This is a genomic window from Novosphingobium meiothermophilum (assembly GCF_003171715.1).
Classification (GTDB): Bacteria; Pseudomonadota; Alphaproteobacteria; order Sphingomonadales; family Sphingomonadaceae; genus Novosphingobium; species Novosphingobium meiothermophilum.
In genome coordinates, this window is sequence record NZ_QGHL01000012.1 from 57672 (window position 1) to 115342 (window position 57671).

The following is a 57671-nucleotide window of genomic DNA, read 5'->3' on the forward strand; positions in this document are numbered from 1 at the left end:
GACGGGTCGAACTGCTTCAGTCCATCCAGCCCCTTGGGCGCCCAGTCGTGCGCACCGGGATGATCGGGCGCCGGACAGGTCAGCACCGCCATGACGAAATAGGGGATCGTGCCGCGCGTCCCGGTGATGCGGTAGTCGCGCGCCTCGTCGAACTGGCACATCAGGTGGTCCTGATCGACCGTCTGCACGTTGATTGACTGGCGCCAGACCATGTCGCGCAGGCGCGGCCGCGTTGGCTCGGCATTTTCGAGCAGACGCTCCATGCTCGACCGCGCGACGCGGGTGATGAAGCGATACCATTCCGCCCGGTCGAGGTCCGAGAGCGGCTCTTTCACCGCATTGATGTGACGACCGGCGAGCTTGAGCGTTTCGCAGAAGTCATCCCACGCCTGCCCGCTGACAAGACGCTGGCGAGCGGCTTCCGTCGGGGATCGATCGGCCATGCTCAGTTCTCCTGCCTGACGGGAAAGCGGTCGTAATAGAAGGCGAACCGCTTGCGCAGGGCGGCAACATCGGTGGCGAATACGCCTTCGAGATCGTAAATCACCTTGCCGTGGGCATGGCGTGGATTTTCCGACAGGTAGCCCAGCAGCCGTCTTTCGGTATCAGGAGGCAGATCCAGCCGGGCGAGCGCATAGATGCGCCGCGCCATGCCTTCCTGATCGGCCATGTATTCGTGGAACAGGACATCGATTGACTGGTCGGCAGGCCATGCGGCGCGCTGGGCGGCGCATTCGCGCAGCAGCCGTTCGATCCGGTCGGCCCAGTGCCGTGCAAGGCCCGCCGGGTCCACGCGGTCGCGCCGGATGCGGTCCGAATAACCCAGCATGGTCGTCAGCGATCGCAGCACGTCCACCGGATCGCGGTGGCAGATCACCATGGTGGCATCGGGAAACACCGCCCTGATGGCGACAAGGTTTTCCATGTGCTGCGGGGATTTCAGCAGCCAGCGCCGCCGCCCCGGCTCTCCCGGTGCCACGCCGCGATACCACGAGATGACTTGCAGCACCTTCTTCTCGTAGGCGTATGAGCCAGTGCGATCATGCGACAGGTAGTGGTCAATCCAGCGCGGCAGGCGCGCCTGGAACTCCCAGTTGTAGCAGTTGAGGTCCATGAACATCAGTTCGTTGTCCTCATGGATGTCGGTCGCGGCCATTTCGTGCATCGCGGCCATGTGCGGCAGCATCCGCCCGAAGGCTTCCCACCGGCCAGCGGAGCGCGCAAGACGGAGGTCGACTTCTCCGGGGGCGGTGCTTGCGTCCGGGACCGGCTCTTCCGATTCCCACAAGGTAAGCGCGTTCAGCCGGTCATCCCGCGCCAGCCAGTTGACGAGATGCGTGGTCCCCGAACGCGGCAGGCCCGCGATGCAGATCGGCTTTTCGATCGGAATGTCGAGTATTTCGGGATGACGCTTGACCACATCCTCGATCCGCAGCCGGTTGGCCATGACGCGGACCGCATTCTGCAGGATGGTGATGCGCCCGCCGCGCGTCAGCCCGGTGTCTTCGTAGAGCGATTCCAGCGTGACCTTCAGCCGTTCGCGAAAGCCGGTATCGGGGCCGAAATCGGACAGCCCGGTTTCGTCCATCGCCCGTTGCAGCACTTCGCCCGCGCCGAGGTGGTCGGGAAAGTCGGCGGGGCCTTGGCGTGCTGCGGCAAGTTCTGGTGTAATGACCGGCTCGGCCATGTCGTCGATGGTGATGATCGGCGGTCGGGGCATCATGCGGCCTCACCGAATGTGAGCACCACCTTGGCGGCCCTGCGGGCATCGGCGGCGGTCTTCAGCGCTTCGTGGAACCTTGTAAAATCCATGCGGTGACTGATGAGCGGGGACAGGTCGCGACGCCCCTCGGCGAGCATCGCGATTGCCTGCGCGAACTCGTCGGCGCGGTTGTCGGCGATGGACCCGGCAAGGGTGATCTCGTTCGCCATGAGCCGCCAGAGGTCGAGAGAAAGCGGCACGTGGTGGAGCGCGATCACCGCAATGCGCGCGCGGTATTTCGCCACTGCCACCGCATCGGCGAGCGCAGCGGCAGAGCCTGCGCAATCGACAAAGATATCGGTTTGCACGTGCCGCGATCCGAAGCGTTCGCCTTGGCCGTGAAAGCGGGCAAGAGCCTCGGTCATCGGTTCGGCAAGGACGTTGACTGCAAGTTCGGCACCCAGCGCGCGGGCGCGGTCAAGCCGTTCGGCAACCCGGTCAAAAATGGCAATCTGCGCGGCGCCCAGATGACGCGCCATCACAACCGCGCACAGCCCGATCGGCCCCGCACCGATAATGGCTACCCGCTCTCCGGGGCGGACCCGCGCCACCTTCAAGCCATGCAATGCAACCGAGAGCGGTTCGGCCAGCGAGGCTTCGGCAAATGGCAGGCTATCGGGCAGCGGGAACAGCGTTTCGCCCAATTCGGCGCCGCTCACCCGGATGTATTGCGCCATAGCGCCATCAGGGCCGCCTCCGCCGATATAGCCGCGATCCGGGTTGACCGCGACGCGCATCCCGGCATGCACCCCCTCAACGCCTTCGCCCACGCGGACGACTGTTCCGGCGAACTCGTGTCCGATGGGCAAGGGCTCGTGCAGCGGTTCCACGCCGCCAAGGCTACCCTGCGCAATATAGCCAAGGTCACTGCCGCATATGCCGCAAGCGCCAACGCGAATGAGCGCTTCGCCCCGGCCACAAGCAGGCACGGGCACCCTGTCGATACGGACATCGCCCGGTCCGTGGACACGCGCCAGTTGCATCGTCTGCGCATCGGCCGCGCCGTTCGCATCCTGCCCGCCCAAGGCCATTCTCCCGCTTATTATTGCTTTCGAGTCGGCATAATTTAATATACTTGCAAGTATATTTTGCAAGGCTTGATCGCCCGGCAGGGCAGGTTCAGGGAAAGACGGTGACAGGAACGGCAACGGCAACAGCAACAGAAGGACGGCTTGCGGATGCCACAAGGCGTGGGCGTCCTTCGGCGGAAACCACTCGCTTGCGTATGGCGCATCTGCTGGACGTGGCACGCGAGATTTTTGTGCGCCGTGGCTTCCGCGCGACGACGATGGACGAGGTAGCCGCCGCTGCTGGCGTCACCAAGCGCACGCTCTATGCGTGGCACCGCGACAAGGAGGCCCTCTTCCGTGCCTGCATCATCGCCGGGGCAGAGCGCTTTCCGCGTCTGGAACCGGAGGTTGACGGCAAGGAAGGCTTGTCAGCCGCGCTCGAACGCTATGTCGTGGAACTGCACACCGAAATGTCGCGCGAGACAAGCTATGGTCTGGGTAACGTGTTTGTGCGTGAACCGGGCGATGATCCCGACCTTGGCGCCGTGATGAGGCGCGCCTACTTCGATTACCTGATTGAACCGCTGGCCGCGTTTCTGCGCAGGCATGGGCTGGAAGATGAAGGACAGAGCGAGCGGGCCCTGCTGTTTGTCGCCATGGCGCTTTCGCCGCTGCATCATACCATGCTGGTGGGAGTGCCGCTGCCGCTGCCAGAGGCGATCTGGGACCATGCGCGGCGATGCGTCGGCGTGTTTCTGGGCGGCAGCCGGGCGGGTTAGATCAGGAACAGGCTCCGCGGGGGGCATGTCCGAATGCTCCCGCCTGTTCCAGGGCCTTCACTTCGCTTTCGGAAAAGCCAAGTTCGGCAAGGATGGTCGCTTTGTCTGAATTTTCGCGCCACATCTTGGGCGGCTGGGCTGGCGTGCCGGAAAGGCGCGGGGCCGGGGCGGGCTGGATGATGCCCTCGGCCTCGATGAAGGCTCCGCGCGCCGCGTTATGGGGGTGGGCTGGTGCCTGTCCTGCGCTCATCACCGGGGCAAAGCAGACGTCTTCATGTTCCAGCAGGCCCTGCCAGAATGCCAGCGTCTTTTGGCGGAATAAGTGCGATAGCGTGCTGCGCATGGCAGGCCATCGCGCCTGATCATATTGCTCTGCGAAATCGGGATCGTCATCCAACTCCATGAGCGTGCGCAGGCGTTCGAAGAACTTGCCCTCGATTGCGCCCAGGGCAACGTAGCCGCCATCGGCGGTTTCGTATGTGTCATAGAATGGAGCACCGCCATCAAGCAGGCCAGTGCCGCGTCCGGTGCTCGTCCAGCCGTTGGCGATGAGTGTCCAGGTGCCTGCCATAAGCAGCGATGCGCCTTCGGTCATCGCGCAATCGATCACCCGGCCGGGTGAACCGGCGCGCACGGCCAGCAGCGCAGTCACCATGCCAAATGCCAGCATGAGACCGCCGCCGCCATAATCGCCGACGAGATTGAGCGGCGGCACCGGTTTGCCTCCGGCCGGACCGATGGCGTCCAGCACCCCGGCAAGGGCGATGTAGTTTATGTCATGGCCCGGCATGTCTGCCATGGGGCCGGTTTGGCCCCAGCCGGTCATCCGGCCATAAACGAGCGAGGGATTGATCTGCATCAGGGCGTCGGGGCCGAGGCCCAGCCGTTCCATCACCCCCGGCCTGAAGCCTTCGATCAGCCCGTCGGACCTCAAGGCGAGACGCTTCACGATCCCGACGGCGGCAGGAGACTTGAGATCGAGCGAGATGCTGCGCCGCGAACGCAGCATGACATCGCGGCCGCCATCGATAGGAACGCCCGCCTGCAATCCTCCGGCACGGTCGATGCGAATGACCTCGGCGCCGTGATCGGCAAGCATCATGCCGCAGAATGGCCCCGGTCCCACACCGGCCATCTCGATGATCCTGATGCCGGCGAGGGGGAGGGCAGTGGACATAGGGCAGGCTCCGTTCTTTGCGGAATTTCAGATTGCTTTAGGCAAGGAAGAACTTGCCCGGCCACGACCGTGGCCAGTTGCTTTGCTTCTTCTGCCGGTCCGGCTCAGGGGCGCAGCCGCTCCAGCGTGTTGTTGCGGTAATGCTGCATCACCGTATGCAGGTTGATCCCGGAAGGGCTGGCAAGCCATTGATAGACCAGTCCGAAGATGAAGGCGCTGAACTCCACCGCGAAGCTGTCGGGGTCGATGCTGTCGCGCACTTCGCCCTTGGCGATACCTTGTGCGACCCAACGCGCCGTATCCCGCCGATAGGCGATATGGTTCGCTGCCAGCCGCCGCCGGACGACCGGGTAGCTGCTGATCGATTCAAACCAGAGAATGTACATGGCCTGCATCTGCGACGTGCGGTTGAGCAGGAAGAACTCCACCGCATCAAGCGCGCCCTCGATGGCGGCAAGACCATCGCTGCCACCCACGAACCGTCGCAGTTCGGCTGCCCATTTCTCGTTGAAGTCGCGCACCAGATGGCTGAACAGCGTTTCCTTCGATCCGAAGCGGTTACTGGCAAGTCCGCGGCTGTAACCGGCCTTTTCGCCCACCTCCTTAAGTGTGGTGTTGTGCGTGCCGCGCTCGACGATGAGCAGCATCGCCGCCTCGAACATACGGGCATCCGAAAGCGCCGTCCGCTCAACCTGAGTCAGCCTTGGCCGTTCGCTGGAAATCACCCGCGCCTGGGAAAGATTCGCACTCAACCTTCGTCTCCGGAGCCAAAACGCATTTCCGCCAGAACTGACAGTTCCTCCCCGTCGACTTTCCGTCTTATCGCCAGCTTGTCGTATTTGCCGACGCTGGTCTTGGGTATTGCATCAACGAATGCCCAATACTCAGGTATCATGAAACGCGCAAACCGCGAGAGGAGAGCCTGACGGAGAGCTGCCGGATCAGGCGCGCGGTCCTTTTCCAGCACCACCACCGCAAGCGGCCGCTCCTCCCAGCGCGGATCGGGAACCGCCACGACGGCGGCCTCGATCACGCCCGGCAGTGCTGTCAGCCCGTTCTCCAGATCGACCGAGGAAATCCATTCGCCGCCCGACTTGATGAGATCCTTGGCCCGGTCGGTGATCTGGACATAGCCAAGCCGGTCAATCCGGCCGACATCGCCCGTGCGAAGCCAGCCATCGGGCGTAAGCGGCGATTCCTCCGGCGTTTGCCTGTGATAGCCCTGCGCCACCCATGGCCCGCGCAACTGGAGGTTGCCCACGGTCACGCCATCTTCGGGGAGGCGGTTTCCGGCATCGTCAACGATGCGCACGCTCATGCCCGGAACGGGGCGGCCCGACTTGGCCCGCCACGCAATGGCATCGGATTCTGATGCGCCGCGCGGCGGGAACGAGAGCACGCACATGGGGCTGGTCTCGGTCATGCCCCAGCCCTGCACGAGATCGACACCCCAGGCATCGCGCACCTTGCGGATCAGAGTTTCCGACACCGCCGATCCGCCCGAAACGATCGTGCGGAAGCAGCCGAGATCCAGCGGCTCGCGCGCGTGCAGTTGCAGCAGATCGTTGAGGATCGTCGGAACGGCGGCCATCAGGGTCGGCCGCTCCGATGCGATCAGCCGTGCCAGATGGTCCGGCTGGAGGTGCGGACCCGGCATGATCATGTCGCTGCCCGCTAGCCAGCCTGAAAACGGCATTCCCCAGGCATTGGCATGGAACATGGGCGGCACCATCAGGATGCGGTCCGCGTTCGATATGGCAAAGGCGTCTGCCGCCATCGATGCCAGACTGTGCAGGAAGATGGAGCGATGGCTGTAGGCAACTCCCTTGGGCATTCCCGTGGTGCCTGAGGTGTAGCACAGCACTGCTGCTGCGTTTTCTGCTGTATCCGCCCAGTCCTCCACCGGATCATGGCGGGCGATCAGCTCCTCGTAGGCGTGGATCCGCCCGGCAAAGCCCGGCGCTTCTGTGGCTCCATCGCCGATCACAACAAGGTCCGTCACCCGGTCCAGCCCGCGCAGCACCGGGGTGATCGCAGGAAGAAGCGAAGCATCCACCAGCAGCACCCGGTCATCGGCATGGCGGATGACATAATCCAGATGCTCGTGCGGCAGCCTCACATTCAACGTATGCAGCACCCGGCCGCTGGCAGGAACCGCCAGATAGGCTTCGAGGTGGGCGCTGGTGTTCCAGCAATATGTTCCGATAACCTCGCCCGGCGCTGTGCCCAGCGCTGCCAGCGCAGCCGCGAGCGAGCGCGCCCGCCGGGCCACCTCGCGATAGGGTCTGCGCACGAGCGTCTCCCCACCATAGGTAGCAACTTCGCTATCGGCGAAAAGGCGCTCGCCGCGTTCGACGATCATCCTGACCGACAGGGCATGGTCCATCATCGTGCCGGGCACCGGGATCATCCGACCTTGCCCCTCTCGATGATGGCAGCCGCCTCGCGCAGGAGCGCGGGCACATCGTGTTCAAGCCCGCGCGCATAAGGCGTGTCTTCCTTGCCCCGGTGGCACAGGACCCAGGCGCCCTCCACAATCGCGGCAAGCCGCCACGCGGCGAAGACGATGAAGTAGTCCAGCCCAGCATGGTCCATCCCGCTGGCTGCCGACCATCTTTCGGCAAGCCGTGCAGGCGGCATTACATCGGGTCGATTGGACAGGCCCTGCACGAAGGCGAAGCCGGGATTGTCGGCGGGATTGCGCTGCCAGAAGAACAGGCAAAGCCCCAGATCGATGCGCGGATCGCCAAGTGTCGCCATTTCCCAGTCAAGAATGACACGAAGTTTCGGTTCTGTCGGGGCGATCAGGCAATTGTCCAGATGAAAGTCGCAATGGATCAGGCTGGTTCGGCCGTGTCCGGGGTGATTTTCGCGCAGCCACGCGCCAATCTGCGCGATAAGCGGCAGTTCGCGAACGTAATCCGCTTCCCGAACCTTGAGCCAGCGGTCGATCTGGCGGGTGATGAAGCCTTCGGCCCGTCCGAAATCATCGGGCAGAAGCCCGGCCGGGTCCATTGCGTGAACCGCCGCAAGCCCTTCGATCATGGCAACGCCGAGCGCGTCGACGGTTGCGGCATCCTGCGGCCATTCGGGCGGCAGCCTATCGGTCAACGAAATGCCCTCGATCCATTCCGTGACGGCAAAGGGCTGGCCGATCACGGAGGTATCCGCACACCACGCCACCGGGCGAGGCACGGGCGCCTTGCCATGCAGAGCCGAGATGGCGCGATACTCGCGTTCGATACCGGCAGCGGCACGGTCGGATACGAGGTTGACCGGCGGATGGCGCAGCACCAGCCGCCCTTCGCGCGTTTCGATCAGGCGGGTAACATTGGAATTGCCGCCGGCAAGAACCGGGCCGAGGCGGATTTCGTGCCGCCCGGTGGCTTCACCCAGCCATTCCTCCAGCGTCCGCGCCGCAGTCACAGGTTGCACATCAACCCTCCGTCGGTGAAAATCACCGAGCCGGTCATGTAGGTGGAGCCTGCCACCCACCAGCACACATCCGCAATTTCTTCTGGCTTGCCCATGCGTTGCAGGGGAATGCGGTTGACGATTGCCTTGCGCGCGCGGTCCGAAATGGCCGAGGTCATCTCGGTCTGCACGAAGCCGGGCACCACCATGTTGACACGCAACCGCTTGCGGGCAAGCTCGGCTGCCAGCACCTGCGTGAGACCGGTAAGGCCGGCCTTCGACGCGCCATAGCAACTGTCGCCGGGGAAGCCCCGGAAGCCGACGACCGCGCCGATGTTCACGATCGCGCCTCCCGGTTCCATGTGCGGAACCAGCGAACGGATAACTCGCATCGGGCCGCTGAGGTTGGTGGAAAGGGTGGCTTCCCAGTCCTCGTCCGAAACGCGCTCGATCGTTCCGCCCCGGTGCAGCCCGGCATTGTTCACAAGCACGTCGATCCCGCCCCAGCGCTCACCCACCTGCCGGGCGAGGTTGGCAAGCGATTCTGGCTGGCTGACATCGGCCGCGATGCCGATGGCATTCTTGCCAAGGGCCGAAGCAACCTCGGCAATTGCTGCATGCCGTCCGACCAGACACACCTTGTCGCCGCGTTCGCAGGCGAGGGCGGCGATCGCGTGGCCAATGCCACGCGATGCACCCGTTATCAGCCAGCGACGCCCGGACGGGGCTGCTTGTGCTGTTTCCTTTGCCATCCTGTCCTGCCGGGTCAGAAGTTCTGCGTGATGGCAACGCCCCAGGCGCGCGGAGGGCGCGGCGCGGCATAGCTCCACACGTTCTGCACGTCGTAGCCGATCGTCCAACCATTCTGGTCAAGGATGTTGCGCCCGAACACGCTGATCATCGTCTTGTCGATCTTGTAGCTGATCGAGGCATCGAGCATGTTCTGTGCACCGTTGCGCACGTTCGGATTGTTCAGGAAGGTCAGTTCGTGTGCGCCAAGATGGTGAAGTTCGGCATTGAGCATCAGCGTGCCCGGCCCGATTTCGCGTTCATAGGAGGCGCGAATGTCGAAGGTCCAGCGCGGCGCGCGGCGCAGCCTGAGGAAAGTCGCGTCCACGGGGGTGCCGGTGCTGTAGATGTCGCCCACGAAGTTCTTGTAGCGTGCTTCAAGGTAGCCGACATTGCCCGCGATGGTGAACTCGCGCGTGATCTGCGCGGTCAGATCAATCTCGAAGCCCTTGAGTTCGGCCTGAGATGCATTGATGGTGCGGTTCTCGCGCCCTGTTGGCGTGCCCGGAGCGGGGACATCGAGATCCTGCTGCATGTCCTTGTATTTCATCAGATAGAGCGCGCCATTCAGGCGGACCCGGTTGTCGAGGAACTGGGTCTTGAAGCCCAGTTCGAAGTTGTCGAGCGTTTCGGGGTTGTAGGGGATGGTTGCAGCCCCGATCGTGGCAGGGCGGCCATTGAAGCCCCCGGCACGGTAGCCGCGCGACCACAGGCCGTAGGTCATGACATCATCGGTCCAGTTATAGCTGACGCTTACTTTGGGCGTGAACTCCGACCAGCTCTGCCGGGCGGGTGCATTCATCACGATGGAACCGCCTGCCAGCGAGGGCGGGATTGCGAGGATCGGATTGGCCTCTTCCAGCGTGCCGTAGATGAATACGGTGCCGTCGTTGACGATGGAGGTCTTGCGGTCGTGGGTATAGCGCCCGCCAAGCGTCAGCTTCAACTTGTCGGTGATCTTGTAGTCGCCTTCGAAGTAGGCCGCATAGGACTTGGTGGTCTGGGTCACGTCCTGTGCGCTGGTCAGCAGCGGCGCGCCTGCGAAGCCGATGTAGTTCTTCAGGTTGATGGTGTAGCGCGAATCCCAGTGGAAACCGCCAAGCACGAAGGTCAGCGGACCATCGCCGCCCTTGATGAGGCGCACTTCATTGGTGATCTGCCGCCAACGGGCCGGACGATCAGTGTGATAGAGAGTCTCCGGCGTGGAATCGAAGTCCTGATTGATCGATTCGTTCGTCTTCAGGTAGCCGAAGATGTATTGCAGTTCGAAATCGTTGCCGAAATCGTATTTGGCCTTGCCGATGGCCATGTCGAGTTCGAAGCGCGCGCTCTTGTCGACGGGGGCATTGCCCACGGTGACATAGCGATCCCCTGAGATGGGGACGCCCGGCGCGGGCGAGCAATAGTTGAAAGCGGCGCAGAACAGGTCGGTCGGCCGGGTAATCGCATGAAGCTGCGGCGGATCCTGCCGCGTCACCTGCCGGTCGTAGCTTGCGGTGAGTTCAAGGTTTTCCGTAGGTGTGATGAGCAACTGCGCGCTGATGGCGCGGAAGTCGGATTTCTGGCCAGGCTGGTTCTGTGTCCTGTTGAAGATATAGCCATCGGTCGTGTTGTAGGCGCCAGACACCTTCAGTGCGACATCCTGTGTGATGCCGAAGCTGACGACGCCCTGCAGGTCATAGGTCTCGAAGCTGCTGTAGGTGGCGCGAACCTTGCCGGTAAGTTCCTGGGTGGGACGCGAACGGGCAAGGTTGATGACACCGCCGGTGGCATTGCGGCCGAACAGCGTGCCCTGCGGCCCGCGGAGCACTTCGACGCGGTCGATGTCGATGGCGCGGATAAGGCTGCCCGAACTCTGGCCAAGGTAGATGTCGTCGATCACCACACCGACAGCGGGGTCGACAGACTTTTCAACATCGGCAACGCCGATGCCGCGGATGTAGATGGCGGCCACGCCGCCGGGGCCTTGCTGGGTATCGTCGATCACGACGTTGGGCGAGGCGCGCGCGAAATCACGCACGTCGGCATCGAAGCGCTTGGCCAGATCGGTCGCGCCCAGCGCGCTGATCGAGGCGGAGACGTTCTGAAGGTTTTCTGCACGCCGACGGGCAGTGACGACGATGGCTTCAAGGCCGGTGCTGGCCTGGGTTTCGTTTTCAGCCTGGGCTTCCTGAGCATGAACCTGCGCTTCGCTGAGCGCCATGAGGGAAATGGCTGTGGCAAGGACTGCCCGCACGGATTTTGCCGTCGTGTTCATTCTGGTCTCTCCCGTCTCTCACGTTCTTTCGACGTGACATTGTGGCGATCACTGCGCCGTGCCCCTGGCTGCTTCGCTGAGTCGTTTGCGTTACCGCGGGCAAGATCGGCCGATCGATGGGAGAGGTATCAAACTTGCTAGCGACGAGCAAGTAAATACGTCAAGCGCAGCGGGTGAATTTGCGCTGGCGCCATGTCTTTTTGGTGTCAAGTGGCGGTAAATAAGACATATAATGCGCTCCAGACAGGCAGAGGGCGCCGGCCTTCCTATCTTTTTTGCTTGTCTCAAACTAGTAAATGTGGTCCAAACGAGTCGAGCCAGCGAGAATGGCAGGGAGCAGGATGAGATGGGAAAAAGGCTTGAGGGCAAGGTTGCGCTCATATCCGGCGGGGCCAGCGGTCTTGGCGAAGCGCAGGCCATTCTCTTTGCCCGCGAAGGCGCGTCGGTAGTTATCGGCGATCTCCAGGAGGAACTTGGCCGGGCTGTCGCGGCGCGCATCGTGGACGAGGGTGGCGATGCCCGGTTCGTCCGGCTTGACGTCACCGACGTGAACAGTTGGCACGATGCAGTGTCTGCTGCGGTGCAGGCGCATGGCAAGCTGACGACGCTTGTCAACAATGCCGGGATATTTCACCCCGGCGGAGTCGAGAGCGAGACGATCGAGGGCTGGCAGCGCATGATTGCGGTGAACCAGACCGGGGTGTTTCTGGGGATGAAGGCTGCTGCTTCGGCGCTGCTGGCGTCGGGGAATGCGGCCGTAGTCAACATCTCCTCGCTTTATGGCCTGATCGGCAGCCCGGATGCGATCAGTTATCACGCATCGAAGGCGGCGGTGCGTGTGATGGGCAAAGGGGCCGCACTGGAGTTTGCCAAGCGCGGCATCCGGGTGAACACGATTTTTCCCGGTCAGATCCGCACGCCGATCCTTGGCGACATTACCCCGGAACAGGATGCCGCGATCAAGGCTTCCATCCCGATGGGCATGGTTGGCGATCCCATGGACATTGCCCATGGCTCGCTGTTCCTCGCCTCGGACGAGGCGCGCTACGTGACCGGGGCAGAGCTGTGGATCGATGGCGGATGGTACGCCGGGTGCTGAACGCGCAGGAGCATTCTTGAATGAGCTGGAACTTTGCTACCGAGCCTGAGTTCGAGGAAAAGCTGGCGTGGATGCGCGAATTCGTGGCTGCCGAGATCGAGCCGATGGATCTCGTCTTCCGCAAGCCGGGCGATCCCTTCGATCCTCGCTCGCCTGCGCAGAAGGCCATGGCGCCTCTCAAGCAGATCGTGAAATCCAAGGGTCTGTGGGCCTGTCATCTGGGGCCTGAACTGGGTGGGCAGGGATATGGGCAGTTGCATCTTGGCCTGATGAACGAGATTCTCGGTCGCAGCCGCTTTGCTCCCACCGTTTTCGGGACGCAGGCGCCCGATACCGGCAATGCCGAAATCCTTGCCCGTTTCGGCACGGATGAACAGAAGGACCGCTATCTCAAGCCTTTGCTCGACGGCGAGATCGTATCCTGCTTCTCCATGACCGAGCCGCAGGCTGGCGCCGATCCGGGCGAGTTTTCCTGCACCGCGCGCGCTGATGGTGATGACTGGGTGATCGAGGGCGAAAAGTGGTTCGCCAGCCATGCCGACATGGCCGAGTTCCTCATCGTCATGTGCATCACCGATCCTGATGTTGCGGTTCATGCCGGATCAACCACGATCATCGTCCCGCGTGATGCGCCGGGGCTTGAGATCATTCGCAACACCGCCGTCGGTCCCAGGGACGAGATCGGCAGCGGGGTTCATGGCTATCTGCGTTTCAACCAGTGCCGGGTGCCGCGCAGGAACACGCTCGGCGCGGTGGGTGAAGGATTCAAGGTGGCCCAGTCGCGCCTTGGCGGCGGGCGAATCCACCACGCAATGCGCACGGTCGGGATGCTCAACAAGGCCATGGAGATGATGTGCGAGCGTGCCGTCTCGCGCATAACCAAGGGCGAGCGGCTGGCCGACAAGCAGATGGTGCAGGAACGCATCGCCGACAGCTACACCCAGATCACCCAGTTCCGCCTGCACGTGCTCTATGCAGCGTGGCTGATGGATCAGGACAAGGGTTACACCCACCGCGTGCGCCGCGAGATTTCGGCCATCAAGGCGGCCATGCCGGGCGTGCTGAAGGACGTGGTCTATCGCGCGCTGCACATTCATGGATCGCTGGGTATGTCGAACGAGATGCCGCTCATGGACATGTGGCAGTATGTGCCCGAAATGGGCATTGTCGATGGTCCGACCGAGGTTCACAAGGTCTCGGTGGCCAAGGATATCCTTCGCAACGTCGCGCCTGCCACGGGCAAGTGGCCCAGCTATTTCGTGCCTGATCGCCGGATTGAGGCCCAAGCCAAGTTCGCTTCGATCCTTGCCGGGGAGAACGCACAGTGACAGCCTCGCTTGAACAGCGCATCGATGCCCTCGAAACCCGCATGGCGCTGATCGATCTGACCAGCGACTATTGCCACGGTTTCGACAAGCGCGACATTGATCGCTTCATGGCGATCTGGTGGGAAGACGCCGTCTGGGAGATCGGCCCCCCTTTCGGCAATTTCGAGGGCCATGCCGGGGTGCGCCACGCGGTGCTCGACATCCTTTGGCCTGCCTGGGCCATGTCGACGCACTACACCACCAACCTGCGGCTGACCTCGGCATCGGCCGAGGCCATCGAGGGCGTAAGCGATGTCTATTGCATCGGCAATACCACCGACGGGCAGGCGCAGACCGTGGCAGCAAGCTATTTCGACAGCTTTACCCGCCGTGACGGCACCTGGAAGATCGCACGACGGCGCGTGGTGATGCAGCACTTCAGCCCGCTTGTCGGGATTACTCTTTCGGCACCGCAATAGCGGGGCGGGCGGGCATGCGGAGCAAACACTAAGGCAATACGCTGGGAGAGCGGAAAAATGGCGCGTTTCGATGTCGGAGATGGCCGCAGTGTATATTTCGAGCATCATCGCGGAGAAAAACTCCCGGTTGTCCTGATCCACGGCTGGGCGATGTCGGGTCGGATCTGGGCAGGCACGGTCGAGGCGCTCAAGGCCGATGGACATGCAGTCATCGTGGTCGATCATCGCGGATGCGGACAGTCCGACCGGGATTTCGATGATCTGTCGGTGGGCGCCATCGCCAGCGATGTGGCCGGCATTGTCCGCGGATGCGGTGTGGGAGCCTGTGTTCTTAACGGGTGGTCGCTCGGTGGTGCAGTCGCGGTTGAGGCTGCGCGTATGCTGGGCGATCAGGCGGCCGGTGTGGTCCTGACCTGCGGTGCTTCGCCGCGCTTTGTCCGCTCTGATGACTTTCCCCATGGCGGGGAACCGGGCGCGCTCGATGCTACGGCGCAGGCCATGGCCGCCGACCGCGCCGGCTTCTTCAGGGGGCTGGCCGAGGGCGTTTGCGCAAGGCAAGTGAGCGCGGCCACCATCGACTGGATGTGGAACGCCTTTGTCGACAGCGGGCCGGATGCGCTCGATTCCCTGCGCAGCCTTGCCGCTGTCGATCAGCGCCAAACGCTTGCCGCGCTTGATGTTCCGCTTCTCTCGATCATCGGCAGCAACGATGCCATTCTTGATCCGGAAATCGGCCGGATTGCGGCGGGCCTTGCGCCAAAGGGGCAATGCGCCACGATGGAAGGCTGCGGCCACGCACCCTTCATCGAGGATGCCCCGGCCTATCTTGCAGCCCTGCGCGGCTTCCTTGCGAGCCTTTGAGCGCTCCCCACTTGGAACCAGATCAACCATGAGCCTTCTTGATCCTTTCTTCACGCCGTTCGAATGCAAGACGCTGAAGCTGGCCAACCGCTTCCTCATGGCGCCGATGTCTCGCTATTTCGCGCCGGGCGGAGTGCTCACGCAGGAATCGGTCGACTACTACCGCCGCCGCATTGAAGGCGGGGTAGGGGGGGTCATTACCGAGGCTGTCGCCATCGACCGGCCTGGATCGGTTGCGGCAGATACGGTCCCCAGCTTTTATGGAGAAGAAGCGCTGGCCGCCTGGGACCGGGCGCGCATCGACGTGCAGGGGGCTGGCGGTGCCATCATTCCGCAGCTCTGGCACGTGGGCGGCTGCACTGATTTCAATTTCCCGGATTCGCCGCATCCGCCGCTGGAAAGCCCCTCCGGCCTTGTCGGGCCGGGTATCGAGGGCGGCCGCGTCATGACGGCGCAGGATGTGGACGAAGTCATTGCCTCGTTTGTGCGCGGCGCGCTCGATGCGCAGCGGCTGGGGTTTGATGCCATCGAACTGCACGGAGCCCACGGCTACCTCTTCGACCAGTTCTTCTGGGACGTGACCAACAAGCGCGAAGATTCCTATGGCGGCAGTGATATTGCCTCGCGCGTGCGCTTTGCAGCGGAAACCGTGGCCGCCATCCGTGCAGCTGCCGGCCCTGATTTCACCATCATCTTCCGCGTTTCGCAGTGGAAGACCTACATGTACGAAGCGAAGATCGCGACAACCCCTGCCGAACTTGAGCAGTGGCTTGCCCCGCTTGCTGATGCCGGGGTCGACATTTTCCACTGTTCGGAAAGGCGGTTCTGGGAAGCGGCCTTCCCGGACGAGGATGACCGCAACCTCGCCGGCTGGACCAAGCGGATCATCGGCAAGCCGACGATTACCGTCGGGTCGGTCGGGCTGGACCGCGATCTCATGCAGGACTTCGTCGAGGGCCAGTCCGTGCCCACGCTCAAGTCGCTGGATGAACTGGCGCGGCGCTTCGACCGCGGTGATTTCGATCTTGTCGCGCTGGGCCGCGTGTTGCTGGCCGATCCCAACTGGCTGACAAAGGTGCGCAGCGGCGCGACCGACCAGCTCAAGCCCTATTCGCGCGAATGCATGGACACACTTTACTGACCGCGACACCGCACTGGCGGACAACCGCAAGAATGCAAGGCACCCCGCTCACGGGCGGAGGTAGCCAAAGAGAGGATGAGCCATGAACACCACTCTGACCAGCGCCACCGAGGCGCAAGCATCCAGAACCAAGGTCGATTTCGACGCCATTGGCATCGGGGCCGGTTTTGCCGGCCTTGCCCTGATCCATTACCTGCGCGAGGCCGGGCTTTCCGTCCGCATCTTCGATCGTGCCTCTGAAGTGGGCGGAACGTGGGCATGGAACTGCTATCCCGGAGCCGCGACCGACAGCGAAAGCTATTACTACTGCCTGACCTTCTCCAACGAGATCCTGCAGGAATGGAAATGGACCAAGCGCTACCCCGGCCAGCAGGAGACGCAGGATTACCTCAAGTTCGTTGCCGAGAAGTGCGACATGATGCCGCACATCCAGCTGAACACCGAGATCACCGAGGCACGCTATCTGGAAGACAGCGGGATATGGCAGGTCACCACTTCGACCGGTGAACACTATACCTGCAAATATTTCATCAGCGGCATGGGCATGATCTCCGAGCCGCAGATACCCCGCATTCCCGGCATGAGCAGCTTCAAGGGGCCGCTGTTCCATTCCTCGCGCTGGCCCAGGGATCTGGACTATGCTGGCAAGCGCATTGGCATCATCGGAGCAGGGGCCACGACCGTGCAGATGGTCCCCGTTCTGGCCAAGACGGCCAAGAGTGTGACCGTGTTCCAGCGCACCCCGAATTACATCCTGCCGGCCATGCAGAAGGACATGACGCCGGAGTGGGAGCGCGAGATCAAGGCCAACTACGATGCCGTGATCGCCAAGTGCCGCAATCACGTATTCGGCATGGCGTTCGACAGTCCGGTTGGGCGCAATGCGGTCGATACTCCGCCTGAAGAGCGCCAGCGCATTTTCGAGGAGAACTGGACCGGCAGCTTCCGCTGGGTGTTCGAGACCTTCGACGATCTTCTGGCCAGCCCCGAAGCCAACCGCATGGCGGCCGATTTCATCGGCGCGAAGATGCGCGAGCGCATCAAGGACCAGCGCATCGCCGATCTGCTGATCCCCACGTTCGATGACTATCCGCTTTTCGCCAAGCGTCCTCCGCTCGATCACGGTTATCTTGAAGCCTACAACGAGGATCACGTGCATCTGGTCGATATCAAGAACGACCAGCCCATAGTCGAGATCACGGAAACCGGCGTTCGCACCACCAAGGAGCACTACGAGTTCGACATCATCGTGCTGGCAACCGGCTTCAAGGCCTATACCGGGGCGCTCGAAGCATTCCCGATCGTGGGTGAAGGCGGTGTGACACTCAGCGATAAGTGGAAGGCGAAATCCGAATGCGTCATGGGCGTGTGCGTGGCGGGCTTTCCCAACATGTTCATCGTCACCGGGCCGCAGGCACCCTTCGCCAATCTGCCCACCTCGATCGAACAGAATGCCATCTGGATTTCGAAGTGCATCAGGAAGATGGAGGCCGAAGGTCTTGCCCTGTGCCGTCCGCGCCGCGAGGCGGAAGAGGCATGGACCGCGCAGACGGCCGACATCCACGGACAGACGCTGATGGCCGAAGGCCACAAGGTCAATTCATGGATGATGGGCGCCAACCGCGAGGACAAGCCGCCACGGGTGCTCATCTATTTCGGCGGGGCCAACTTCTATTACGATGCGCTTGATGAATCGGCCGCCAAGGGCTTTCCCGAACTGGAGTTCTCAGGCGCTGCTGCTGGCTGAGCGGCGGGCGAAGGGCGGATGGCCTTCGGACAAGGTGCCGAAGGCTTCCCGGTCATCTGGCCACCATCGCGCTGTCATTGAGCCGCTTCCAGAGCCTCTCCGGCCTCAAGCCATGCCATCTCGGCCTCTTCGAGCTGCTGGGCGAGTTTTGCGCGCCTTTGCGCCAAGTCGCCCATGGTCAGCTTGGCCAGCGCGGGTGCGGCGCTTGATGGTTCGAACATGGCGCGGTCGATCTGGGCGATCTCGGCCTGCAACCGGTTCATCCGCGCTTCGGCTTCGGCCTGTGTCTTCTTCAGCGCGCGCAGTTCCTCGCGGGCGGCGGCCCTTGCCTTGCGATCCTGCGCTGCCCCCTTGGCTTGCGGTTCGGTTCCGGCATCCGCTTTGGGCTGGTTGCGGCCAAGGATGAAGTCGATGTAGTCCTCGATGCTCCCGTCGAACGGGCGTGCGGTTCCTCCATCCACCAGAACGAGGCGGTCGGCGACCAGTTCAGCCATGTGCCGGTCATGGCTGATAAGGATGACTGCGCCCTTGTAGGCGTTGAGTGCCTGCACCAGCGCCTCGCGCGCATCGATATCAAGGTGGTTGGTCGGCTCGTCGAGCACGAGCAGGTGCGGCGCGTCGCGGGTCACGAGGGCGAGGGCAAGGCGCGCGCGCTCTCCGCCGGAAAGCGTCCCTACCGCGCTGGTCGCCCGGTTGCCGGAAAAGCCGAAGCGGCCCAGTTGCGCCCGCACGGCGGCGGGGCTTTTCCCGTCCATCGCGCGGGTCATGAGTTCAAGCGGCGTGGCGCCGCCCGCAATCTCTTCGACCTGATACTGCGTGAAGTATCCAACCTGCATTTTCGCCGATGCGGTCATGTCCCCTTCCATCGGGGCAAGCTGCGCGGCGAGCAGGCGGGCAAGCGTGGTCTTGCCGTTGCCATTGCGGCCCAGAAGGGCGATGCGGTCGTCAGGGTCGATGCGCAGGTTCAACCGGCGCAGCACCGGCTTGCCCGGTTCGTAACCGACACTGGCGAGATCGAGCGTGATGAGCGGCGGGCGCAGCTCGTCCGGGTCGGGGAAGTCGAACCTCAGCGAAGGGTCTTCCACAACGGCCGCGATAGGCTGCATTTTTGCCAGCATCTTGGCGCGTGACTGGGCCTGCTTGGCGGTGGAAGCGCGGGCACTGTTGCGGGCGATATAGTCGCGAAGGCGCTCGGCCTGCGCTTCCTGCGCGGCGCGGGCGGCGGCCTGCTGGGCCAGACGTTCGTTGCGCTGGCGCTCGAAGCTGTCGTAGCCGCCCGGATAGAGCGCGAGCTTCCCGGCATGAAGGTGCACGATATGGTCGGCCACGTTGTTGAGCAGATCGCGCTCGTGGCTGATGAGAAGCAGTGTGCCGGGATAGCTTTTCAGGAAGTTTTCGAGCCAGAGCGTCGCCTCAAGGTCGAGGTGGTTCGAAGGTTCGTCGAGCAGCAGGACGTCGGGCGCGGAAAAGAGCAGGGCCGCCAGCGCCACACGAATGCGCCAGCCACCGGAGAAGCTGTCCAGCGGACGCGCCTGCATTTCCTCGTCGAAACCAAGGCCGATGAGGATCCGCGCCGCGCGGGCAGGGGCGGTATAGGCATCGATCGCCAGCAGGCGTTCGTGCACGTCGCCCAGCCGATCGGGATCGGTGCAGGTCTCTGACTCTTCAAGCAGGCGCATGCGTTCGCCATCGGCGGCAAGCACCGTATCGAAAGGCGTTGCAGCACCTGCTGGCGCTTCCTGTGCAAGATAGCCCAGACGCGTGCGGCGGGGCATCTCGATCGCGCCTTCATCAGGCTCGATCTCGCCGATGATCGCCTTGACGAGGGTCGATTTGCCCGCGCCATTGCGGCCGACAAGCCCCACCCGCGCGCGAGGGGGAATGGCGACCGAGGCACCGGAAATGATGTCGCGTCCGCCAAGGCGCACAGTGATGCCGTTGATGATAAGCATGAAAGAGCGGCGCGTCCGGTTGGGGAAAGACTGGAATGATCGGGCGCGCGGAGCAGTGTCACAACCACTGCGAGGTGGCAAGCACAGTCAGCCTTGGCGCTATCTCTCAGGCGCGACGGTATTCGTGCGCTGGCGGGGGAACCAGCGGCAGATCCTCGTAGGCGGGCTGAAAGCCGAGCAGGCGGTAGAGATCGGGGCGCAGGTAAGGGAAGGCATCCCCCGCATCTTCGTGGACACGGGCGCATTCGCCCAGAAAGCTGTCAAAGGTGCGAAATAGGCCGCGTTTCATGGTCTGCCGGTCAGTGCGTGTGGGCACGATCTTTCCCTTGCGCTGCCGGTCAGCGATTCGGCCAATCCATTCGTCTTTCGTCAAAAATCCGCCACAACCTGCAACGATGGCCCGCATCTCCATGTCATTGATTTGCCGTGAAGATGCGGGCCATCAGGATCAATCGGCCAGCTTCAGCGGGGCAACTTCCGCGTTTGGCAGGCTTGCCCCCATGCGGCGCGCAAGAGTCGGCGCGATCGCGCGCATGTCGATCTCGCCAAGGTTGCGCGACTTTGCCACGCCCTTGCCCATGACCAGGAAGGTCGAGCGCATTTCCGGCAGGGTGGGGAAATACCCGTGCATCCCCTTGGTGCGCGAGGGACGTGCCAGCGGTGCATTGGCGGCAAAACCCCCGGCCAGCGCGCCGGGCTTCAGATCCACGAAGAAGCTGGCCTGCGGATTGCCGCCCATGCGCGCGATTTCCGCACGATCGGCAATTTTCGCGATCCGGGCAGCCGGATCGGCGGCGAGCTTTTCAAGCAGCGCGCCGACCATGCCTGAAAGCGCGGCATCATCCGGCCGCGCCAGCACCACCGCGATGGAACCACCCGAAGGCCAAGGCATGGCATCCCACGATGCCACTTTGCCATCATCGCCCAGCCGGATCAGCCCGGCATCGATGAAGGGTCGGAAAAGGTTCACCTCGGTGTCGGTCGGAACAAAGCCGTGATCGCTGACCACTGCAATCGTGGCATCGGGATGCGCGGCAAGTTCGGCTGACACGAGCTTGCCCACGGCCGCATCCAGCCGTTCAAGAATGGCGTTGGCCTCCGCAGAGCCGGGACCATGGACATGCTCTTCATGATCGAGCGCGGCCAGATAGACGGTGAGGAAGCCGGGCTTTTTCGTTTCGATCAGCCGCACGGCAAACTTCGTGCGGGTCTCGTCGGCTGAAACCCCTTCGTCGATCCCATCGGCATAGGGGCCGCAGTCGTGCTCTAGCGCCGTGTAAAGGCCATCGGTGGCCAGCGCTTTGAGCATCTTGCGATCATCGGCATGGCCCGAACGCCAGATCTGGGGCATGTTGTATGTCAGTGACGATACGCCCACACTGACCGGCCAGTGGATGTTGCCGGTGGTAAGCCCGGCCTTGCGCGCCGCGTCCCACAAGGTGGGGGCGGTGATGTCGTCGGCAAACCAGAACCAGCCGCCATAGTTGATCTGCTTCGGATCGAAGGTGGTGTTCGAAACAATGCCATGGCGCGCCGGTGCCACTCCGGTGATCAGTGTGGTGTGGCTGGGATAAGTCACGGTGGGCAGATTGCCCGAAACTCCGGTGGCATAGGCGCCTTCCTTCAGGAAACGGCGCAGGTTGGGGATATTGAGGCCGCGCTTGTCGGCTTCCAGCACGTCGCCGGGGCGCAGTCCGTCGATAGAGATGAGCAGGACCGGCGAGCGGCTTTCCCCGGCCCGAACGGCGACGGGCGCCGTGCTGCCAAGCAGCACGACGCCCGCGACGAGGGCCTTTGCGAATGAAAGGCGCGGCACTGTCAGAACCCGACCTTGACCGTGGCGAAGATTTGCCGCGGTGCACCTGCAAGCAGGGTCTGGTTGTCACCGCTGAAGCCGAAGCCGTTCGACCCGATCGTTGCGACATAGCGCTTGTCGGTGAGGTTGACGGCGTTGAGCTGGAACTCGACCGGCTGACGCTGGCCTATGTCGAGGCGGTAGCCGATGGTGGCGTCCACCAGCGCCCGGCCCGGCACGGACTGATCGTTCAGGTAGGTGAAGAACCGCTTCGACATGTAGTTGACGCCGACACGGCCGAAGAAGGTCGGGCTGTCATAGGACAGTTCGCCATGCAGCAGATGCTTGGGCGTATCGACCACGGTCTTGCCCGCGGTGGGCCGGATCGTGGTGGTGCCGCCGGTCGTGATGACTACGTCGTCCCGGTAGGTCGTGTCGTTGTAGCTGTAGGAGGCAAAGGCCCCGAAGCCGCCGGGCAGCCGCACATCGACAGCCGCCTCGATGCCGAGAGCGCGGACCGAGCCGACATTCTGCAACGCGTTCGTGGCGCCCACGATGCCGACCGAGGTCGGGATCACCAGCAGGCGGTTCTTGAAGTTGACATAGTAGCCCGCGAGCGAAGCGTTGACGACACCCGTGGTGTAGCGAAGACCGGCTTCGTAGGTGTCCGAGGTTTCCGGCTTGATCGTGTTGCGGATCGCATCGAAGCCCTGCTGGGTCGACGAGAACGGTCCGGTCGTGGTCGAAGCCTGGAAGGCGCGCGTTACCTGGGTGAAGCCGGCGAAGGCTTCCAGCGCATTGTCGAACTTGTAGTTCAGGCCGACATGCGGCTGGAACCAGTCCTCTACCTTGAGGCTGCCGGTGGCGCGGTTGTTGGTGTTCACCAGCGAGAAGGCGGTGGTATCGACCGAGTAGCCCTTCCAGCCCACGTTCACCTTCAGCGCGCCCAGATCGATGTCGTCGGCAACGTAATACTGGATCGTGTCGGTCTCAAACGCGATCGACCACTGCGTGAAGAAGGGGTTGCGCTGGAACTTGCTGTGATCGCGGCCCGGATTGGTGCGGCTTTCATAGGCATAGAACCGGCGCGACTGGATGAAGTCGTTCTTTTCGTACCAGCCGCCAATCAGGAGATTGTTGATGCCGTAAGTTGCCGAATACGATGCGAAAACGCCCTTGCGCTTGATGTCGTATTCGGTCGTGCGGATCGACATGGGAACGCCGGTCGGGCTGTTGAGATAGGGCGTGCCCCAGGTGCCCTGACCATCGTTCTCGTGGTAGTAGCCCTTGATCGCGAACTTGCCCGTGTCGCCCACGGCCGCCGTCAGGCCGAGCGAGGCCAGCGTATCGCGGCGCAGGCCCGATGCTTCGTAATAGGCATCGTCAATGCTGGTGATCGGTGCGGGATAGACCGTGCCGGCCGTAGGGTTGAGCGGCGTCGTGCCGGTATCGCCCCGGTTCGCGCCGATATCGGCCACGCGGATGGCTTCGGCATAGCGCGAGCGGCCGAAGTTGTCCCAGTCGTAGCCGAGACGGTTGATCATCGCGAGGCTGAGATCCTGATAGTCGCTTTCCGCGCGATCCGAGTAGCTGATCGATCCGTCGAGATCGACACCGCCACCCAGCGGCAGCACGCCCTTGGCATTGACCATGAAGGTGCGCTGCTTGCCTTCGCCCTTCCACTTGTCGCCGTTCTGGTATTGCACCGAGGCATAGGCGCGCGCGCCGTCGCGTGTGCCAACCCCGATGCGGGCAAAGCCGCGCCAGGTATTTTCCGAGCCGTAGGAGCCGCTGGCCGTCACGCCCAGCGCATCCTTGGGATCGATCGAGAAGAACTCAAGCGTGCCGCCAAGATTGTTGGTCGATTGCGCAGCGATGGAACCGGAACCCTGGCTGACGCGGGTCACGCCGATGTTTTCGGGGCTGATCGCACGGCTGATGTGCAGGCCGTTGTTGTTGCCATACGACATGTCGCCCAGCGGAATGCCGTCGAGGTTGAAGCCAAGCTGGTTCTGGCTGAACCCGCGGATGGTGATGCGGGTGGACCATTCATAGTTGCCGAAGGCATCGGCCGACTGGAAGTTGACCGAAGGCAGCTTTTCGATTGCCTTCAGCGGGCTGGTGCCGGAAGCAAGGATCGTCAGTTCGGCGGTCGAAAGTTCCTGCACCTGACGGGTTTGACCCGCGCCAAGTACGACGATTTCGGCATTGGCCGAATCAGTGGCGGCAGGGGCCTCTGCGGCGGGGGCGGCCTGATCTTCGGGAAGATCGGCGGCAAATGCCGGGGCGGCGAAAAGCGAAGTGCTGGCCAGCAGCACGGCGGCGATACGCATGATTTTGTCCCTCATAGACCACACTGGCGTGGCGAGCTGCCAGCTAGGCCCGTGCTGTTTCAGGATCGTGCAATTTCAGGGACAGATCAGCGACATGAGTGTGACAGCCAGTTGACGGTGATGCCCGAAGACTTCCTTGCCGCGCTGCTTTAACGAGGTAGCATGATGCGCCTTTGATCGCATCGGTTCGCGATGCCCTGCCGGGAGATCGATATCTTGAGTACCGAAAGCCTGCCGCCATTGCAGGAGCGCTTCTTCAACCGGGAACTGAGCTGGCTGGCGTTCAACCGCCGCGTTCTGGCCGAAGCGGTGAACCCCGATTATCCGCTGCTTGAACGGCTGCGCTTCCTGTCTATCAGCGGCAGCAACCTTGACGAGTTCATGATGGTGCGTGTGGCCGGGATCGCGGGGCAGGTGCGCCGGCAGATCGACGAGCTTTCCATTGATGGCCAGACGCCGCAGCAGCAGCTTGGCGCGCTGCTTGAAGCGGTAAAAGACCTTGTCGATTCGCAGCAGGACGTGCTGGCCGACCTCAAGGAGGAACTGGCCGAAGCCGGGATCAGGCTGATTGACAACGACGTTCTGGGCAAGGGCGAGGCCGACTGGCTGCGCGAATATTTCGAGGAGCACGTTGTCCCCGTGCTCACGCCGCAGGCGATCGATCCGGCGCATCCTTTCCCGTTCATCGCCAATCAGGGCACTGGCATCCTGTTCCAGCTTCTGCGCACCGCCGATGGCGCACCGGTGACGGAGATGATCCTCATTCCGCCCGCGTTGCCGCGCTTCGTGCGCCTGCCCGGCAAGAAGGCCATGTGGATCGGCATCGAGGAACTGGTGCGGCGCCATGCCACGCTCCTCTTCCCCGGCTTTCGCATTCTGGGCCACGGCACGTTCCGCGTGCTGCGCGACAGCGACATCGAGATCGAGGAAGATGCCGAGGATCTGGTGCGCTACTACCGCACCGCGATCCAGCGGCGGCGGCGCGGCAAGGTGATCCTGCTGCACCTTCAGGAAAACTTCGATGTTGATGCCGAACGCCTGCTGCGCCAGCAGTTGCGGCTCGATCATGCGCTGGTCATCAAGAGCCGGGGCCTGCTGGCGGTCAACGGACTTTCGGCCGTGATCGAGGAGGATCGGCAGGATCTGAAGTTCGATCCCTACAACCCGCGCTATCCCGAACGCATCCTTGAGCATGATGGCGATTGCTTTTCCGCCATCCGCGAAAAGGATCTGGTGATCCACCACCCTTACGAAAGCTTCGAGGTGGTGATCGATTTCCTGCGGCAGGCTGCGGCCGATCCCGATGTCGTGGCAATCAAGCAAACGCTCTATCGCGCCGGCAAGCAATCGGCGGTCATCGCCGCGCTGATCGCGGCGGCCGAAGCGGGCAAGTCCGTCACGGCCGTGGTCGAACTGAAGGCACGCTTCGACGAGGAGCAGAACCTGCTCTGGGCCGCGCAGCTCGAACGGGCAGGCGTTCAGGTTATCTACGGCTTCGTTGACTGGAAGACCCACGCCAAGGTCAGCATGGTGGTGCGGCGCGAGGGCGGGGGCTATCGCACCTACTGCCACTTCGGCACGGGCAACTACCACCCCGTTACCGCGCGCATATACACCGATCTGTCGTTCTTTACCGCCGATCCGCGCATGGGCCGCGATGCCGGGCAACTGTTCAACTTCGTGACGGGCTATGTCGAGCCGAAGCACACCGAGCTTCTGGCCATTTCCCCGATCAACCTGCGTGAACGGCTTTACGAATGCATCGACCGCGAGACCGCGCTGGCCAAGGCGGGGCGCCCGGCCACGATCTGGGCCAAGCTCAACCAGCTTACCGATCCCGACCTGATCGACCGTCTCTATCTGGCCAGCAGGGCCGGTGTGGAGATCCGGCTGGTTGTGCGCGGCATCTGTTGCCTGAAACCCGGCGTTCCGGGCCTGTCCGAAACGATCGAGGTGAAGTCGATCATCGGCCGCTTCCTTGAACACAGCCGCATCTGGGCCTTCGGCAACGGTTCGCGCATGCCCAACAAGCGGGCGCGCGTGTTCATTTCCTCGGCCGACGGCATGAGCCGCAACATGGGCCGCCGCGTGGAAGTGCTGGTGCCTGTGCGCAATCCCACCGTGCACGATCAGGTGCTCGATCAGGTGATGATGGCCAACCTGCTCGATACCGAGCAAAGCTGGAGGCTTGGCGCGGACGGCGAATACGAGCGCTTCGCCAAGGGCGATCCTTCGTTCAACCTGCACAGCTACTTCATGACCAATCCTTCGCTGTCGGGGCGAGGGGCCGCACTTTCCCGTGGAAGAAAGGTTCCCAAACTTGCGCTTCGGCGCGGGGCGGCTAACCGTGACTGAGTGACTGGCAAGAGCGAATCCGTGCGTCATGCAGGTGGCGTTTTCGCGTGGGAGCAATCCCGCGCGATCATCGACATTGGCTCGAACACCGTTCGCCTTGTCGTTTACGGCGGCCCGCCACGCGCCCCGGTCACGCTCCTGAACGAGAAGGTCACGGCGCGACTTGGCAAGCACGTTGCCGAAACCGGGAGGCTTTCGGAGAAAGCGGCAGGCGGGGTGCTGCGGGCGCTGTCGCGCTACAAGGCGCTGCTTGATCTTGCCGGTGTCGGGCGGGTCGATGTGGTGGCCACCGCCGCGGTGCGCGATGCCACCAACGGCGCGGACTTTCTTGAAAGGGTGCGCGAAATCGGCCTGAAACCCCGCCTTCTTTCGGGGGTGGAGGAGGCCGAGACCAGCGCAACCGGCGTGCTGGGCGCCTTTCCCGATGCGCGCGGGATCGTGGGCGATCTGGGCGGGGGCAGCCTCGAACTTGTCGATCTGGTCGACGGCAGCACCAGCCACGGGGTCAGCCTGCCGTTGGGTTCGCTGCGCCTGCCCGCCATGCGCGCCAAGGGGGACCGCGCCTTCGTGCGCACCATCGGCAAGATGCTTGCCGGGGCGGACTGGGTGGCCGAACCGGGCGTGACGCTATACCTCGTCGGCGGGTCGATGCGCGCGCTCGCCCGCGCCATGATGGTCCGCCTGAACTGGCCGCTGGAGGATACGCACGGCTTCACGCTGCCCGCTGAAAAGGCGATGGCACTTTCCCGATTGCTGGCCCGACGCGGACAGCCGCTGAAGCCCATCGAGGGCGTCTCGGCGAACCGGCTTGCCAGCATTCCCGATGCAGCGGCCCTTCTGGGCGTGCTGTTGCAGCAGTTGCAGCCGGGGCGCGTGGTCTTTTCCTCATGGGGCTTGCGCGAAGGCGTGCTCTTCGGCTCGCTGGATGCGGCGGTCCAGCGAGAAGATCCGCTGCTGGCCGGGGTGCTTGCATTTACCGGGCCAATGGCTGTGGATACGGCACTGCTGGATGCGGCGGTGCGCTGGATGGCAGATGTCGTGCCGCTTGCCGCAACCCCTCTGGGCCGCGCCGCGCTTGCCCTGTGCCTTGCCGCAGGCCGGGTGGAGCCGAACCTGCGCCGCGATCTTGCCAGCGACTGGGGCTTGCGCAAACGCTGGGTGGGCGTGGATGATGCGGGCCGCGCCGTGCTTGCCGCAGCGTTGCGCGCCAGCGCGGGCAAGGGGCAGACACCCGCTGCCGGGGCCGATCCCTGGGTGCGTCTGGCGCCGCCCGAAGCCCTGGCCGAGGCGCGCGGCCTCGGTCTTGCCGCACGGCTTTGCCGCCGGTTGAGCGCGGGTGCGCTTGCCGTCATCGAACAGACCCGGTTGAGCCGGGAGGACGACAGGCTGAGCCTTTCCAGCCCCGTGCTGCATCTCGTCGGCGAAGGCTCCTCGCGGGATCTGAGGGAACTTGCCCAGCATCTTGGCCTTGGCATTTCGGGTTGATGCAGCGACGCTGGACCCTGAGCACCCTGCCGCACTGAGCAGCGCGAGAGACAAGCAGGGGTTTGGCCTGACAGCGCTTTGGCGCCCGGCAACCCGGTGGTGATGGTGGGCCCGGCAGGATTCGAACCCGCGACCTAGCCGTTATGAGCGGCCAGCTCTAACCGCTGAGCTACAGGCCCATCGCGCATCCCGCTACAGATGGGGCAGCCACTTGGCAAGGTGGTGCATCACACTTGCGCGGCGGCAATGACCTCGGCCACCGATGCGGGACGGACGCCGCTTTCGGCAAGATGCTCGAACACGCCGCGCCACCAGTCGTAGAACCGGTCCAGATCATCTTCCGAATGGACATAGGGCGTATGGCCCGGCCGCAGAGAGGGGCTGTGGAACGAGAAGGTCAGCACCGGCAGGCCCAGATCGAGCGCAATGTCGATGCCCCGGCGTGCTTCGTCGAGGGTTATGCCCTCCGGGGTCAGCGGGATGCGTTCAAGCAGGCCAAGGCGGGCCAGCGCACCGCGCATTCTGGGCACGCGCCACAGAAGCGGATAAAGCGCTTGGCCCCATTTGCGCAGGCTTCCGGCAAAGACCGTGGTCAGCGGCATTTCCATCAGCCCGTTGCGCTTGTCGATCCACCATGGGCGCAGCGGGAAGCCGGTGAAATCGGGGCCGCCCGTGGCGCTGTAATCGAAATGCGGCCGCACCGAGGTGTCGATGGCGATGGCGGCTTCGGACAGGATTGCGGCGGTGTTCGGGCCAACGCCGTAGCGCCCTGCGCGGTAGATCAACGGACCCGCGCCGAAAGCCCGCTCTACGGTTTCGCGCAGCTTGCGAAACTTCGCGCGCTCAAGTTCTGCGGGAAGATTGCCGGCAAAGCTGTTGTGCACATTCAGCTCTTCGGTGAACGGCGGGCTGACCCAGGGGTGAAGCTGCACTCCGATTTCGGCTTTGCGCGCCGCCACCGCCTCGGCCAGAATCTCGGCGGCGTTGGGATCGTTGGCAATCGGAAAATCCACCAGATAGATGGGAACCACGCCCATGCCTTCGCAGAACTGCTGAAACTTGCCGAGCCGCGGCACATGGGCAAGCCCGTGGCTGGTGCGGTCAAGCGGCTTGGCCCAGTCAAACTCTTCTTCGGTATCGACCGTCAGAATGAAGCGGGTGCCGAAATCGGGGGCGAAGCTGACGAAATCGTCCGGGCGGGGAGGGCGCAGGATGCCCGGCACGCCCGATGAACTGAGGTTCTGCGTCATCCGCCAGCCGCTTCGGTCTGGGGGGCAGCGGCCCCTATCGGTCCCTGGGCCGCTGCCAGAGGCAGGGTGAGGAGCAGCCGGTTGCCATCGCGCTTGAGGGTGCCGCCCCCGGCGGTGATCTCGGCTCGCGCAAGCCGCAAGGCAAAACCGTTGCCAAGCATGGCAGGCGCCACGAGCGAGGCGGCAGGCGCATTGGCATCGGGGGCAAACAGCGCATCGTCATCAAGCATGGCAAGCGATGCAGGCAGCGGCAGGACGAGCATGGCAGCTGGATAAGGGGCGGTGCTCTGTTGCAGCGAAAGCGCAAGCCGCTCGCCCGGCGCAACGCTGGCGGCGATCACCGCAAGCACTCGCCATACGCTCCGCTCCAGTTCCTCGGACGCCATGCCGACCATCAGGGGGGCGGGAGAAGCGAAGGGCGCCGGGGCAGGCTCGGCGGCCGCTTCCGGATGATGCTGCATGAGTTCGACGGAAAGCCTGACATTGCGTGCGGCAAGCACGGGCATGACCTGCCCGATCAGGCGGGCGGTGATCGCGGCGATGTCGGCCTCGCCTGGATCGAAGCCGATCGCCCGGCTTTCCAGCTTCACCAGCCGTTCCACTTCCTCGAACCCGGCGAGGATCTGGGCGGCATCGGCTGCGATGCTGGCCGCCATGGCGCGATACTGGTGCGGGGTCGCGCCCAGCGCCTGAGACTGGATCATCTCGGCAAAGCCCTGGATCGCGTTGATCGGCGTGCGCAGTTCATGCAGCAACTGGCGCAGCCGGTCAGCTTCAGCGGCGGCGGGCGGATTGCCTGCGTCGGCAGGGGCAGCGAAATGCCCGGTTGCCGCCATCTGCCGACGCAGGCGCAGGACATAGCCCGCAAATCGGCCGCCATCGGGTGCAAACAATGGCGTTCCATCGGCCTGCCAGCGCCCGGAAACCGGTGCGGCGCCTTCAATCTCCAGCGTTCCCGCACAAACCGGCTGCCGATGACGGAAGGCGCGCGCCATGGCCGCATCGCAATGCACTGGCGCTGCCTGATCGGCGGTGAAGGGACGGCTGCCGATGAGCATTCCCGGTGGATCGATTGCCGCCGATGTCACGATGCCATCGGCATCGGTGCGCAGATCGATCATCTCTGGCGCGGGGCGTTCGGGTGCGGGATCCTCGGCAAAGGGCAGACGCGGCGCAAGACCATCGCGGCCGGAGTGGCCCGATCCCGAAAGGCCCTGCACAGGTCCGCGTCCGTCGGCTTCGCCCGCGCGCGAAGCATTTTCGCGATCCTCGCGTCTGCGCCGGAAAGCCTCGATTCGCTTGACGATGGCTCCGATGCCTTCGGTCGCTGGCGGAAGCGGCGCATCAAGGATGATCGCTGTTTCGGCCGTAGCGGGGGCGGGAACTTCGGTTGCCGGGGAAGGAGTGGCCACACTTTCCGTGGTCTGTTGCGCCTCGTCATCCGGTATTGCCGCGCCCGTCGCCTGAGCGGGCTGGCTGAACGCCGGTTTTGCCGCCATTTCCGGTTCCGGCAGAAGAAAGTCGTTCACGCCAAGACGGGAGAGCAGATCACGCACCGGCTGGCCAAGATCACCGCGATGCCGCACGAAGCCGCGCGCTGCGGTGGGCAGGCGGGGAATCAGCGCCAGCCAGTCCTCATCAGGCAGGCGGGCCGCGGCAACGGCGGCTGCGGCGGTGCGGGGCGCACCTTGCGCGAAGTGATAGACCAGCACGGCCGAACGGTGCGGCACAGCCCGCAGCACGGCGGCGCATTCCTCGTCGCTCAGCATGGCGACGAGCGAATCGGCACGTTGCAGCGCCGCCGCGTGCTGCCGATTCCACGCGCTCAGCGGCACCGAGCCGAGCAGATCGACCAGTTGCCGCAACTGGGTGCGGGCGGCCGTCTTGCCGGCCACGCTGGTGCGCAGCACGGTATCAAGGCGGTCATCAACGATCATTCAGTCTCGCTTTCGGCGCGTTGGGCGGGGTTTTGCATGCACGTATCAAGGGCGATGAGGCTTTGCTTGCCGGTCATCGCCATGCCCCCATTACCGCAAGCAAGGCTAACAAAGTGTGGCCAAACGTGAAAGTCGGGTGTCCACCGCGTTGCAATGTGGCGATCTTGCGATATGACACAACAAAATTATCCGGGACGATGGATTTTGTGCCGAAAGTTGCGATTCCCGCTTCTTTCCTGACTTGCCTTCATCCCTGACAGGCTGCTGCCCGCCCGCCGGGCATGACGAGAACGGACGAACGACCGAGCATGGCAACCCTTGATGCAATCGACCGGCGGCTTCTGGCCGAATTGCAGGCCGAAGGCCGCGTGACCAATGTCGAACTGGCCCAGCGCGTCGGGCTGACCGCGCCGCCGTGCCTGCGCCGGGTGCGCGCGCTTGAGGATGCGGGCGTGATCCGCGGCTATCATGCCGATCTCGATGCGTCGAAGCTCGGCTTTGCGATCACGGTTTTCGCGCTCGTCAGCCTCAAGAGTCAGGCGGAGGAATCGCTGCGCCAGTTCGAAGACCACATGCGCACCCTGCCCGAAGTGCGCGAATGCCACATGCTGAACGGCGAAATCGACTTCATCCTGAAGATCGTCAGCCGCGATCTGCAAAGTTTTCAGGAGTTCCTGACCAGCAAGCTGACGCCTGCGCCCAACGTGGCCAGCGTCAAGACCTCGCTGACGATCCGCACGGCCAAGCAGGTTCCCGGCGTGCCGCTGGAAGAGTGATCGTTGCCCGCGCCCGCCAAGGAAGGCTGGCACAAGACCGGATCAGGCCAGCCAGTTCCTGATGACGGTCCCGGTCAGGACGATGACGCCGCGCGTTCGTGGTGGCGAATTACTTCCTGAATGATGAAGCGCAGGAACTTTTCGGAAAACTCCGGATCCAGACGCGCTTCTTCGGCAAGGCGGCGCAGCCGGGCGATCTGGCGCTCCTCGCGTCCGGGATCGGATGCGGGCAGCTTCTTCTCGGCCTTGTAGGCGCCGACTGCCTGGGTAATGCGGAAGCGTTCGGCCAGGATGTGGATCATGGCCGCATCGATATTGTCGATCGACTGGCGATAGCCTGCCAGAACCGGATCTTCGCTCATTCGCTTCGGGTCCTTCCGTTGCCCTTGCTGCCCGCCCTTTGGTCTGCCTTCGGGCCGTAATGGCCGCTACAGTGCAAGTTGCGTCTTGCCAAGCGCTGCCCTTGTCGCCAAGCGGGCAGGCACGATGACTGCAACCGTCCATACCCTGCCGCGCAAGTCCGAACCCTCGCTGGCGCCGATGATGGCGCTGGTGGCCGAAGGCATGAACAGCGTCAATGCCGTGATCCTTGACCGGATGCAGTCGCGCATCCCGCTGATTCCCACGCTTGCCGGACACCTGATCGCGGGCGGCGGCAAGCGGATGCGCCCCATGCTCACGCTCGCCAGTGCGGCTCTGCTGGGTTACGGCGGCAGCCGCCACTACAAGCTGGCCGCCGCGGTCGAGTTCATCCATACCGCCACCCTGCTGCACGATGACGTGGTCGATGGTTCCGACATGCGCCGCGGAAAGAAGACGGCGAACATCGTCTATGGCAATCCCGCCACGGTGCTTGTGGGCGATTTCCTTTTCAGCCGCAGCTTCGAACTGATGGTCGAGGATGGCTCGCTCAAGGTTCTGCGCATCCTGTCCAATGCCTCGGCAGTGATCTCCGAAGGCGAGGTCGATCAACTTGTCGCCCAGCGCCAGATCGACACGACCGAGGAAATGTATCTCGATATCATCGCTGCCAAGACGGCCGCGCTGTTTTCCGCTGCATGCCGCATTGCCGCCGTGGTGGCAGAGCGCGAGGAAGCCGATGAACTGGCGCTTGATGCCTATGGCCGCAATCTTGGCATTGCCTTCCAGCTTGCCGACGATGCCATCGATTACGATTCCGATGCCGCCGAGATGGGCAAGGACAAGGGCGACGATTTCCGCGATGGCAAGATGACGTTGCCGGTGATCCTTGCCTATGCGCGCGGATCGGACGAGGAGCGCGCCTTCTGGCAGGCGGCAATCGCGGGGGACCGCACCTCAGACGCCGATCTGGCCCATGCGGTTGAACTGATCCGCCGCCACGATGCAGTCAACGCCACGCGCGAACGCGCCCGCATGTATGCCCAGCGCGCGATTGACGCCATCGCCGGTTTCCCCGCCAGCGCGGCCAAGACCGCAATGACCGAGGCCGCCCTGTTCGCGGTGGCGCGCCGCTTCTGACCCAGCCGGAGAACACCTGATGCAGCATCGTCGTCTTGGCCGTTCGGCCATTGTCGTTTCCGATATCTGCATGGGAACCATGACCTTCGGCAGTCAGGTCGACGAGGCCGAGGCGCTGCGCGTGCTCGACCGGTCGTTCGATGCCGGGATCAACTTCTTCGACACGGCCGAAGGCTATCCGGTGCCACCGGACGTGAAGTGGGTTGGCCGGACAGAGGAGATCGTTGGCAAGTGGCTGAAAACCAAGCCGCGCGATGCGATCATCCTTGCCACCAAGGTTTCCGGGCCAAGCCATGTCTGGTTCCGCTCGCCCTGCCGCAGCGGGATGACCGCGCTGGACCGGCGCAATATCAAGACGGCGATCGACGCCAGCCTCAGGAAGCTTGGCACCGATTACATCGATCTCTACCAGACCCACTGGCCGGATCATGACACCCCCTATGACGAAACCATGGCGGTGCTCGATGAACTGGTGCGCGCAGGCAAGGTGCGGATCACCGGCTGCTCGAACGAGACAAGCTGGGGGCTGATGAAGTCCATCGCCGCGGCAGAGCGCCTGGGCACCGTGCGGTATCAGACCATCCAGAACAATTTCAGCCTCAACAACCGCCGGTTCGAGGATGAACTGGCGCAGGTCTGCCGCAAGGAAGGCGTCAGCCTGATACCCTATTCCCCCATCGCGGGCGGCGTGCTTTCGGGCAAGTATCAGGGCGGAGCCTTGCCTGAAGGCGCGCGCTTCTCGCGCTATCTCGCCATGGAAGGGCGGCAGGCCCAGATGGGCAGGCGCTTTGTGAACGAGCGCTCGCTGGCGTCAACCGAGCGGTTCATGGCCATTGCCGCCGAGGCAGGGCTAGATCCGGTGACAATGGCGGTTGCATGGTCGAAGCAGCACGATTTCGTGGCATCGACCATTGTTGGCGTGGGGGCGGAAGGCCAGCTCGATGCCATCCTTGCCGCGGCCGATCTGGTGCTGCCGCACGATGTGATGAAGGCAATCGACCGGGTCAGCCGCGAGATTCCCTATCCCATGGGCTGAGAGGCTGCCCTCACGTTTCTATCGGCGGCCCCGATGCTTGCGCCACAGCCACCAGCAGCTCGTGCCGAAGGCTGCGCACAGCGCCAGAAATGCCCCGCCGATCATCGCACCGCCAAGCAGAAGACCGGTGGTCAGCGCCACCACGAAGTCGAGCGTGGTCCTCATCCACAGGCGTCTAGCGTTTGGCAGCCGATCTGGCCACCGGAATGCGCAGAAGCGTATGCAGGGCAAGGGCGCGCCATTGCCAGCGCGCCGCCGGTGCCGGTAAAGGGCGCGGGGTGAACGATCTTCCCATTCATGCCGTCCTGCCCGATCTTCTGGCCGCCCTGCAGGCTGGTTCGTCGGCCGTGCTGGTCGCGCCGCCGGGAGCGGGCAAGACGACCGCCGTTGCCCCGGCCCTGCTGAGCGAGCCATGGTGTTCCGGGCAGGTCATCGTGCTGTCCCCCCGGCGCGTGGCGGCACGGGCGGCAGCCGAACGCATGGCCGAAATGCTGGGGGAACAGGCGGGCGAGACCATCGGCTATGTCACCCGGCTTGATGCGAAGCGCTCGGCACGCACGCGCATTATCGTGATGACCGAGGCGATCTTCGTTTCCACGATCCTGCGCGATCCCGAATTGCAGGGCGTCTCGGCGGTCCTGTTCGACGAGGCGCATGAACGCCATCTCGACAGCGATCTGGGTCTTGCGCTGGCGATAGAGGCGCAAGGCGTGCTGCGCGAGGATCTGCGGCTGGTGGTCATGTCGGCCACGATCGATGGATCACGCTTTGCCGCATTGATGGGCGACGCGCCGGTGATCGAGAGCGAGGGCAAGGCGCATCCGCTGACCGTCAAGTGGCTGGGCGAGCGGCCTGATGTGAAGATCGAGGCCGCCATGGCTTCGGCTATCCAGACCGCGTGGCGCGAGGAGGAGGGTGACATCCTCGCCTTTCTGCCGGGCGTTGCGCAGATCGAGCGAACGGCGGACCTGCTGGCCGGGCGGCTGCCGCAGGCGCTGGTCCTGCCATTGCACGGACAGGTGGAGCCTGCCGGACAGCGGGCAGCCATCCGGCGCGACTCCGCAGGAAAGCGCCGCATCGTGCTGGCCACGAGCATTGCCGAAACCTCGCTCACGCTGGATGGTGTTTCGGTGGTCGTGGATTCGGGGCTTTCCCGCCGGGCCGAGTTCGACAAGGCCGCCGGGGTTACGCGGCTGGTCACCACGCGCGCCAGCCAGGCATCGGCGGCGCAGCGCGCGGGCCGTGCCGCGCGGCAGGGACCGGGCGTTGCCTACAGGCTGTGGGAAGAGGCTGGCCATGCCGGGCGTCCGGCCTTCGATCCGCCGGAAATGGCCACAAGCGATCTGGCGCCGCTGGCGCTCACACTGGCACAGTGGGGTGCGGGCGATCCTGCGGGCATGGCATGGCTCGATCCGCCGCCGGCAGCGTCAATGGCAGCGGCGCAAGGCGCGCTGCGTGCGCTGGGCGCGCTGGACGGCGATGGGCGCATCACGCCGCATGGCAGGGACATGGCGCGCCTGCCGATGGAGCCTGCGCTGGCACACATGCTCCTGTTTGCCGCCGAACGCGGACAGGCGCGCGAAGCGGCCGGTCTTGCGCTTCTCCTTCAGGAGCGCGGCCTTGGCGGCAGGGGCGAGGATCTGGCGCGCAGGCTTGAGCGCTGGTCTGCCGAGCGCGGCGGCAGGGCCGATGCTTCGCGCAAGCTTGCCGAGCGCTGGGCGACTATGGCCAAAAGGATCGTTGAAGTGCGCGCGGCGCCGGTTCCGGCGGGCGTGCTGCTGGCCGAAGCCTTTCCCGACCGGATTGCGCGCGCGCGGACCGCATCGGGAGAGGACTGGCTGGCGGCAGGCGGACGCGGCTATCGGCTTGATCCGGCATCACCACTTGCCGCTGCAAAGTGGCTGGTGATCGGGGATGCGCAGGGCGAAGCACGCGGTGCGCGCATCACAGCGGCCATTGCGGTGGAGGAAGATGACATTGCCCGCCACCTGACGCACCGGATCGAGGAACGCCATGCCCTATCGTGGAATGCGCCGGAAGCGCGGGTGGAAGCGCGGCTTGAGCGTCGTCTGGGGGCGATCGTGCTGGCGCGGGTGCCCGACCCCCGGCCCGATCCCGATGCGGTTGCGGCCTGCCTGATTGCCGCTGTGCGCGAAGGCGGGCTTGGTCTGCTGCCGCTGGGCGCGGCGGCAAGGGCGCTGCTCGTGCGGGCAGACTATGCCGGACTGGAGGCTCTGTCGCCAAGCGCCCTTCTGGCATCGCTGGAGGACTGGCTCGGCCCCTTGCTGGCGGGAAGGCGCGATCTTGCTATCGGTGCGGGCAGGTTGCACGAGGCCTTGCTGAACCGGCTTGGCTGGAACGAGCGGCAGCTGCTTGACCGGGTGGCTCCGGCGGAGTTTCGTTCACCCGCAGGCACCAGCCATGCCATCGACTATGGCCACGAAGGTGGACCGTGCGTGGAAGTGCGGGTGCAGGCGTTGTTCGGGCTTGAAGCGCACCCTTGCGTGGGCCAGCCGCCACGCCCCCTGCTGCTCAGCCTGACCAGTCCCGGCGGAAAGCCCATTCAGACCACGGCCGATCTTCCGGGTTTCTGGCGCGGATCGTGGCGGGATGTGGTGAAGGACATGAAGGGCCGCTATCCGAAACACCGCTGGCCGGATGAGCCTTGGGCCGAAGACCCCAGTCTCAAGACCAAAAACGCCTTCAACGCGGCAAAGCGGGCTTGATTTGCGGCCTGATTCGTGTGCAAGCGCAGCATCATGTCAGCACGCATCTACCAGCGCCCGAAGAACGCCATGCAGTCCGGCAAGGCCCGGACCAGCGACTGGCTGCTTGAGTTCGAACCTAGCGAGGCCCGGCGCCCCGATCCGCTGATGGGCTGGGCCGGTTCAGGCGATACGCAGGCACAGGTCGTTCTTGCCTTTGCCTCGCAGGCAGAAGCGCAGGCCTACGCCGAACGCTATGGCATTGAGGCGCGGGTGATCCCCACCCCGCCGCGCAGGCTGAAGCTGCAAAGTTACGCCGACAATTTCCGCTGAGCCAAGCCGGGGCAGGGCTGGACAAACCCGCGCTTCCTCTCCATATGGCGCGCCGGGAGTCGGTCGGACGCTTGCGTCCGCCAACCTGGTCAGGTCCGGAAGGAAGCAGCCACAACGGGTTGCGGCGGGTCGGCCGGCTCCTTTTCCACCCCATAACGCGCGATGCCTTTCGACATTGGCGCCGCAAGTTCCTAGATAGGGAACGATGGGCGATTCACCTGACATGTTTGGCGACGGGCCGGAGGACGAGGAAGCCGGTCCAAGTGCGCAGGAGCTTGAAGCTGCCGGGCAGGTCTCGCTGTTCGGCGATCCTGAGCCGGCACCGGCCCCGGCTCCAGCCACAGTTCCAGCCCTGGCCCCGGCGCAAGCGCCAGCGGCGGACCTTGCCAGCCCGCAGGAACGGCCGGTCCCGTCTGTTGCCGCCGAACCTGCCCCTGCCGTGGCAGCGCCGCCATCGGCACCAGCCGCGTTGCAGCCCTACCGCGTGCTGGCGCGCAAGTATCGTTCGCAGACCTTCGCCGAACTGATCGGTCAGGATGCGATGGTCCAGACGCTGGCCAACGCGATCAAGCGGGATCGGCTGGCCCATGCCTTCCTGATGACCGGCGTGCGCGGGGTGGGAAAGACCTCTACCGCCCGCCTCATCGCCAAGGCGCTCAATTGCATCGGCCCTGACGGGCAGGGCGGCCCGACGATCGATCCGTGCGGCGTGTGCGAGCCTTGCGTGGCGATTGCCGAGGGCCGCCATATCGACGTGATCGAGATGGACGCGGCGTCGCACACGGGCGTCGATGATGTGCGCGAGATCATCGAGGCGGTGCGCTATGCCGCCGTTTCGGCGCGCTACAAGATATATATCATCGACGAAGTCCACATGCTCACGCGCAATGCCTTCAACGCGCTGCTCAAGACGCTTGAAGAACCGCCCGCGCACGTGAAGTTCCTGTTCGCCACGACGGAAGTGGACAAGCTGCCGGTCACGGTGCTCTCGCGCTGCCAGCGGTTTGATCTCAGGCGCATTCCCGCCCCGCTGCTGGCCAGCCATTTCGCCATGATCTGCGGCAAGGAAGGCGTCGAGGCCGAGGACGAGGCGCTGGCAATGATCGCTGCTGCTGCCGAAGGCTCGGTCCGCGATGGCCTGTCGATCCTCGATCAGGCGATCAGCCACGCCGATCTTGTCGGCAGCGACGATGGCGCGACGCGCGTCACCGCCGAACAGGTCCGGCAGATGCTTGGTCTTGCCGACAAGACAATGCAGCGCCGCCTGCTGGAGGCGGTGCTTTCGGGCAAGGGCGATCAGGTTCTTGCGGAAGTGGCGCAGCAATATGCACTGGGCATCGAACCCATTGCCATGATGCGCGCGCAGATGGACGTGGTGCACCGCGTCACAGTGGCGCAGGTCGGTGGTATCGGTCCCGATGTGCGGTCGAGCGAAGAGCGCGAGACTCTGGAAAAGTGGGCAGGCACCTTGTCTGCCGGGCAGTTGCACCGCCTGTGGCAGTTGCTCCTCAAGGGCTACGAGGAAGTGAAGATCGCGCCCGATCCGCTGGTGGCGGCGCAGATGGCATTGCTGCGGGTGATGCACGCGGCCGATCTTCCCGATCCGGGCGGACTGGTGAAGAAGCTGGAAGAGCTGGCCCAGCGCCCCGCGCTTGCCGCACCGGCGGCCGGTCATTCCCATGGCGCGGACAGCGGTGCGCCCGAAGCGGGCCATGCTGCGCCTCAGGCAGCTCCTTCGGCAGCGCGTGTCAGCGCCGATTGGGAGGCACTGGTCGAGCAGGTCGAACAACATGCGCCGCTTGTCGGTTCCACCATGCGCCTTGGCGTGCGGGTGGTGGAACTGCGTACCGGCCTCTTGCGCTATCAGCTTGCACCGGGCTTGCCGGGCGATCCTGCGGCCGATATCCGCCGCGCTCTGGCGCAGGCTACCGGCGAGGCATGGACTGTCGAGCGGGGCGAGGGAGAGGCCTTGCCCAGCCTTGAGGAGGCGCGGGCGGCAAAGGCAGCGGCGGAAGAAGCCGCGATGAAGGCCGATCCGCTGGTCAAGGCCGCGCTGGAAGCCTTTCCGGGTGCGGTCATCATCGATGAGGACAGCTCGCAAGAGCACGAGAAAAGACCCTGGAGCAAACGCGCATGAAGTCGATGGAAGAGATGATCCAGGCTGCCCAGAAGGCAGCGCAGACCATCCAGAAGCAGATGGAAGATGCCCAGTCGAAGCTCGACGCAATCGAGGTCGAAGGTGCCGCCGGTGGCGGTCTGGTCAAGATCCGCGCTTCGGCCAAGGGCCGGGTCATCGGAGTGGCGATCGACGAAAGCCTTCTGGCGCCATCGGAAAAGGGCATTCTGGAAGATCTCGTAGCGGCGGCCTTCAACGATGCCCGGACCAAGGCCGATGCGGCAGCCGCCGAGGAAATGCAGAAAGTGCAGATGGCCGCAGGCATTCCGCCGGGCTTCAAGCTGCCGTTCTGACCTGCGCGTTCTGTCAGGCAGGTGTCGCAATTCATCGCGCGGGTCTTGCCGGAAATGCAATCGCTTGCCATGTGGTGCGCTGCATGACGGCTGATCCCTGCCGCCCGTGCCGCAGTGGATTGTCCGTTTGAGCATTACCCTTCTTGCCAGTGCCGCCATGCTTGCCGCGCCCGGCGCCATGGCGGATCTTCCCGGAGCTGATGCGGCAGAGCAGGGTATCTCTGCTCCGTCCCCCGATGAAGCGGCTGTTCCTCCGGTTTCCTCGCGCATTGCCCTGCCTCCGGTCGATCCGGCGGGTGCCGCGCCGTCCGCGCCGTCACTCGACGAGATCGAGCAGGACGAGGCGGCCATCGTGGTTTCCGGCCAGCGCGCGCCCCGGCAGGATCCGATGCAGGCCATCAATCAGGCATCCTATGATGCCGTGCAGGCGGTGGATGATGCGGTGATCGCGCCGCTTGCCACCGGCTATCGCAAGGCGCTGCCCGGTCCGGTCCGCACGGGGCTGCGCAATGTCCTGCGCAATCTGACCGAGCCTGTCATTGCCCTGAACTTTCTGCTCCAGCTTAAACCGGGCAAGGCGGCCGAAACCGTGGGGCGCTTTGCCGTCAACTCCACCGTGGGCATCGCCGGCCTGCTTGATGTCGCTGTCGGCAAGCCGATAAACCTTCCCTATCGGCGCAATGGCTTCGCCTATACGCTGGGGTATTACGGCGTGGGGCCGGGGCCATACATGTTTCTGCCGCTGGTGGGGCCAACCACCGTGCGCGATGTCTTCGGGCTGACGCTCGACCGCTTTCTGCTGCCCTTCGCCGTGGGCGGCCCCTTGCAGCATCCTGCCTATGTCATCGGCAGCTTCACCATCCGCTCGCTCGACGAGCGTGTGGAAAACGATGCGCTTTTCCGCAAGATACGCGAAGAATCAAACCCCTACGCCAGTTACCGCGAGCTTTACCTGAAGACTCGGCAGGCCGAAATCGATGCGCTGAAGGGAAAGCCCGTGGTGCTTCAGGACGAAGCGCTGCTGCCTGCGATCGTGCCAACACCGCCGCCCTTCGTGGATGCGCCGCCCCCTGCGCCGCCTGCACCGGCACACAGCGCGGCCGTGCCGGATATCGTGTTTGTTGCCGAACCCGTGGTGCAGCCGCTGCCTGAGGGCTGATCCACAGCCTAACGTGCGCAAGGCCATTGCGAGGCGGGCACCGGCCCCCCATATCGGATCAAAGCGCCGGGCGGCGGGCCGGGCGTGATGGAAAACGAAGTGCCCATGAATCTCTATCCTCTGCTTCCCTTGCGTGACATCGTGGTGTTTCCCGGCATGGTCGTGCCGCTGTTCGTCGGACGCGAGAAATCGGTTGCCGCGCTTGAAGCTGCCATGGCCGGTGACAAGGACATCTTCCTGCTGGCCCAGCTTGATCCCGGCTGCGACGATCCCGACCGCGACGACCTGTATGAAACCGGCGTGATCGCCAGCGTGCTGCAACTGCTCAAGCTGCCCGATGGCACCGTGCGTGTGCTGGTGGAAGGGAGCGGGCGAGCCACGCTGCAATCCTTGCGTGAGGAAACGGCCGCAGGCGGCACCATGCTGGTGGCGCAGGTCGAACCGCAGGAACCGGTAGTGGTCACCGGCACCGAGATTGCCGGCATGATGCGCTCGGTCGTCGATCAGTTCGCCGAATATGCCAAGCTTTCCAAGAAGCTGCCGCAGGATGCAGGCGGCCAGCTTGGCGATATCGATGATGCCGGAAAGCTGGCCGATACGGTTGCCGCCAATCTTGCCGCCAAGGTGGCCGACAAACAGGCCGTTCTTTCCGAAGCCGATCCAATGAAGCGGCTGGAGATGGTGCTTTCCTTCATGGAAGGCGAACTGGGCGTGCTTCAGGTGGAGCGCAAGATCCGTGGCCGCGTGAAGCGCCAGATGGAAAAGACCCAGCGCGAATACTATCTGAACGAACAGCTCAAGGCGATCCAGTCGGAATTGGGCGGCGATGGCGAGGAAGCCAACGAACTGGCCGAGCTTCAGGAGAAGATCGAAAAGCTCAAGCTTTCCAAGGAAGCAAGGGCCAAGGCGCAGGCCGAGCTGAAGAAGCTCAAGACCATGCAGCCGATGAGCGCCGAGGCCACGGTCATCCGCAATTACCTTGATGTCCTGCTGGGGCTGCCGTGGGGCAAGCGCAGCAAGCTGAAGAAGGACATTCCCGCAGCGCAGGCTATCCTCGATGCGGATCATTACGCGCTCGACAAGGTGAAGGACCGGATCATCGAATATCTGGCGGTGCAGGCGCGCACCAACAAGCTCAAAGGTCCGATCCTGTGCCTTGTCGGCCCTCCGGGTGTCGGCAAGACCTCGCTCGGCAAGTCGATCGCCAAGGCAACCGGACGCCAGTTCGTGCGCCAGTCGCTTGGCGGTGTGCGCGACGAGGCCGAGATCCGCGGCCACCGGCGCACCTACATCGGCTCGCTGCCCGGCAAGATCGTGACCAATCTCAGGAAGGCAGGAACCGCCAACCCGCTGTTCCTGCTCGACGAGATCGACAAGCTGGGACAGGATTTCCGGGGTGATCCGGCCTCGGCCCTGCTCGAAGTGCTTGATCCCGAACAGAACGCCAAGTTCCAGGATCATTACCTCGAACTGGACTTCGATCTTTCCGACGTGATGTTCGTCTGCACGGCGAACAGCCTCAACCTGCCGCAGCCGCTGCTCGATCGCATGGAGATCATCCGGCTGGAAGGCTATACCGAGGACGAGAAGGTCGAGATTGCCGAGCGGCATCTCATCCGCAAGCAGGTTGAAGCGCATGGCCTGAAAAAGGGTGAGTTCACCCTGACGACCGAGGCCCTGCGCGATCTCATCCGCTACTACACCCGCGAAGCCGGTGTGCGCACGCTTGAGCGCGAGATTGCTCGGCTTGCGCGCAAATCGCTGCGTCAGATTCTTGAAGGCAAGGCCAAGAGCGTCACGATCACACCGGAAAACCTTTCGGACTTTGCGGGCGTGCGCAAGTTCCGCCATGGCGTTTCCGACGAGGAAAATCAGGTCGGGGCCGTGACCGGCCTTGCATGGACGGAGGTCGGCGGCGAACTGCTGACCATCGAGAGCGTGACGGTTCCGGGCAAGGGTGCTGTCAAGACCACGGGCAAGCTGGGCGAAGTGATGAGCGAGAGCGTCCAGATGGCGTTCAGCTTCGTCAAGGCGCGCAGCCCTGCCTACGGGATCAGGCCATCGATCTTCAACCGCAAGGATCTGCACATCCACTTGCCCGAAGGCGCCGTGCCGAAGGACGGGCCGAGCGCCGGGATCGGGATGGTGACGGCCATGGTTTCCACCCTCACCGGCATTCCGGTGCGCGCAGACGTGGCCATGACCGGCGAAGTGACGCTGCGCGGGCGGGTGCTGGCCATCGGCGGTCTCAAGGAAAAGCTGCTGGCGGCGCTGCGCGGCGGCATCAAGACCGTGCTGATCCCGGAAGAGAACCGCAAGGATCTTGCCGAGATTCCGGCGAACATCAAGGATGGCCTTGATATCGTTGCGGTCAGCCATGTCGACGAGGTGCTGGATCGCGCTCTGGTATCGAAGCCCGAACCGATCGAATGGACGGAAGCCGATGATCTTGCCTCCCAGCCGGCCGGGGCGGCAGTAGCGGCCACGCCTTTGCCCACGGCCCACTGATCTGGCTGCACCGCGAAGGACAAGGCTTGCGAAAAGGTGCGACGGGGGCGGCGCGGGTGCGCTGCCCCCATCTTGTTGCACAAGGTGACAAAAGGAGCGCGCAAATGGTGGTGCTGCGCTGCTTTAACCTTTGACAGGGCCTTGTTTCTCGGCTCTCTTTCGCGCCTCTCAAAACCCGATTCCGTCAGGTTCATTCAACGTGGCCTGGCTGCTTGAAGACGACACATAAGAACCAGGGGATTTCCGCAATGAACAAGAACGATCTGATCGGCGCGGTCGCCGACATCAGCGGGCTGTCGAAAGGTGATGCCACCAAGGCTGTTGAGGCGGTTTTCGAATCGATCTCCGGCGCGCTGGCCAAGGGCGACGAAGTGCGCCTTGTCGGCTTCGGCACCTTTTCCGTGGCGAAGCGCAAGGCTTCCACCGGCCGCAACCCGCGCACGGGCGAGCCGATGGCAATCAAGGCTTCGGCCCAGCCCAAGTTCAAGGCGGGCAAGGGCCTGAAGGACGCGGTCAACTGATTGCGTGAAGGCCGCGCGTTCGCGGCACGAACAGCAAAAAGCAGCGGCGCCGGTCATGCAGACTGGCGCCGTGTTTTTTTGCTGAAACCCGCCCCGGCCGATGCAGCGGTTTTTCAGGGCTACATCAGGGGGTGATGCGGATCAGCGCTGTCGGCGCTTCCCTGGTCCGCGCGTTCACCTTCCAGACCAGTGCCCTGGCATTGGCCATCCCATTGGGCACAGCTGTCGGGCCTTCGTCGGTATTGTTCGCCAGAATCTCGCCATCCGTTACGATTGTCAGCACGCCGTCAAGGACCGGCATTCCCTCACCTCCGGCCTTGGTGCTCTTCTCGTCGGCAACGGCTGTTGCCGCACCCATGAAGGGATTGCCGTTTGAGGCCGGGGTCATTGCCGGAGCCTCGATGCGCACACCGCCATCGGCGCGGCGGATCATGGTGATGAAGGGCGTTACCATCGGCAGCTTCTCCACCAGGGGGAAGCTGAAATCATGGTCGAGGCGGCCGGATACCGCATATTCCACCTCGAACCGGCCATCGCCCCTGTCGACCACCGATTTCCAGCCCTTCTGGCGGCGCAGCCGGTCGGCAAACTCGGCCGCCGCGCGCGGATCGGCCGGGTCGATGCCGCCCAGCATGGCCTTCATCATCTGGTCGTCGGACTTCTTCTTTTCGGCCGCCGCTGCCCGACTTGCGGCGATGTCCTGCTCCCACGCGCGGCGCTGTTCGGCCAGTTCCTCCTTCGAGCACTTGCGCTTTTCGCCGCTATCATCGTCGTAGCAGGGCGCCGGTTCGAACATCTCGTTTTCACTCTTGCGACGGCCTTCCTCCTCGGCCGCCTTCGACAGGGCCAGCACGTGGATTTCGCCCTTGTAGGCAAAGCTGAAGCTGCCATCCCGGCGCAGGTCGATCTGCGACGTGAACCGACCCGGCATCAGCAGGCAGCCTGCCAGAAGCATCGTTGCCGCCACGGCGGCAGCCAGTGTGATCGAGCGCTTCATCGCATCCTCCCGCCTGACCCTGTCCGGGCGTGTCAGTTGCCGCGGGTTGCCACCGCATAGAGCGCAATCGCCGCCGCGTTCGAGACGTTAAGGCTTTCGATGGCCGAAGCAATGGGAAGCCGTGCAATCGCATCGCAGTGCTGCGCCACGTTGTGGCGCAGCCCTTCGCCCTCCGCGCCAAGCACCAGCACCACCGGGCCTGCGGGAACGGCGGAAGGAAATACGGCCTTGCCATCGCCATCAAGGCCGATGCGCCAGTAGCCTTCCTCGCTCATCCTTTCGAGCGCGCGTGCAAGGTTCACCACACGCACCCAGGGCACGATCTCCAGCGCGCCCGATGCCGATTTGGCCAGCGTTCCCGATTCCGGCGGGGCATGACGATCCTGCGTGACCAGCGCGGCGACGCCGAATGCCGCGCATGACCGCAGGATCGCGCCCACGTTGTGCGGATCGGTTACAGAATCGAGCACCACGATCGTGCGGCCGTCGGCCTCGTCCAGAATGTCGTCGAGCGCAACGTCGTCGAGCGGCGCGCAATCGAGCACCAGCCCCTGATGCGGCGCGTCCCTTGCCACCAGACGCGCAAGATCGGCGGCCTGTGCATATTCGACGGGAAGAGTGGGGGGCAGTTCGGCGTCATGATCGTCGAGCATCGCCTGAATGGCCTCGCGCGTGCCCCAAAGCTTCTTCGCATCGCGGTTGGGATTGGTGAGCGCAGCCTCCACCGCATGACGCCCCCACAGGCGCACCGATCCGGCGCTGCCCCGGCCAGAGCCGCGCCCGCCCTTGTTGCGGCCTGCGCGCCCGCGCAAGGCACGGCCTCTGGGGTTGTCGTCGTGACGGTTGCCGTTGCTGGGCATGGGATTACCTTCTTTCCGGGAAGAGCGTTCAAAAAATCATGCCGCGAATGCCAGCCTGCCCATTGACAGGCAAGCCTCCCTTCGCCAAAGGGGCCGCCACTCGGCCGGACAGTCTCGCTTGAGACTTTGAAAATCGGTTCTTTCCTTCGGGAAGACCGACACCGGCAGCACTGGTGTGGACAGGTGGCCGAGTGGTTAAAGGCAGCAGACTGTAAATCTGCCCGCGCAAGCGTACGCTAGTTCGAATCTAGCCCTGTCCACCACCCCCTTATCCGCAAGCATCCACGAATGACCGTGGAAATCCCAGAAAACCTAGGGTATTCTGCACTTCTTGGCCCGCATTTGTCCGCTGCTGTTTGCATGCAGCCGGAGGCTAGTGTGGGAGGGATGTGGGAGTAAGTTGGCTTACTCCCACACTGCACCCCTCCCAAGGTGGGCTTGAAAGTGTGGGAGGAAGAAATGGGCAAGCTCACGGCGGTAGCGGTCAAGGCAGCGATGGCGAATCCTGGCACCTATCAGGATGGCGATGGATTGGTGCTCAGGGTCGATAAGCGTGGTGGAGCCTATTGGGTCCTAAGGCTCCAGCGAGACGGCAAGCGACAGGATATCGGCTTGGGTAGCGCCAAGCAGATGACACTCGCAGAAGCGCGGCAAAAAGCCACGGTCTTGCGTAAGGCGGTTAAGGTCGACCACCGCGATGTTCTGGCCGAGAAAAAAGACGAGGCCGCTGCCAAGGTGACGTTCCGCGCTGCCGCGACTCAGTACCACAGCGAAAACGAGGCGGGCTGGAAAAGCACGGTCTATGCGCGCCAGTGGCTCGCCAGTCTCGAAAACTATGCCTTTCCGAAGCTGGGTGACATGCCGACGGGTAGCATCAGCAGTGCTGATATCATCGCTGTGCTGACCCCGATCTGGCAGGAAATCCCCGATACCGCCCGCCAGGTCCGCAACCGGATTTGCGCCGTGCTGGATTATTCCCACGCGAAGGGCTGGCGCTCCCGCGAGGCTCCATCGGGCAATGGCAGTCTGAAGGCGGGTCGCGGTCTGCCACGGCAAGTGAAGGTACGTGAGAATCGCAAAGCGATGCCCTATGTCGCGCTGCCCGGATTCCTCACCGCCTTACGGCGTAAGCCATCCTTCGGGCGGCTTGCGCTGGAGTTGCTCATCCTGACTGGAGTGCGCAGTCAGGAGGTCCGCCTGGCGACATGGTCTGAATTTGACCTGGAGAGCCGGTTGTGGACCATCCCCGCCGAGCACATGAAGCGAAACAAGGCGCATATCGTGCCGCTGTCTGACGAGGCTCTGGCCGTGCTTGCAAAAGCCGATGCCCTGCGGATGTCTGAGAGCGATGTCGTGTTCCCCGGCGTGGCTGGTAAGCCTATGTCTGACATGACGCTGCTCAAGGTGCTGCGGGACATGAGCGAACCATACCACGTCCACGGCTTCCGCTCTGCGTTCACCGATTGGGCAGCAAATGAGGGCATCCCCGATGCCGTGGTAGAAGCTGCTCTCGCGCACAAGACGCCCGACGCTGTCCAGGCTGCCTATCGCCGCACAACCTATCTCGGCACACCCGACCAGCCGGGCGCCCGCGTGAAGTTGATGGCAGCTTGGGGGCGTTACTGCCTAGGGGTGGCGACGGGCGCGGACAGGGCAGCCCCGCCGGCTTGAGTGTGGGATCAGCTTACCGATGCTCTCGCGCAGCAACTGAGACGAGAGGCAAACTCTCACCTTGAGCGTCGCTCTACAATTCGGAGCGACCGCTAAAAGCGCCAATGGCGAAGCACTTCGCGGACATAGCCAGGAGTCTCACCATTGCGGGGAATGCCGCCTGCACGCTCAACGGCGCCGGGACCTGCATTGTAGGCAGCTACCGCGAGGTGGACCACGCCAAACCTGTCGAGCATCTGCCGCAGGTATCGCGCTGCGCCGAAGATGTTGGCCATTGGATCGAAGCGATTGAAGACCCCAAGCTCTTTTGCCGTAGCGGGCATCAGCTGCCCAAGGCCCGCGGCACCCGCCGGGCTGACAGCCAAAGGGTTGTAACGAGATTCTGTCCATACGAGCGCATCAAGCAGGCCCGCAGGCAATGAGTACTTCGCCTCAGCGGCATAGATGTGAGGCAAGTAGCTCGCTCGCCGAAACCCGGATGGGGCCGGCTTGGCATTGGGTTCGTATCTATATGGCAGGTTGACCCGGCTATCGTCCGCCACTGACAGGCGCGGTGCTGGGGCGGTCTGCGCGGAACGCCAGAGTCCATGCTCGACCAGTTGGAAGCCGTTTGATGCTTCCGCAATCCGAATGCCTTCGGATGGGATCGCCGCAGCGCCGTTCGTGGCTGGCGCTGCTATGTCCTGAGCACCGGCCGGGATAGCAGAAGTGATCGCGATGCTCGCGATCAAGAGAGTTCTGATTGTCATTTCTCGATCCTTGTCTAGTCGAATCGAGTGAGAACATATAAAGAACAAGTGATGTAGGAAAACTGGATTGGCGCGAGTGCAGAGCGGAGGCTGCGCGGGGAAGGCACCTCAACCGGAGAAGGTCGATGCCCCCGTTAGACAAAGTTCATCAACTCGAACGCCGCGCCCGCACGATCGTCGAAAGCCTTCAGGGTAGATGGAGTCGCGGCAAAGGCATGTGCTGCTGCCCCGCACACGACGACCGTACCCCCTCGCTGAGTGTGACACTGGGTCGGAAAGCGATCCTGTTTCATTGCTTTGCGGGATGCTCGAATGAGGAGGTCATTGCGGCACTAGACCGCCAGGGTGTTCGCAGCTGTGACCTGTTCGATAGCTCTGGCGCCGTGGCCGCTGATCGACCGGAAAAAAGGGCCTTCAATTCCAACGCGCGGCGTTTGTGGCATTCGGCGACGGCGATCTCGGGCAGCTCTGCCGAAGGATACCTCGCGCAGCGCGGGATTCTGCGTGCCTCTGATCAGCTCCGTTATCTCGAGCGTACGCCGCTCGGACCACGCGGTGCAGTACAGTACCTCCCTGCAATGTTGGCGGCCGTCACGACTGACATCGGCATAATCGCGATACACAGGACATTTCTCGACGCGCCGAGCGCAAGGCTCGCCGCTTTCGATCGGCCGAAGCGTGCATTGGGAAGCCTCGGCTGTGGTGCAGTCAGACTTGCCCCGCCGGCCGCAGGCCGGTTGGGCCTTGCCGAAGGTATCGAAAGCGCCCTGTCAGCCATGCAGTTGTCCGGGATTCCTTGCTGGGCAACGCTCGGGAACGAGCGGTTCGGCCTCGTCGCGATCCCGGAGAGTGTGCGCGAGCTCCACTTGTTCATCGACAATGATCCGGGAGGCGAACTCGCGGATCAGCGCGCGCGGAAGGCTTATTCTGCATCGGGCCGGGTGATCCGCTCGCGAGCGCCAGCATTGACCGGTTTCGACTGGAACGATGAACTCAAGGCGAGGCTCGCTCGGAAAACCTGATCAGCGAGCCAGAGGGGAGGGGGCCTTCGGCTGATTGAGGCCTGCGAGACGCAGGACCTCGTCAGGAGGTTTCCCATGTCCAACTCTCCCCTCGCCTTCGCATTCGATCCACCATCTCCGCCGCTTGTCGTGACGGCAGCCAACGCAATGGCGTTGCAATTGGCAGCAGGCAGCGCGCTTTCGCGCAGCGACATCAACCGCATCATGACGGACCACTTCGGCGGAACCGATGCACTCGGGGCATGGTCAATCCGTGATGCTCACGCTGCGCTCGAGCTGGCGCAGGTTCAATACCTGCAAGCGTTCCATCAGATCCAGCTCTCAACCCCGATCGACGAGGCGGATCAGTTCTTCTGCTGCCTCGATGACCGAATTCCGACCCAAACCAATCGCAGCGACGAGCAGATCGAATGGCAGCAATTCGCAACGCCGCCGCGCCTCGCCTGGCTCGCTGCCCGAGCTTGCGCGCTGGGTGCCGATGAGCTCGCGCTTGAACCTTCGGCCGGTACCGGCATGCTCGCAGTCTGGGCGGCCAAAGCCGGTACGCGCCTTGCCTTGAACGAAATCTCGCCGCTGCGCCGCGACTGCCTGACAGCTGTGTTCCCGGCTGCCCGCGTGACCGGACATGATGCCGAGTTGATCGACGAATTGCTCGATCCGGCCGTTGTCCCAAGCGCCGTGCTCATGAACCCGCCCTATTCTCACGGGATCGAGCGGGGCCACAATGGCCGCACCGGCGCGAGGCATCTACGATCGGCCTGGAACCGCCTTGCCCCCGGCGGACGGCTTGTCGCGATCATGCCTGAATGGTTCGATTGCGCGCGGTTTCTGGCCGGGGCGAAGGGGCCAGTGTCGTTGCGGCTCAATGCCGCGGTCGAACGTGCCTTCTTCAAGAATGGCACCGGGATCACCACGCGACTGCTGGTTCTCGATAAGGTGGAAGGCGCGAACGAGCCCGTCGCTATTCGCACGAACGCGTTCCGCCAGCTGGTCGATCTTGTCGATGCTTTGCCGGCTCGCGCCAGCTTGGAGGCTGTTACTGAGCAATCAAGCCTTCCGGCTCGTGCGCCGTTTCGCCTGGTGGCGGTGCCGCGTAGGCCGCTGCCGACACCAGCCAGGGTCACGCCTGCAGCATCCGCCATCGGGAGGCTCACCTACCAGTCACTCGAAGTACCTGCACCGCTTGCGCCCCAGGTCGGGCACTATCTGCCCTATCGTCCCAGCAGGATCGTGATCGACGGTGCGGCCGAGCATCCGACACCACTCGTTGAGTCCGTCGCCATGGGCTCGATCGCTGCACCGATGCCCGAAGCTGTGCCGCAGCTACCCGAAGGGTTGGTCGCCAAGGGCCTGCTGTCTGCTGCCCAGGCAGAGACGCTCATCTACGCTTCAAGCGCCCATGCGCGCGATCTTCCCGGGCGGTTCGAGCCGGAGGATAAAGGCTGCTCGTTCAAGGCATCGGCGGAGGGCCAGGTCTATCGCCAGGGCTATTTTCTTGGCGATGGCACAGGCGCCGGCAAGGGCCGTCAGGTTGCGAGCGTCATTCTCGATCGCTGGGTGCGCGGTGAACGCTGCCATATCTGGATTTCGAAGAACGAGGCGCTGCTAGAAGATGCCCGGCGTGACTGGGCTGCGCTTGGTGGTCTGCCGATCGACATCCAGCCTCTGGCTTCCTGGAAACTCGGCAGCCCCATCGCCATGCGAGAGGGCATTCTCTTCGTGACCTACCCGACCCTGCGTTCGGGCCGAAACGATGCAACCCGCCTCGATCAGATCCTGGCATGGGCGGGCGACGACTTCGACGGTGTCATCGTGTTCGACGAGGCGCACGCCATGGCCAATGCCGCTGGCGGGGAAGGATCGCGCGGCAAGGTCAAGGGATCGGAGCAGGGTATCGCTGGAGTGCGCCTGCAAAACCTCCTGCCCCGCGCACGGGTGCTATATGCCTCGGCAACAGGCGCGTCCGACGTCAACAATTTGGCATATGCGACGCGCCTTGGGCTGTGGGGGCCGGAAACCGCCTTCGCCAATCGCGAGGCCTTCGTCGCCGACATTCGTGACGGCGGAATCGCAGCGATGGAGCTGGTCGCACGGGACCTCAAGTCGCTCGGTCTCTACACCGCGCGCGCATTGTCCTTCGCCGGCGTCGAATACGAGATCCTCGAGCATAGCCTGACCGAGGATCAGATCGCGGTCTATGATGCCTATGCTGAGGCCTGGGCGATCATCCATGCCAACCTGAGCGACGCGCTGGAGGCCACGCGGATCGTCGACAGCGAAACCGGCGGGACGCTCAACTCCGGTGCCAAGTCCGCAGCGCTCTCGATCTTCGAGGGAACCAAGCAGCGCTTCTTCGCGCAGCTGCTTCTGTCGATGAAGCTGCCCAGCCTGTTACCAGCTATCGACGCTGCGATTGCTGACGGGCACGCGGTAGTCGTCCAGTTGGTCTCAACGGCAGAAGCCATGCTCAACCGCCGGCTTGCCGAACTTTCGGACGAGGAACGCGAAGCGCCGGAGATCGACCTGTCCCCGCGGGAATATGTGATCGACTACCTCGGCAAGAGCTTTCCTGTCCGGCTGATGGCCGTCTTCACCGATGAAAACGGCAATCCTCGCTCAGAGCCGATGAGCGACGAGCAAGGCGCGCCGGTGCTGTGCCGATCAGCACTCGCTGCGCGCGACCGGATGATCGAGCAGCTCTGCGCCTTACCGCCGATTGCCACCGCGCTCGATGCCATCATCGAACGCTTCGGCGTCGATCAGGTGGCGGAAGTCACTGGTCGCACGCGCCGGCTTATTCTCGGGCATGAGGGTCGTCAGAAACTTCAATCGCGCTCGCCGCGAGCCAATGTGGCCGAAACCCAGGCATTCATGGACGGGGCCAAGCGCATCCTTGTCTTTTCCGACGCCGGGGGAACCGGACGCAGCTACCATGCCGATCTCGCTGCGAAGAACCAGGCCCGCCGCGTCCATTTTCTGCTCGAGCCAGGATGGCGGGCTGATGCGGCAATCCAAGGGCTTGGCCGCACCAATCGAACCAATCAGGCTTCGGCCCCGCTGTTCAGACCGGTAACGACCGATGTGCGCGGCGAGCGCCGCTTCATCTCGACGATCGCACGGCGCCTCGACAGCCTCGGTGCCTTGACGCGTGGGCAGCGCCAGACCGGCGGGCAAAACCTGTTCGATCCGGCTGACAACCTCGAGAGCATCTATGCCAAGGGGGCGCTCCATCGCTGGTTCGGCCTCTTGTTCACCGGCAAGCTCGAAGCGGTCAGCCTCGGGCGCTTCCAGGAGCTGACAGGCCTGCGGATCGAGGCGCCTGACGGGTCGATGGTCGATGATCTGCCGTCGATCCAGCGCTGGCTCAACCGCATCCTGGCGCTTCCCATAGCCTTGCAGAACGCGATCTTCGATGAGTTCATGGGGCTGGTCGAAGCGCGTATCGATGCCGCCCGGCAGGCTGGCACGCTCGATCTCGGCCTCGAGACGATTGCAGTCGAGGAGTTCACGGTCCTATCGGACACGCTGCTACGCACCGATCCGGCATCGGGCGCGACGACCCATCTCCTCGAACTGGAGATCGCCAGGGCCCTGAAGCCGCTCACGCTGACGCGGCTCGAGGAGACTCACGGCATCACGGGGCAACGGCAGCGACCGGTTCGGAACGCCCGTTCAGGTCGGGTCGCCCTGCTGGTCCCCGCGCGTAGCATTCTTGCCGATGACGGCACGCGCGTGGTCCGCTTCGAATTGCTGCGTCCGCTGGGGCGCAGTCATATCACCGAAGATCAATTGGCTGAGAGCAGCTGGGAGGACATTGCCATCGGCGCATTCCGCGAGGCGTGGGCCGCCGAGGTGGAAGAGGCGAGGACCAGCCACAAGCGCGAGCGCCTCTATCTTGCGACGGGCCTCCTGCTGCCGGTCTGGGACAAGCTGCCTTCGGATTTCGTGAGGGTGAACCGCATCTCGGCTGCGGATGGCCGGTCGCTCCTTGGCCGGGAGGTTCCCGTCCACTGCGTGCCCGAACTGTGCCGAGCGCTGGGTCTGGAACGCGAGCAAACTCTTTCCGCCGACGACGTTGTAAAGACCGTCTTGGCAACGGGCAGGGCCATCGAGTTCGCGGGCCGCGAGCTGCTCATGGTCAAGCGCAGCTTGGTCAATGGCTCACAGCGAATTGAGCTTACGGGATGGAGTGCTGCTCGGCTCGACTGGTACAAGGCCCAAGGCTGCTTTACCGAGATCGTCCGCTATCAGACCCGGCTGTTCGTGCCGATCGAGGGCGCGGCGAGCGTGATTGCCAGACTGGCATCATCGGTATAGCTCCTTGCCAAATGGCATTGTTCGGCGTACATGATGCCATATGGAGAACTGCCATGCTGGCGCTGCAACCCGTTGATACTGCCGTTACTGCTTTCCGTCCCGATCCGATAACCCAGGACGAGGCATCTGCCATGTTCCGGGCAGTCCTCAATCTGTTCGGCAAATGGGAACTGACCGACGAGCAGGCTGCAACCCTGCTCGACATGCCGGTGCGCTCCTATCGCCGATGGAAGGCAGAAGGCCCCGGGCGTATTTCGCGTGATGGGCGTGCGCGCCTGTCCAACCTCATGGGGATCCACAAGGCGCTCCGGATCATCTTCTCCGAAGCGACCCGCGGGTATTCTTGGATCAGAGCAGCTAATGAAGCGTTCGGCGGAGCCAGTGCGCTCGACGTGATGCTGGGAGGCGAGCTGACCGACATCATGCGGGTGCGTCGCTACCTCGACGCCGAGCGCGGTGGCTGGTGAGCGAAGCACCAGAAATCCCCGTTTCTAGAGTTGAGTGGAAGGGCGCTGTCAGGATCATCCGCAGTGCCTTTCCGCCGATCGACCTGTTCGAAGACATCGCCGATCCCGCAGACTGGCCGCTGCTGATCTTGGCCGAGCAGAAGACCAATCCTCGCATCATGGCGAAGATTGGTAATCTCGACCTCGTTCCGGTTGACCGCCGCGTTGGCGGCAACGGCGCCTCCTACCTCATGGCGCCGTTCACCCATGTCAGCATTGACCGGCCAAGCCGTTTTACCGACGGAAGTTATGGCGTGCTCTATGTCGGCGACCGGTTCGAGACCGCGCTGTTCGAGACGATCCACCACCATGCCCGATTCATGGCACGAACCCACGAAGCGCCTGGCTGGACCTCGCAGTTCCGGGAGATCGTCATGACGGTCGATGCAGACCTGCATGATCTCCGGCCTCAGGCGGGGAAGCCGGATTCGGCGCTCGATCCCGACAGCTATGCCGCGTCTCAAGCGCTCGCGCGGCACCTTTGGGGTGCGGGATCGGACGGGATTGCTTACCCGAGCATCCGGCACCCCGGCGGGGAATGCGTCGCGCTATTCTACCCGGATTGCGCATCAAATCCGCTTCAGGGGCGGCACCTCGACTATCACTGGGATGGCGCGCGGGTTGATCTGTTTCGTGATGCGGGATCGGGCGCTGTCTTCCGGATTGTCGATTTGCCGCCCGATCTCGTCTGACCGAACCAGCTGGGTTTCCAGACAGGTGCTGTAGGATCTCCGAGCGCAGTTGACGGCCGCTGGCTCATGCCTGCGAACCAGCCTTAACGAGTTCATGAAGGGCTTTGTCCGGCGACACCGGGCCCTTATACAGCGGGCTACATGGTGTCTCCGCTAACTTGGCGGAAATCGCCAGGAGGTCGTCATCATCACCCTTCTCATAGGCATAGGCGGCCAGCCAGAACTCGGCCTGCTTAACGAACTCATTGAGGATGCCTACGACGCTCCGGTTCGCCGTCTTAGCGTACTGGACCTTGTCCATTCGCCAGACTTCCTGTGCGATGAATTCAGATGAGACGCCGTGCTCCTTCAGAACCAGCGCCAGTTGTGCGGGAAAGCGTCGAGCAAGAGTGGCCGCTGGGGCTAGCGGCATTAGCACGGGAAGCAGCGTGCGCTCAGAAACCAGCACAGCGACTTGCGGCTTCCAGAATATGGCCGTGGCATACCAGCTGCCCAGTGCTGTGTCGCTTGGCCCAGACGCAACGATTTCCGGCTTAATGCGATCAAGCAGCTTCTTGGTGCAATGGAGTTGGAACATCACGGCGCAGGATAGGGTTTGGCTTCCAGCGCGTCCACTGAAGCTGCCGACCTTGCTGCCGAAATGGCAAGAACCGCCGACATAGCCGCCGTTCACCAGCTGGGGATCACTGCTGAAACCCGCCCTTCATTCAGTACCGAGGATTGACTGCTCTCAGGCCTCGCCCGTGGCCCGCTTAGCGGCCAAATTATCGTGGAAAGCGGACGCTAAGGCGGCGACATTCCTTCGAACTCCCAGCGATTTCAAGCAGCAAGCTTCGTAGCGACTGAAAACTAATCAGGCCCTTCCATCAGCTCGGTCGCGCCTGGCGACGTTGAGCGTAGTCGGCGGTGGCGGGGAAAAAGCCATAGTGAGCACACTCAAAAGGGAACAAAAAGAGATCGAATATCATCGGCGCTTATGGCATAGCGATTATGACGGTTTGCGAATTCAACTTGCTGGCGGGGGCATCATGGCGATCGAGTTCCGGCGTGGCGGCCGCAAGGTATCCAGCGGAGAATTCTTCAAGGGCATGATGGATGATGCTTTCGACGAGGTAATGAACAGCTATGCCGAAGAGGTGCATGGCAAGGCGGCTTCGGTCGTCGATCCAGCGACCGGCAAACACGCACCGGTCTTCGTGCGACGTATCGGGAAACAGGGCTGGACCGTCTTCACCAGCGGGTCGCCTGCCTTCGCGCGAGCGCTGGAACAAAGATTGGGGCTCGACAGGGGAGAAGTCCACGGCATGAATGAACCGGCAGATCGTGAACGCCTAGTCTATCTCGCGCACGCATCAGAAGACAAGCCAATCGTGAAGCCTCTGGCCGAAGGCCTGCTGCAGCGCGGTATCAATGTCTGGTATGATAATTGGGAAATCGGATATGGCGACAGCCTGCGTCGCAAGATGGAGGAAGGCCTCGGCAACTGCACGCATTTCGTCGTCCTGCTAACCCGGACTTCGATTGCCAAGCCGTGGGTCAATGAAGAAATCGACGCCGGGCTGATGAGCGCGGTCGAAGGGACGGCAAAGTTCATCGGCCTGCGCCATGACCTGCCATTGTCGTCTGTATCGCGGTTTCTCAAGACCCGGCTCACTCCCGAATATAGCCCGGGAGAAGACGGCATCGAAGCGCTGGCTGCTGAGATTTTCGGCGTTAGTAAAAAGCCTCCGCTCGGTCAGACACCCCGGTATGTGCAACAGCACGAGGCTGGCTCCACCTGGTCGTCGTCTGCGCGCGTCGTCGCCGAATATTTCGTGCGGAACAGTGAGTTGGGCCATTCGATGGATCCGCAGGCTAATTATGCAGAGATCCAGGAGGCGACCGGACTGCCTATGCCTGATGTGCGGATCGGGGTGCTCGATCTTGTCGGCGCCGGACTTCTGGAAAAGGAAGATTATATCGGCGGAGAATCGCATATCTGGCCGAAGGGCGACCTTTTCGCGACATTCGATGGCGTATTCATGGACTGGAATCCCGAGATTGACGCCCGCGATCTCGCGGTCCGGCTCATCAATCTCGACACCGACCAAGCGGATGCCGAGGAGGTGGATCAGGCGCTTGGCTGGGGGGCCCGCCGCTTCAACGCGGCGGCCGCCTATCTGGTCTCAGCGCGGATAGTCCAGCCCATCGAACACTCGGGTGGCAATGGCTATTGGCCCTGTGGCTTCTTGATGGGTGATGAACTGCTGCGTTTCGTGAGAAGTCTCTGACCCTGCCCGGCAACACAGCCGTCGTTCGAGGCGGCAAATGGCACCCCTAAAAGCTGCCCTACTTTCACAGGCAGCGTTGGCGACCCCGATCAACCGGCATGGGACGGTTACGACGGTTGGCTTTCAGGAGAGAGATAACACAGCTGCCGGTCAGTAATATCCACGCGTAACCCACAGAAACCTCTCAGATTTTGATGAAGTTCCGGCTTGACGTCAGCAATCAACGTGGAACATGCTGCGAATATTCGGGGGTGAGGCTTAGATGTGGTCAGATAACGAGACTATCCGTGACTTGGTCAACTTCTCTCATGTTGCAGATATCGCTGCCGAACGGATAGTCGGCGCAATGGGCGAGCCGCTATCGGTCGGCATTTCAGGTGACTGGGGCGTTGGCAAATCGTCGATGATGAAGCTGTTGCGTACCTCGCTCGGCAAGCACACGGACGTCGAGTTCCGCTTCGTGGAATTCAACGCCTGGCTCTATCAGAATTACGATGACGCCCGTGCCGCCCTGATGGAGGCAATCGCCGCTGCCGTGGTCGAACAGGCCGTTGCGAAGAAGGACTCGCTTTCGGAAACGGCGCTGAAGCACGCCCGTAGTCTGTTCGGTCGCGTGAAGAAGCTCAGACTGCTGGGTCTCATCGGCTCTAC

The 57671-nt window shown here is 63.5% G+C and carries 47 protein-coding genes, 2 tRNA genes and 1 other RNA gene (2 of these 50 cut by a window edge); 28 read left to right on the forward strand and 22 right to left on the reverse strand.

What is annotated here, in order from left to right; genetic code table 11:
• The 3 genes in view from DKM43_RS11970 to DKM43_RS11980 are tightly spaced (at most 2 nt apart) and all read right to left on the reverse strand, a layout consistent with a single transcriptional unit that may run on beyond the window.
• Positions 1–443: the 5' portion of a DUF1214 domain-containing protein gene (locus DKM43_RS11970; protein ID WP_109798746.1), read on the reverse strand. The gene continues 799 nt to the left of window position 1, outside the view; only the first 443 of its 1242 coding nucleotides appear in the window; the start codon lies at positions 441–443; its stop codon lies beyond the left edge, outside the window.
• Between the two features lie 2 nt (positions 444–445).
• Positions 446–1723, reverse strand: coding sequence for a sulfotransferase family protein (locus tag DKM43_RS11975; protein ID WP_109798747.1), 1278 nt, complete (start codon positions 1721–1723; stop codon positions 446–448).
• Positions 1720–2787, reverse strand: coding sequence for a zinc-dependent alcohol dehydrogenase (locus DKM43_RS11980; RefSeq protein ID WP_236632552.1), 1068 nt, complete (start codon positions 2785–2787; stop codon positions 1720–1722). The genes DKM43_RS11975 and DKM43_RS11980 overlap by 4 nt, the downstream gene beginning before the upstream one ends.
• Positions 2788–2987: 200 nt before the next feature.
• Between DKM43_RS11980 and DKM43_RS11985 the strand changes: the two genes are divergently transcribed.
• The gene (locus DKM43_RS11985; protein WP_109798748.1) at positions 2988–3551 is read left to right on the forward strand and encodes a TetR/AcrR family transcriptional regulator; all 564 of its coding nucleotides are present in this window, start codon (positions 2988–2990) and stop codon (positions 3549–3551) included.
• A gap of 1 nt (position 3552) precedes the next feature.
• On the opposite strand, the gene DKM43_RS11990 is transcribed toward DKM43_RS11985, so the two are convergent.
• The 6 genes from DKM43_RS11990 to DKM43_RS12015 form a co-directional block, all read right to left on the reverse strand.
• On the reverse strand, positions 3553–4728 hold the full coding sequence (locus DKM43_RS11990; RefSeq protein WP_109798749.1) for a CaiB/BaiF CoA transferase family protein: 1176 nt from the start codon (positions 4726–4728) through the stop codon (positions 3553–3555).
• 104 nt (positions 4729–4832) lie between these two features.
• Positions 4833–5480 carry a TetR/AcrR family transcriptional regulator gene (locus DKM43_RS11995; protein WP_109798750.1) on the reverse strand — a complete coding sequence of 216 codons (648 nt, stop codon included), beginning with the start codon at positions 5478–5480 and terminating at the stop codon, positions 4833–4835.
• Positions 5477–7138, reverse strand: a complete 1662-nt coding sequence (locus DKM43_RS12000) for a long-chain-fatty-acid--CoA ligase (protein WP_109798751.1) — start codon at positions 7136–7138, stop codon at positions 5477–5479. Before DKM43_RS12000 ends, DKM43_RS11995 begins: the two co-directional genes overlap by 4 nt.
• On the reverse strand, positions 7135–8163 hold the full coding sequence (locus tag DKM43_RS12005; RefSeq protein ID WP_161554081.1) for a phosphotransferase family protein: 1029 nt from the start codon (positions 8161–8163) through the stop codon (positions 7135–7137). The genes DKM43_RS12000 and DKM43_RS12005 overlap by 4 nt, the downstream gene beginning before the upstream one ends.
• Positions 8151–8894, reverse strand: a complete 744-nt coding sequence (locus DKM43_RS12010; protein WP_109798753.1) for an SDR family NAD(P)-dependent oxidoreductase — start codon at positions 8892–8894, stop codon at positions 8151–8153. The genes DKM43_RS12005 and DKM43_RS12010 overlap by 13 nt, the downstream gene beginning before the upstream one ends.
• Before the next feature lie 14 nt (positions 8895–8908).
• Positions 8909–11188 carry a TonB-dependent receptor gene (locus DKM43_RS12015; protein WP_109798754.1) on the reverse strand — a complete coding sequence of 760 codons (2280 nt, stop codon included), beginning with the start codon at positions 11186–11188 and terminating at the stop codon, positions 8909–8911.
• A 346-nt stretch (positions 11189–11534) separates the two neighbouring features.
• Here DKM43_RS12015 and DKM43_RS12020 point away from each other — a divergent pair, with 346 nt between their 5' ends.
• The 6 genes from DKM43_RS12020 (at position 11535) to DKM43_RS12045 (ending at position 17822) form a co-directional block, all read left to right on the forward strand.
• On the forward strand, positions 11535–12287 hold the full coding sequence (locus DKM43_RS12020; protein WP_109798755.1) for an SDR family NAD(P)-dependent oxidoreductase: 753 nt from the start codon (positions 11535–11537) through the stop codon (positions 12285–12287).
• Between the two features lie 20 nt (positions 12288–12307).
• Complete coding sequence (locus tag DKM43_RS12025) at positions 12308–13615, forward strand: acyl-CoA dehydrogenase family protein (protein WP_109798756.1); 1308 nt, start codon at positions 12308–12310, stop codon at positions 13613–13615.
• Positions 13612–14073: a nuclear transport factor 2 family protein gene (locus DKM43_RS12030; RefSeq protein WP_236632553.1), complete on the forward strand. Its 462-nt coding sequence runs from the start codon at positions 13612–13614 to the stop codon at positions 14071–14073. The genes DKM43_RS12025 and DKM43_RS12030 overlap by 4 nt, the downstream gene beginning before the upstream one ends.
• Before the next feature lie 57 nt (positions 14074–14130).
• Entirely contained in the window at positions 14131–14934 is an 804-nt protein-coding gene (locus tag DKM43_RS12035) for an alpha/beta fold hydrolase (RefSeq protein ID WP_109798757.1), read from the forward strand.
• 28 nt (positions 14935–14962) lie between these two features.
• Positions 14963–16075, forward strand: coding sequence for an NADH:flavin oxidoreductase (locus tag DKM43_RS12040; RefSeq protein WP_109798758.1), 1113 nt, complete (start codon positions 14963–14965; stop codon positions 16073–16075).
• 82 nt (positions 16076–16157) lie between these two features.
• Positions 16158–17822 carry a flavin-containing monooxygenase gene (locus DKM43_RS12045; RefSeq protein WP_109798759.1) on the forward strand — a complete coding sequence of 555 codons (1665 nt, stop codon included), beginning with the start codon at positions 16158–16160 and terminating at the stop codon, positions 17820–17822.
• 74 nt (positions 17823–17896) lie between these two features.
• Here DKM43_RS12045 and DKM43_RS12050 read toward each other — a convergent pair whose 3' ends face one another.
• The 4 genes from DKM43_RS12050 to DKM43_RS12065 form a co-directional block, all read right to left on the reverse strand.
• Positions 17897–19774, reverse strand: a complete 1878-nt coding sequence (locus tag DKM43_RS12050; protein ID WP_109798760.1) for an ABC-F family ATP-binding cassette domain-containing protein — start codon at positions 19772–19774, stop codon at positions 17897–17899.
• Positions 19775–19880: 106 nt separating this feature from the next.
• Entirely contained in the window at positions 19881–20090 is a 210-nt protein-coding gene (locus DKM43_RS12055) for a hypothetical protein (protein ID WP_236632554.1), read from the reverse strand.
• A 132-nt stretch (positions 20091–20222) separates the two neighbouring features.
• Positions 20223–21548 (reverse strand): alkaline phosphatase family protein, encoded by a 1326-nt coding sequence (locus DKM43_RS12060; protein WP_236632561.1) that lies wholly within the window; start codon positions 21546–21548, stop codon positions 20223–20225.
• Between the two features lie 44 nt (positions 21549–21592).
• The gene (locus tag DKM43_RS12065; protein WP_109798813.1) at positions 21593–23902 is read right to left on the reverse strand and encodes a TonB-dependent receptor domain-containing protein; all 2310 of its coding nucleotides are present in this window, start codon (positions 23900–23902) and stop codon (positions 21593–21595) included.
• 192 nt (positions 23903–24094) lie between these two features.
• Here DKM43_RS12065 and DKM43_RS12070 point away from each other — a divergent pair, with 192 nt between their 5' ends.
• Both DKM43_RS12070 and DKM43_RS12075 read left to right on the forward strand, forming a co-directional pair.
• Entirely contained in the window at positions 24095–26257 is a 2163-nt protein-coding gene (locus tag DKM43_RS12070; RefSeq protein ID WP_109798762.1) for an RNA degradosome polyphosphate kinase, read from the forward strand.
• Positions 26258–27742, forward strand: a complete 1485-nt coding sequence (locus DKM43_RS12075) for a Ppx/GppA family phosphatase (RefSeq protein ID WP_236632556.1) — start codon at positions 26258–26260, stop codon at positions 27740–27742.
• A gap of 103 nt (positions 27743–27845) precedes the next feature.
• On the opposite strand, the gene DKM43_RS12080 is transcribed toward DKM43_RS12075, so the two are convergent.
• The 3 genes from DKM43_RS12080 to DKM43_RS12090 form a co-directional block, all read right to left on the reverse strand.
• Positions 27846–27921, reverse strand: a tRNA-Ile gene (locus tag DKM43_RS12080).
• A gap of 48 nt (positions 27922–27969) precedes the next feature.
• The gene (locus tag DKM43_RS12085; protein ID WP_109798763.1) at positions 27970–28992 is read right to left on the reverse strand and encodes a polysaccharide deacetylase family protein; all 1023 of its coding nucleotides are present in this window, start codon (positions 28990–28992) and stop codon (positions 27970–27972) included.
• Complete coding sequence (locus DKM43_RS12090) at positions 28989–30929, reverse strand: histidine kinase dimerization/phospho-acceptor domain-containing protein (protein ID WP_109798764.1); 1941 nt, start codon at positions 30927–30929, stop codon at positions 28989–28991. The genes DKM43_RS12085 and DKM43_RS12090 overlap by 4 nt, the downstream gene beginning before the upstream one ends.
• A 308-nt stretch (positions 30930–31237) precedes the next feature.
• Here DKM43_RS12090 and DKM43_RS12095 point away from each other — a divergent pair, with 308 nt between their 5' ends.
• Complete coding sequence (locus DKM43_RS12095) at positions 31238–31705, forward strand: Lrp/AsnC family transcriptional regulator (protein ID WP_109798765.1); 468 nt, start codon at positions 31238–31240, stop codon at positions 31703–31705.
• A 74-nt stretch (positions 31706–31779) separates the two neighbouring features.
• On the opposite strand, the gene DKM43_RS12100 is transcribed toward DKM43_RS12095, so the two are convergent.
• Entirely contained in the window at positions 31780–32067 is a 288-nt protein-coding gene (locus DKM43_RS12100; protein ID WP_109798766.1) for a chorismate mutase, read from the reverse strand.
• A 124-nt stretch (positions 32068–32191) separates the two neighbouring features.
• On the opposite strand from DKM43_RS12100, the gene DKM43_RS12105 reads away from it, so the two are divergent.
• On the forward strand, positions 32192–33205 hold the full coding sequence (locus DKM43_RS12105; protein WP_109798767.1) for a polyprenyl synthetase family protein: 1014 nt from the start codon (positions 32192–32194) through the stop codon (positions 33203–33205).
• A gap of 19 nt (positions 33206–33224) precedes the next feature.
• Positions 33225–34241, forward strand: a complete 1017-nt coding sequence (locus tag DKM43_RS12110; protein ID WP_109798768.1) for an aldo/keto reductase — start codon at positions 33225–33227, stop codon at positions 34239–34241.
• A gap of 18 nt (positions 34242–34259) precedes the next feature.
• Here the strand turns inward: DKM43_RS12110 and DKM43_RS16510 are convergent, their stop codons facing one another.
• On the reverse strand, positions 34260–34406 hold the full coding sequence (locus tag DKM43_RS16510) for a hypothetical protein (RefSeq protein ID WP_161554082.1): 147 nt from the start codon (positions 34404–34406) through the stop codon (positions 34260–34262).
• A 113-nt stretch (positions 34407–34519) separates the two neighbouring features.
• On the opposite strand from DKM43_RS16510, the gene hrpB reads away from it, so the two are divergent.
• The 8 genes from hrpB to DKM43_RS12150 all read left to right on the forward strand — a co-directional run bounded on the left by hrpB (position 34520) and on the right by DKM43_RS12150 (position 43936).
• Positions 34520–36967 (forward strand): ATP-dependent helicase HrpB, encoded by a 2448-nt coding sequence (gene hrpB, locus DKM43_RS12115; RefSeq protein ID WP_109798769.1) that lies wholly within the window; start codon positions 34520–34522, stop codon positions 36965–36967.
• A gap of 33 nt (positions 36968–37000) precedes the next feature.
• Positions 37001–37279 carry an ETC complex I subunit gene (locus tag DKM43_RS12120; RefSeq protein WP_109798770.1) on the forward strand — a complete coding sequence of 93 codons (279 nt, stop codon included), beginning with the start codon at positions 37001–37003 and terminating at the stop codon, positions 37277–37279.
• 52 nt (positions 37280–37331) lie between these two features.
• Positions 37332–37426, forward strand: an RNA gene (gene ffs / locus DKM43_RS12125) — signal recognition particle sRNA small type.
• Between the two features lie 58 nt (positions 37427–37484).
• Positions 37485–39416 carry a DNA polymerase III subunit gamma/tau gene (locus DKM43_RS12130; protein WP_109798771.1) on the forward strand — a complete coding sequence of 644 codons (1932 nt, stop codon included), beginning with the start codon at positions 37485–37487 and terminating at the stop codon, positions 39414–39416.
• A complete protein-coding gene (locus DKM43_RS12135; protein WP_109798772.1) occupies positions 39413–39748 on the forward strand; it encodes a YbaB/EbfC family nucleoid-associated protein in 336 nt (111 codons plus the stop codon). The genes DKM43_RS12130 and DKM43_RS12135 overlap by 4 nt, the downstream gene beginning before the upstream one ends.
• 127 nt (positions 39749–39875) lie before the next feature.
• The gene (locus tag DKM43_RS12140) at positions 39876–40907 is read left to right on the forward strand and encodes an MlaA family lipoprotein (protein ID WP_236632557.1); all 1032 of its coding nucleotides are present in this window, start codon (positions 39876–39878) and stop codon (positions 40905–40907) included.
• A gap of 105 nt (positions 40908–41012) precedes the next feature.
• Positions 41013–43415 (forward strand): endopeptidase La, encoded by a 2403-nt coding sequence (lon, locus tag DKM43_RS12145; protein ID WP_109798816.1) that lies wholly within the window; start codon positions 41013–41015, stop codon positions 43413–43415.
• A gap of 248 nt (positions 43416–43663) precedes the next feature.
• Entirely contained in the window at positions 43664–43936 is a 273-nt protein-coding gene (locus tag DKM43_RS12150; RefSeq protein WP_109798773.1) for an HU family DNA-binding protein, read from the forward strand.
• Between the two features lie 124 nt (positions 43937–44060).
• Here DKM43_RS12150 and DKM43_RS12155 read toward each other — a convergent pair whose 3' ends face one another.
• Complete coding sequence (locus tag DKM43_RS12155) at positions 44061–44933, reverse strand: hypothetical protein (protein WP_109798774.1); 873 nt, start codon at positions 44931–44933, stop codon at positions 44061–44063.
• Between the two features lie 32 nt (positions 44934–44965).
• Positions 44966–45793, reverse strand: a complete 828-nt coding sequence (rlmB, locus tag DKM43_RS12160; RefSeq protein WP_109798775.1) for a 23S rRNA (guanosine(2251)-2'-O)-methyltransferase RlmB — start codon at positions 45791–45793, stop codon at positions 44966–44968.
• 177 nt (positions 45794–45970) lie between these two features.
• Here rlmB and DKM43_RS12165 point away from each other — a divergent pair.
• Both DKM43_RS12165 and DKM43_RS12170 read left to right on the forward strand, forming a co-directional pair.
• Positions 45971–46056 (forward strand) — tRNA-Tyr (locus DKM43_RS12165).
• A gap of 196 nt (positions 46057–46252) precedes the next feature.
• A complete protein-coding gene (locus tag DKM43_RS12170; RefSeq protein ID WP_054587152.1) occupies positions 46253–47464 on the forward strand; it encodes a tyrosine-type recombinase/integrase in 1212 nt (403 codons plus the stop codon).
• A 92-nt stretch (positions 47465–47556) separates the two neighbouring features.
• Here the strand turns inward: DKM43_RS12170 and DKM43_RS12175 are convergent, their stop codons facing one another.
• Complete coding sequence (locus tag DKM43_RS12175) at positions 47557–48213, reverse strand: lytic transglycosylase domain-containing protein (RefSeq protein WP_084758179.1); 657 nt, start codon at positions 48211–48213, stop codon at positions 47557–47559.
• Positions 48214–48338: 125 nt separating this feature from the next.
• Here DKM43_RS12175 and DKM43_RS12180 point away from each other — a divergent pair, with 125 nt between their 5' ends.
• From DKM43_RS12180 to DKM43_RS12195, 4 genes are all read left to right on the forward strand, one after another.
• On the forward strand, positions 48339–49235 hold the full coding sequence (locus tag DKM43_RS12180) for a DUF7146 domain-containing protein (RefSeq protein WP_109798776.1): 897 nt from the start codon (positions 48339–48341) through the stop codon (positions 49233–49235).
• A 75-nt stretch (positions 49236–49310) separates the two neighbouring features.
• Positions 49311–53552, forward strand: coding sequence for a strawberry notch-like NTP hydrolase domain-containing protein (locus DKM43_RS12185; RefSeq protein ID WP_109798777.1), 4242 nt, complete (start codon positions 49311–49313; stop codon positions 53550–53552).
• Positions 53553–53605: 53 nt separating this feature from the next.
• On the forward strand, positions 53606–54019 hold the full coding sequence (locus DKM43_RS12190) for an MbcA/ParS/Xre antitoxin family protein (RefSeq protein WP_054587158.1): 414 nt from the start codon (positions 53606–53608) through the stop codon (positions 54017–54019).
• The gene (locus tag DKM43_RS12195) at positions 54016–54750 is read left to right on the forward strand and encodes an RES family NAD+ phosphorylase (RefSeq protein WP_054587159.1); all 735 of its coding nucleotides are present in this window, start codon (positions 54016–54018) and stop codon (positions 54748–54750) included. Before DKM43_RS12190 ends, DKM43_RS12195 begins: the two co-directional genes overlap by 4 nt.
• A gap of 64 nt (positions 54751–54814) precedes the next feature.
• Here the strand turns inward: DKM43_RS12195 and DKM43_RS12200 are convergent, their stop codons facing one another.
• Positions 54815–55423, reverse strand: coding sequence for a DUF6933 domain-containing protein (locus DKM43_RS12200; protein ID WP_234715747.1), 609 nt, complete (start codon positions 55421–55423; stop codon positions 54815–54817).
• Positions 55424–55676: 253 nt separating this feature from the next.
• Between DKM43_RS12200 and DKM43_RS12205 the strand changes: the two genes are divergently transcribed.
• Positions 55677–57020 carry a toll/interleukin-1 receptor domain-containing protein gene (locus DKM43_RS12205; RefSeq protein WP_145960519.1) on the forward strand — a complete coding sequence of 448 codons (1344 nt, stop codon included), beginning with the start codon at positions 55677–55679 and terminating at the stop codon, positions 57018–57020.
• 262 nt (positions 57021–57282) lie between these two features.
• Positions 57283–57671 carry the beginning of a KAP family P-loop NTPase fold protein gene (locus tag DKM43_RS12210; RefSeq protein WP_084758181.1) on the forward strand. Its footprint extends 1531 nt past the window's final position, so only the first 389 of its 1920 coding nucleotides appear in the window; the start codon lies at positions 57283–57285; its stop codon lies off the right edge, out of view.

What these genes read in the sequence shown, in the direction of transcription:
- DKM43_RS11975 (WP_109798747.1), bottom strand. Translation starts at nt 1,723, where the DNA reads ATGATGCCCCGACCGCCGATCATCACCATCGACGACATGGCCGAGCCG.
- DKM43_RS11985 (WP_109798748.1), top strand. Translation starts at nt 2,988, where the DNA reads ATGGCGCATCTGCTGGACGTGGCACGCGAGATTTTTGTGCGCCGTGGC.
- DKM43_RS11990 (WP_109798749.1), bottom strand. Translation starts at nt 4,728, where the DNA reads ATGTCCACTGCCCTCCCCCTCGCCGGCATCAGGATCATCGAGATGGCC.
- DKM43_RS12000 (WP_109798751.1), bottom strand. Translation starts at nt 7,138, where the DNA reads ATGATCCCGGTGCCCGGCACGATGATGGACCATGCCCTGTCGGTCAGG.
- DKM43_RS12010 (WP_109798753.1), bottom strand. Translation starts at nt 8,894, where the DNA reads ATGGCAAAGGAAACAGCACAAGCAGCCCCGTCCGGGCGTCGCTGGCTG.
- DKM43_RS12015 (WP_109798754.1), bottom strand. Translation starts at nt 11,188, where the DNA reads ATGAACACGACGGCAAAATCCGTGCGGGCAGTCCTTGCCACAGCCATT.
- DKM43_RS12020 (WP_109798755.1), top strand. Translation starts at nt 11,535, where the DNA reads ATGGGAAAAAGGCTTGAGGGCAAGGTTGCGCTCATATCCGGCGGGGCC.
- DKM43_RS12025 (WP_109798756.1), top strand. Translation starts at nt 12,308, where the DNA reads ATGAGCTGGAACTTTGCTACCGAGCCTGAGTTCGAGGAAAAGCTGGCG.
- DKM43_RS12035 (WP_109798757.1), top strand. Translation starts at nt 14,131, where the DNA reads ATGGCGCGTTTCGATGTCGGAGATGGCCGCAGTGTATATTTCGAGCAT.
- DKM43_RS12040 (WP_109798758.1), top strand. Translation starts at nt 14,963, where the DNA reads ATGAGCCTTCTTGATCCTTTCTTCACGCCGTTCGAATGCAAGACGCTG.
- DKM43_RS12045 (WP_109798759.1), top strand. Translation starts at nt 16,158, where the DNA reads ATGAACACCACTCTGACCAGCGCCACCGAGGCGCAAGCATCCAGAACC.
- DKM43_RS12050 (WP_109798760.1), bottom strand. Translation starts at nt 19,774, where the DNA reads ATGCTTATCATCAACGGCATCACTGTGCGCCTTGGCGGACGCGACATC.
- DKM43_RS12065 (WP_109798813.1), bottom strand. Translation starts at nt 23,902, where the DNA reads ATGCGTATCGCCGCCGTGCTGCTGGCCAGCACTTCGCTTTTCGCCGCC.
- DKM43_RS12070 (WP_109798762.1), top strand. Translation starts at nt 24,095, where the DNA reads ATGCCCTGCCGGGAGATCGATATCTTGAGTACCGAAAGCCTGCCGCCA.
- DKM43_RS12085 (WP_109798763.1), bottom strand. Translation starts at nt 28,992, where the DNA reads ATGACGCAGAACCTCAGTTCATCGGGCGTGCCGGGCATCCTGCGCCCT.
- DKM43_RS12090 (WP_109798764.1), bottom strand. Translation starts at nt 30,929, where the DNA reads ATGATCGTTGATGACCGCCTTGATACCGTGCTGCGCACCAGCGTGGCC.
- DKM43_RS12095 (WP_109798765.1), top strand. Translation starts at nt 31,238, where the DNA reads ATGGCAACCCTTGATGCAATCGACCGGCGGCTTCTGGCCGAATTGCAG.
- DKM43_RS12100 (WP_109798766.1), bottom strand. Translation starts at nt 32,067, where the DNA reads ATGAGCGAAGATCCGGTTCTGGCAGGCTATCGCCAGTCGATCGACAAT.
- DKM43_RS12105 (WP_109798767.1), top strand. Translation starts at nt 32,192, where the DNA reads ATGACTGCAACCGTCCATACCCTGCCGCGCAAGTCCGAACCCTCGCTG.
- DKM43_RS12110 (WP_109798768.1), top strand. Translation starts at nt 33,225, where the DNA reads ATGCAGCATCGTCGTCTTGGCCGTTCGGCCATTGTCGTTTCCGATATC.
- DKM43_RS16510 (WP_161554082.1), bottom strand. Translation starts at nt 34,406, where the DNA reads ATGAGGACCACGCTCGACTTCGTGGTGGCGCTGACCACCGGTCTTCTG.
- DKM43_RS12120 (WP_109798770.1), top strand. Translation starts at nt 37,001, where the DNA reads ATGTCAGCACGCATCTACCAGCGCCCGAAGAACGCCATGCAGTCCGGC.
- DKM43_RS12130 (WP_109798771.1), top strand. Translation starts at nt 37,485, where the DNA reads ATGGGCGATTCACCTGACATGTTTGGCGACGGGCCGGAGGACGAGGAA.
- DKM43_RS12135 (WP_109798772.1), top strand. Translation starts at nt 39,413, where the DNA reads ATGAAGTCGATGGAAGAGATGATCCAGGCTGCCCAGAAGGCAGCGCAG.
- lon (WP_109798816.1), top strand. Translation starts at nt 41,013, where the DNA reads ATGAATCTCTATCCTCTGCTTCCCTTGCGTGACATCGTGGTGTTTCCC.
- DKM43_RS12150 (WP_109798773.1), top strand. Translation starts at nt 43,664, where the DNA reads ATGAACAAGAACGATCTGATCGGCGCGGTCGCCGACATCAGCGGGCTG.
- DKM43_RS12155 (WP_109798774.1), bottom strand. Translation starts at nt 44,933, where the DNA reads ATGAAGCGCTCGATCACACTGGCTGCCGCCGTGGCGGCAACGATGCTT.
- rlmB (WP_109798775.1), bottom strand. Translation starts at nt 45,793, where the DNA reads ATGCCCAGCAACGGCAACCGTCACGACGACAACCCCAGAGGCCGTGCC.
- DKM43_RS12170 (WP_054587152.1), top strand. Translation starts at nt 46,253, where the DNA reads ATGGGCAAGCTCACGGCGGTAGCGGTCAAGGCAGCGATGGCGAATCCT.
- DKM43_RS12175 (WP_084758179.1), bottom strand. Translation starts at nt 48,213, where the DNA reads ATGACAATCAGAACTCTCTTGATCGCGAGCATCGCGATCACTTCTGCT.
- DKM43_RS12180 (WP_109798776.1), top strand. Translation starts at nt 48,339, where the DNA reads ATGCCCCCGTTAGACAAAGTTCATCAACTCGAACGCCGCGCCCGCACG.
- DKM43_RS12185 (WP_109798777.1), top strand. Translation starts at nt 49,311, where the DNA reads ATGTCCAACTCTCCCCTCGCCTTCGCATTCGATCCACCATCTCCGCCG.
- DKM43_RS12190 (WP_054587158.1), top strand. Translation starts at nt 53,606, where the DNA reads ATGCTGGCGCTGCAACCCGTTGATACTGCCGTTACTGCTTTCCGTCCC.